The sequence below is a fragment of the Prosthecobacter sp. Pr1 genome (genome assembly GCF_057652315.1).
The window spans coordinates 1-57,671 of sequence record NZ_JBYFBS010000029.1 but is presented as its reverse complement, the minus strand read 5'-3'; the positions used below and the strand labels follow the sequence as shown (position 1 = coordinate 57,671).

Here is a 57,671-nt window from a genome sequence, read left to right as displayed (position 1 = left end):
TTTTGTGCCGGTCCACCACGACGGGCGGCACCTCCTCAAACTCACGCACCAGGGAAACTCCGTGACGCGAAAGACTGGTGCTTGTCATATTGATGGCGTCTTCGATGATTTCCACCACGTCGAGTGTTTCAAGGACACCCGCCACGCGTGCGTGGTTCTGCTGCATGGAGACGATCTGCTTGATGTGCTCGATGTTGTTTTGCAGATGCCGCACCTCGTCCAGGATCGCTTTCTGAGGTTCAGCAAGATTGTCCGCCAGCTGCACCAGATAGCCGGGCAGTTCTCTGCCACGGGAGTCCTGCGTAAGAAAAAACGGGAGGTGGTGCTCATGCTCACGCAGCAGCTGGGCCACATTTTTCAAACTGGAGATCCTGAAGTGCCGTATTTTTCCGGCCACCGTCTCCGCAGACACATTCACGCTGTTGAGCACGTTGCCCACATTGTGCAGCACATTCGTCGCCACTTCGGCCATGCCTGCCTGACGCGATGTCTTGAGCAGCTGCTTGTGCGCCTCGGTCAGTTCCGCCGTACGTTCGATAACCTGGTTTTCGATCTGCGCATTGATGCTCTCCAGCCTGCTGCGTCGTTTGGCCACTTCCAAGGTCTCGGTCAGGTTTTGCTGAATCGAGATCATCAGGAAGACGTCTTCAATCATCACCCACCCGACGTACTCCAGCCACCGCCACTGGCCGGCATCCACCACGCCAAAGATGGACTGCGGCCACATCGTCCCACGCACCACATGGTCCACCACCACCACGAGGGTGGCCGTCACCAGCACTCGCCAGTCCCGATAAAACGCGAGAAAGGTCAGCGATCCAAAGATGTGGAAGTGAGTCTCAAAGCGACCGCCGGTGAGATGGATCAGGAGCGCCGAGGTCAGAATCTGCGCCACCGCGATGACATGGCGCGTGACCACCCTCCCCGGTCGCCGCCAAGCCAGCAGCACAGGGGCAGCACTGATCGCGCCACCTAAACAAATCGCCGCCCAGACATGCCACAGAGGCTGAATCTTGGACCCACTCCATGCCATGGGGGAAATCCACATGGCGATGACGATCCCGCCCAGCCACTGCATCACCATCAGCTTGGCAAACAGGCGGTCCGTCAGGATGTGATTGCGGCGCTGGGAAATGCGGTAAAGTCGCGCGGTACGCTCCTCCTCGACTGCCGCCAGCTCCGAATTCTTGCGGCCGACTATCGAGTACATGCTGCCCCTCCTTGCGTGTTGTGCTTCGCAAGCAGCCCCTTTTCAGCGCGATGGACGGTGACTTTTGTCATTTTGTTTGTGTAAATTTAGCATTACTTATAATTACTGTAAATTAATATAAGCATTGCTTTGCCCAATTTTTAACCGCGATTCAGATGCTAAATCTGGATTTAGCAGTTGGGTTGCTTCTGTCTTAAGCCCTTTCCATCGCAACCGGGGCGCTTGGCAAAGAGCGGCCGCGTTCTCCCTTTCAAAGGAATGCGAGTTGATGGGAGCACCTCTGCTGGCTACTCCTTGATCCATGCCCCATGGATTTCCCCTCGAACAGTGCCGTGCCGTGATTACTGGAGCGTCTTCCGGCCTGGGGGCGGAATTTGCGCGGCAGCTGGCTCCGAGGGCGGAGGTGCTGGTGCTGGTGGCGCGGCGGGCGGAGGCGCTGGAAAAGGTGAAAATGGAGCTGGCGGGGTCGCGGACAAAAGTGCTGTGCTGTGTGTCGGATTTGGCAACGGATGCGGGTCGGAGTGATGTGTGTGCGTTTCTCGCCGCGAATGGGGTGAAACCGAACCTGCTTATCAATAATGCCGGGATGGGTGATTATGGGAGCTTTGCGAGTTCTTCGGCGGAGAAGACGCGGACGCAGATCGAGCTCAATATTACGGCGCTGACGATGCTGACGCATGCGCTGCTGCCGCTGATGCAGACGCCGGGGGGGGTTTTGAATGTGAGCTCGCTGGCAAGCACCCTGCCGATGCCGGACCTGGCGGTGTATGCGGCGAGCAAGGCGTATGTGACGAGTTTTTCGGAGGCGCTGGCGATTGAGCTGGCTCCGAAGGGGATCACGGTGAGCTGTGTGTGTCCGGGTCCGACGCCGACGAACTTCAGTCAGACGGCGAAGCGGAATGACGGGAGTGACACGAACCGGGATGGGCAGGCTTTGCTGCGCATTCCGCCTGAGCAGGTGGTGCGTGAGGCGCTTGGGGCGCTGCAGGCGGGGCGGCCCTGTGTGTTTCCGGGGGTGGGTGTTGCGATTGCGGGGCGGGTGTTTCGGCTGATGCCGCGGGGGATCATGCGATGGGTGCTGCGGAGACGGAGTGCGAAAGAATGAGCTGGTGATGGGATTCGGGGTTTATGCCGTGTGTGTGGAATGAGATTGTTATGCGAGAGTTTGGTCCGGATGGGAGGAGTGACGGATTGGTAGAATGATGGAGGGTCAAATGATTTGGATTGATGGCTTCGGGAGACATCCTTTTGGAGAGAGCGGGTTTGTTTCTATGGATCGTGAGGTGAGAAGCTTTTTAATGGTCGTTGCGCGGGGGTGGTGGGGTGATGTACATTTGAGGCGTGCGTTGTCCTGCCTGCCGAGCTCCTGCGATTGAAACTGATGCTGCCTGCGGGCAGTGCGGGTTTTCGCTGGAGGCGGCGGATCGGGCGTTTGGGATTGCTCCGGCGTTGCAGCGTCCGATTGCGGACGTGACGGGGGTGCTGGGGGCGTTTTCGCTGAGGCGTGCGGCGCATGTGATCGGGGAGGTGGAGCGGCGGTTTCCGCAGTTGAGCATCGCGGTGGTGCTGATGGATGTGCCGGCGCAGGCGCCGCTGCTGCCGTATGCGTTTTGGTTGTTCAACCGTGGCAGTCTGTCGAGTGCGGTGGACAAGGGGGGGGCGAATCATCTGGTGATGCTGCTCATTGATACGAGCACGGACCGTGCGATCACGATGGTGGGCTATGGTCTGGAGCCGTTCATGCAGGAGACGCATCTGCAATCGTGCCTGCAGGCGGCGGAGCAGCCGCTGCGGCGGAGGCGGTTTGCTCAGGCGATCGAGTCTTTTGCGCGGGAGCTAGACCGGCAGCTGGTGGAGCTGTGCCGTCTGGTGCCGAAGCAGTTTGGTCTGGTGCCGGAAGCGCAGTGGCTGAATGCCTGTGCTGCGGGAGAAGATGCTTTGGGGATGGCGGAAAATCTGTATTGATGTGGCATGATGCTGACACAACGGGACTTCAATGAGGCGGACAAGAGTGTCCGCGCTCCCCTCTTTGGCGTTGTTCTCTACTCGGCTCTATAGTCATTTCATATTCTCCAGACCATGCTGACACGCCGCCACTTTTTGTCTTTGAGCCTTCTGAGTGGAGGGGCTTCTCCCCTGCTCCGCGCTGCGGAGTTTCTGCCGCAGTCGGTGACTTTCAAAGGGGTGGATAAATTTCAGCAGGTGGTGGCGCAGGCGGTGGCGGGAAACTGGGCGGCGCTGCCGATGGGGGCGCGGGTGGCGCAGTTCGGGCAGGCGCTGCGGGGCATCAAGTATGTGGGCTGGACGCTGGAGATTGATGATCGGATTGAGTCGCCTTCGGCGAATTTTACGGGGCTGGACTGCTGGACGTTTTTTGAGATTTCTCTGGGGCTGGCGCGGATGATTGGGAAGAGGCAGAGTGCTTATGCGCCGAGCGATCTGCTCAGGGAGATCGAGTGGACGCGGTATCGCGGGGGTGTGTGCCGTGGGAACTATCTGGACCGGATTCATTATCTGGATGAGTGGTACACGGACAACGCGGCGCGGGGAAACATTCGCAATGTGACGCGTGAGGTGGGACCGGTGGTGAGGCTGATGGGACGGGGCAATGATGAGATGTCGCTGAATCCGAAGCTCTACCGCTACCTGCGCGCGAATCCCGCGCTGGTGCCGCAGCTGAGGCAGTTGGAGGCCAGACTGGAGAAGGTTCCCTTTGATTTCATTCCCAAGGACCAGGTGGCCGCATGTGAGTCGCGCATTCAAAGCGGCGACATCATCGGCATCGTCACGAACCGCCCCCATGTGTACTGCTCGCACGTGGGCCTCGCCCTACGGACCGCTGACGGCGCCTGCCATTTCATGCATGCCTCCGCGACGTACAAGAAGGTCGTCGTGGACAAGACGGTTCATGAATACCTGAACTCGGTGAAGAGCCATGCGGGGATCGTGGTGGGACGGCCGAGGTGAGAGGGAGGAGATTGGCCGCAAAAAATATAAAACCGATCCAAAAATACGGAGTCGGAGTTTGAACCACTCATGGCCACTAATCAGACACTAATATTAAGGCAGTGGTTGGGAAGCCGTTGGGGAGATAGGCTGCCTGACAGATCTTTGATGTTCAAAAGCCAACTCACAAACTAACTGGCAAAAGAGCGGTGGGGGGGAGTTCTTTGTTCGTTAAACTGGAAGAGTTCAGCGCAGAGGCGGACAAGCTGTCGGAGGATGAACGCGCTTCTTTGGCGGCCCGCCTGATTCATGGCCTGGAAAAGCCCCATTACAGTGTTTCCGATGAGGAGGTGCTGAGCCGGGTGCGTGAGGCTGAGGCCAACCCTGATGTGATGATCACTTTTGACGAGCTTGTTTCTGGGCTTCGCTTCCGTGCGCGTTAGGTTTTCACCAACGGGTTCAAGCCGACCTTGACGAAATTTTGGAAAAAACACGGGGAGATCGCAGAGCCACTGGCGGAGGACTTTTTTTGCGGAATTCCAAACGGGCTTCAAAAGGTGGCGGAGAATCCACTCTTTTCCATTTCGGCGCCTGTGGACTGCGGCACTGCAACTTCGGCCGTTTTCCCTATCACTTCTTCTACGACATTCGGGGCGACTACGCCCGCATTTGGGTCGTGAGACAAAACTGCATGAAGTCATGAGTTAATGCATAAGGCCTGGCATGAATGGCACTCAGTTAAGGTGGGAGATCTTGGATTTTTGTGAGGCTGCCACGCAGATGGAATCAACCACAATCAGCACCAGATCGCCCCCTGAAGCCTTTATTATCGTAGGAATAATAATTTCACATTCAGAATTATTATTTATTCAAACTTGCCGAAATAAACGATGTTCTATAAAACTTATGCATGGCATCTGCTGTAAAACCATCCATCTCCACCAAGCCGAACCAACTAGTCTCAGGCCAGCCACCCGCCACGGAAAAAGACGTATGCATGCGAGTGTTCCAAGGGCACACGAAAGCTATTTTTCGTGTGGCGATGCCTGAGGACGGGCGCTTCGCGCTCACGAGCAGCGAGGACGGGACAATGCGCCTATGGCAACTGGAAGAGAACGAGGCAGACGGGGATATCCTGTGCCAAGGGCAGACGTTCTGGGGTCTCGCAGTAACAGCGGATGGCAGCCGCGCAGCGGCGGGGGATGACGCTGGAAGCATCCGCATCATTGAGATCTCTACCGCCCGCATGTTGCGCAAGTGGAAAGGGCACGAGATCGGAGTCGGCAATGTAGCCTTTCATGCGGGTGGGCGCGATCTGCTAAGCGCGGCGGATGACAACCATCTCCGCCGATGGAAAGTTGACACCGGTGCCCTCGTCGCTGAATCCAAATTGCCATTCCAGTATCTCTTTGGCGTCGCGGCCTCGGAGAATGGCCACAGGATCGTTGGTGCGGCTGTGGACGAGGGACTTGCCCTCTGGTCGGGGCACGTAGGTTCGAAGCCTGTCGTTTTCAAAGAAGATGTAGCAAGTTATTCTCCAATCAGCGTTACTGCCGATGGCCGCTTCGCCTTCACTGGCACCAGCGATGGCAAAGTAGCGAAATGGGACCTCACTGAAGGCCGCCGCGTCGTAGCTTTCGAGGGCCATAGCGACTCTCCAACTGCCATGGCGGTGACGCCCGATGGGCGCTTTTGCGTCTCGGGTGGTTTCGACCATACTGTCCGCCTCTGGGCGGCAGAAACCGGCGAGTGCCTCGCGGTTTTGCGCGGACATTCAGACTGGGTAATTGGCATCGCAATCACCCCCGATGCCCGCCGCATCGCCTCTGTCGGTAACGATAAGACTCTCCGAGTGTGGGACATCCCCGACTCCATCTTGGCCCGCGTGGCAACCTCCCGGAAGCGTGGGTATGTGAATGCCAAGGTGGTGTTGCTGGGGGATTCCGGTGTGGGAAAGAGCGGACTGGCGCTGCGGCTCTGGCATGACCGCTGGGAGAAGACTGAATCTAGCCACGGCATGGAAATTCAGCGGCTGGTGCTGCCGGACGCGGGCGACGACGAGGAGGTAATGCGCGAGGTGTGGCTGTGGGACCTCGCGGGCCAGCCCGACTACCGGCTCACGCATCAGCTCTTCATGGAGCAAACAGCGCTGGCAGTGCTGGTCTTTGACCCGCAGAAGCCGGACGTGTTTGAGACCGTGGGCTACTGGCAGCAAGCGCTGGGCAAGGTGGCGGCAAAGCACGCTGTTCCTGGCATCCTCACCGCCGCCCGCTGCGACCGAGGTGCGCTGCTCATCACCCCCGACGAAGTGCGCGAGTGGGCAGACTCCCGCAGTCTGCACGGCCCCATCCTCACTGCCGCGAAGGATGCCAAGCACCCCGGTGTGGCGGAACTACGCGCGCTCATCGAGAAACTGCTGCCATGGGACAAGCTGGAGTTTCGCAGCACGCAGGAGAACTTCCCAGCGCTGAAGGATGCCATCCTGGCCATGCGAGATTCCCAAGGCCTCGGCGGCGTGGTGGTGAAACCTGAAGAGCTGGAAGCCTGTGTTCACAAGGCTGCGCCTCATCTAGTCTTTACCCCGGAAGACCTCCGTGCTGTGACGGGTCTGCTGGCCGGTGAAGGTGTGCTCCATCAACTGCCCTATGGTGGCCTTGTGGTGCTCAATCCCTGCTGGGTGAACAGCTATGCCTCCACTCTGGTGAAGCTAGCTGGTGAATCCGACAACCAGCTCGGCCATGTACCGCTGGCGAATATCCAAGCCGGCAAACTGCCAGCCGACGGCACGCCGCGTCTTTCCCCAGAAGACGAAGCGCAGCTCCTGCCTGCGCTGGTGGCGCTCTTTTTGGAACGGGCGCTCGCCTGGAAGCAAGAAACGGACAAGGGGCCGATGCTTGTCTTCCCGAACTACGTGCGCCTGCCGCGCCCCACGCCGCCGCCGCGGCCCGGCAAGACGGTAGTGTATCGCTTCACCGGCCCGCTGGAGGAAATCTACTGCACGCTGGTGGTGCGGCTGCACTACAGCGGCCTTTTTTCCAGGACCAAGCTCTATCGGCAGGCCGTGGACTTTGACACGATCACAGAAAAACTCGCCGCGCTGACCCTTCGCGAAAGCGGCGAGCGCGGGGAACTGGACGTGTACTTCGGCGACAAGCTCGACGCTGATGTGCAGGCGGCCTTTCAGCAGTTCGTCCATGAGCATCTCATCTCCAAGGCGAAGGACGTGGAGCGACTGCGGAATTTTTTCTGTCCAAAATCGAAGTGCGGAAAGGAAGCGCTAGACCGAATCGCCATCGACGCGGCACGTGCCACGAAGAAAAAAGGCGCGAAAATTTTCTGCGCCCACTGCGGTGCTGGCATTGCCGTGGATGACGTGCTGGAGCAGCAATTCATCAGCAAGGAAGGTGGTGCGAAGGCGGATGAAGCCGGACGGAAGGCTGGCGAGCAACAGAACACCGCCTCCATGGAGCAGGTGATGGTCGGAGAAGTGATGACGCTCGTTGGAGCAGCAGACCAAATCTACCGCATCCAAGCCGAACCGGACGAAGGCGTTGACGGCGAGATCGAATTCCGCGATGCAAAGAAGAAGGCGACAGGCATCACCTTCCGGGTGCAACTCAAGTCAGGCGATTCTCATTTGAGAAAACGCACGGACGGAATCGAGGTCTTCGCGATGAAAAAGCACTATGCCGACTACTGGGCCGGAGCGAAGAAGGTGCCCGTGCTGCTCATCATCCGCAGCAGCGATGGCCGTATTCGCTACATGAACGCCACGAAGGCCATCCGCGCCGCGCAGAGGAAAGCGCCCGGCGGGCAGGTGAAGCAACTCGTGTTCATCGGGGAAGACTTCACTCCGGAAGCTGTATTGAAGCTGCGCGAGGAACGGTTGGTATAGTTGGTGTCAGGACGTTCGGATGCGAAGGTGGTGCTGAGCGGGATGAAAACAATCATTGCACATTGACCGTGGACCATCGCCTAGGAAGCACCTAGGAGACAAGACTCACATGACTTCCCAAACAAGCTATTATATCCTCGTAGGCTCCCTCCTGGTGCCAACGTGCGCAACGGTGGGCATGGCCCTTGTGCTGCGCTGGCGCAGGGAGAAACGCCAAAGGCAGGTGCGCTCTCCCATTTCTGAAAAGCTGCTGAGGCCTGCCGGCGAATCTCTGCGGCTGAGGATCGATGATCTCGGAGAGCAGTTCGGAGACCGCCTCTCCTTTGCGATGATCTTCCCGGGGGCCATGCTGGCTGCGGTGCTGCTAACCTCTGCAGATGGCAGCATCTCCCGGAGTCGTGCGGTCGTCGCATTCGTCATCTGCACGCTTCTGTTGCTCATCCTGCTACGGCGTGCATTCCAGACGCATGAGGAACTCTCCGATTACAGGCTCGGCTTTCATGGTGAGCGCGCGGTGGGGGAGGAACTGAGCCAGCTGATGGCTGAGGGGTGCCGCGTGTTTCACGATCTGCCGATGGAGCCCTACGGCAATATTGACCACGTGATTGTATCTCCTGTGGGTGTCTTTGCGGTGGAAACCAAAACGTGCCGCAAAAGCCCCGCCCCCAAGGGGAAACGCGACTGCGATGCCGACTTTGACGGTGTGGCCGTCCACTTTCCCAACTGGAAGGACACTAAGATGGTGGATCAGGCGAGGATGCAGGCGGAGCGGCTAAGCACCTTTCTGACGAGTGCGGTGGGCGCACCAGTGGCGGCGCAGGCCGTGCTCACACTGCCTGGTTGGTACCTCAAGAGTAGCGTCCCACCCGGCAAGGTATGTGTGCTCAATCCCAAGCAGATCCGACGCATCGCCGTGGATTCGCGCGCCGCCAAGTTGAACCCGGAAATGATCCAGCGCATCTGCCACCAACTTGAAGCAAAATGCCGTACGGTGGAACTTTGAATTGCGCCAGGCTCAGGCTCGGCATGATCTTGCCGCTTTCCCATCCTTCTATTGTCTCTTAATCTTATGAAACGCCTTGCTCTTCTTCTGTCTTTTGTGCTGCCGTGCTCGCTCTTTGCTGAGGAGGTGCCGCCGGTGGTGATTCATTTGTGGGAGAAGGGGGCGCCGGGGTTTGAGAAGCTGAAGGATGAGCCGGAGGTGATGAAGGGGAACTCCGTGACGCATGTGAACAATCCATCGATCACGGTGTTTCCTGCGCCGAAGGACAAGGCGAATGGTGCAGCGATCCTCATCGTGCCCGGCGGCGGGCACCGGCAGCTGGGCTTCGGGGGCGAGGGCGTGGAGCCTGCGAAGCTGCTGAACAATCTGGGTGTGACGTGCTTTGTGCTGAAGCACCGGCTGCCGCGTGAGGAGGGATCGCCCTACAACATCGACATTCATCCGCGCCAGGACGGGCAGCGGGCGATGCGGGTGATCCGCAGTCGGGCGGCCGAGTGGAACCTGGATGAGAAGCGGATCGGGATTCTGGGATTCTCGGCGGGCGGTGAGGTGGTGGACCGGGCGAGCTGCCGGGCGGATTTTCAGGTGTCGATTTATCCGGGGCCGCTGGGGGTGCCGGCGGGGCCGGTACCGGCGGATGCGCCGCCGGCGTTTTTCCTGGTGGCGAATGATGATACGAGCCACGTGAAGCCGGTGCTGGATCAGCTGGCGAAGTATGAGGAGGCGAAGCGGCCGGTGGAGGTGCACCTGTATGCGCGTGGGGCGCATGGTTTTGGGATGGGGGGACGATCGAAGCTGGCTTCGATCCGGACGTGGACGCAGCGGCTGGCGGACTGGCTGGGGGACAATGGGTTTTTGGCGGCGGCGGCTGAAGAGAAGGCGGGTGGGAAGTAGAGGCGCGGGCGATTTATGATTTTTGATTTTTGATTTTTGATTTGGTAGAGGGTGGGAGGGGTAGATGGACAGGATTAACAGGATGTCAGAATTTCAGGATTAGGGGTGTGGTGCGCGGGTGTGGTGGGAGGAATGCGGCGGTGCTGGTGGGGTGGTAGATTTGGGTGTGGCGGCGGCTTGGGGACAAGCCGCCCTACCGGGTCTGGGGTGGGCGGATGTTTGGGGGCTAGCGGAGACTGGGGGGCTGCCGCATTCGGGTATTTTCTGGTATGCATGGGCGTGTGTGTCCGTCGAAAGCGGTAGCTGCGTTCGTTCCTCACTTCGCGACCGCAGTCCAAATGGGGAGGGCGCGCTGGAGGCTGAGAAGCTGACGAGACGTGCGGAGGTGGGGGTGATTGCGGAGGGCTGCGGACTGAAGTCCGCGCTCCGGGCCGCTTTGGCCTGCGACGCTGGAGGGCGCGAGCGAGGCTGCTGCTTGCGGGGGGGATTTGAGGTGGGCGGATGCTTGGGGGCTAGCGGAGACTGAGGGAGGCTGCCGCATTCGGGTATTTTCTGGTATGCGTGGGCGCGTGTGTGTCCGTCGAAAGCGGTAGCTGCGTTCGTTCCTCACTTCGCGACCGCAGTCCAAATGGGGAGGGCTCGCTGGGGGCTGAGAAGCTGACGAGACGTGCGGAGGTGGGTGTGTTTGCGGAGTGCTGCGGACTGGAAGTCCGCGCTCCTGGGGCGCTGGGGAATGCGGTGCTGGGGGCCTAGCGGAGACTGGGGTGCTGCCGCATTCGGGTATTTTCTGGTATGCGTGGGCGCGTGCATCCGATGAAGGCGGTGGCCCATTCTTCGCTGAAGCTACGAAGGGCAGGCTGCGCTTCTTCCTTCGCTCTACGAGCTACGGAGGACAGGCTGTGCCTCGCTGCGTGACTGCAGTCTGAATGGGAAGGCTTGGGAACTTGTCTCCCTGGTGGCGCTGGTCGACGGGCAGGAACCGTAGCGCAGCGGAGATGGCCAGCCGCAGGCTGCCCGGAGGGCGAACGCCGTGAGGCAATGCCCATCGTACTCTTGGGGGGGCGCGTGGTTACTTTTCGAAGAAGCTGGCTTCTTCGCGGTCGCCGACTTTGAGGTAGCGGTAGTAGACTTCGAGCTGGAGGGTGCAGAGGCACTGGCGGTAGATTTCGTCGGCGGCGTCTCCGGCGGGCCAGTTGGGGCGGCCGCGCTTGAAGGAGCCGTCGGCCTGCTGGGCGCCGAGGATCTGGGGGAGGAACTGCTGATTGTAGAATTTCCAGTCTTCGCCGCCCTGCTGGAAGAAGGCCTGGGTGTAGTAGTACCAGCAGTAGAGATTGCAGTTTTTGTTCCAGTCGAGGGGCTCTGCGGTGAGGAAGTCGGTGAGGAATTTGATGCCTTTTTTGATGGGGGTGGTCTTGCCTTTGGCCATGGTCTGGAGGCCGAGGATGCCCACGCCGGAGAGGCTCCACTGATTGTAATGGGCGTCACGATTGGCGGTGCCGAAGCCGCCGTCCTTGGTCTGCTTGTCTTCGAGGTATTTGGTCATCTTGGTGATGGCACTGTGGAGGCCATCAATCTTGAGGCCGGAGTTCTTGGCGGCCTTGAGGGCCTGGAACTGCCAGCCGGCGACGGAGAGGTCTTCGCGGCTTTTTTTGCCGGCGTAGAAACCGGTTTCGGTGTCGTAGACCCAGCTGCCGCTGTCCTGCTGATTGTCGATGATGATCTTGACGCCTGCCTCGAAGGCTTCGCGCATGCCGGGGAGGCTCTTGCTGCCGAGGCGGGCGAGGGTGTACATTTCGCCGAGGGCGTAGGTGGCGATGCCGTGCTCGTAGACGGGGGCGTTGCCTTTTTCCGCCTGGCTGAAGAGTTTGTTTTTGTTCTTCTTCTGGGCCTCGATGAGGAACATGATGCCTTTGGTGACGTTGTCGCCGTAGAAGGGGGACTCGGGCGTCTCGCAGCGGCCGAGGTAGCACAGGAGTGCGAGGCCGGTGAAGGCGCACTTGGTGGTGCGGCCCCAGGAGCCGTCGGGGTTTTGCTTGGTCTTGAGCCATTCGAGGGAGGCGCTGACGGCGGCCTCGCACTCGGGGGAGCCGCCGTTTTGACGGAGCTTCTCAAGACGTTCCTGCGTGGAGCAGCGGCTGCGCATGGAGGGTGGGAGGGTGACGAAGCCGCCTGCGGCTCCGAGTCCCTGGCCTTTGCCGAAGCCGCCTCCGGCGCCGCCCATGCCGAAACCGCCTGCGCCGCCGAGGGCGCCGCCGCCCATCATGGCGCTGACGTCGGGCATGTCGAGCGCGTCGGGCGGGGCTTCGGGGAGGCTGATGGCGGAATTGGTGCTGGCGCTGACCAGCTTTTTCATGGGCATGGTCTTGTTGATGGAGCTGCGCTTCTTCTGCTGAACCTTGTGCTGGAGATCGGCGCTGGCCTTGGCACCCTGCGCGGTGCCGCCGCCGGGGAGGAAGTCCACCTGCTTGTCCATGACGCCGCTCTGGAAGACGATGAAGAGGGCGAGGACGCCGAGACCGGCGTGGATCAGGATGCTGAGGAGGAGGGAACTGGCGCCTGCTTTGAGCCAGAGCTGCACGAACTTGTTTGGCGGCTTGCCCACTTCGATGTGGGTGAGCGCGGGTGGGTGATAAACCTGGCCTTCGATGTGCTCGGGAATGACGGCGGCAACTTCACCGGCGGCGTCGGTCGGAGCAGCGGCTGCCACGGGCACGTCCACGCTCGGTGCGGGCATCACGGGAGCACCGGAGGGGGAAGGCATGGAAGGAGCCACGGCGGCAGGCACGGGCATGGCCACGGGGACGGCGGCGCTGGCGGGCTTGGGAGCCGGGGCGGCGGTGGGGACGGTGCCGGTGGAAGGTGCGGGCGGCGGCATCATGGCCGGCATGGGCATCTGCGGCATGTAGCCGGGCGGATAGCCGGGCATTTGCGGCGGGTAGCCCTGCGGCATGGGGTAGCCAGGGGGATAACCGGGCATCTGCGGTGGGTACCCCTGCGGCGGCGGATAGCCCTGGGGATAGCCGGGCATCTGGGGCGGGTAGCCCTGCGGCATGGGGTAGCCGGGTGGATAGCCGGGCATCTGCGGCGGGTAGCCGTGCGGGGGCGGATAGCCTTGGGGATACCCCTGCGGCAGCGGCTGAGTGACACCCGGTGGGGGCGGGGGCTGCTGCGGATTTTCCGGGGTTCCAGGCTGCTGCGGATTCATGAAGATGACCTTTTCAGAGTACGAGGACGGAACTGCGGACCCCTTTCTTGGGGTGCAGATATTCAAACACTGACAAAAAAATCAGAATCCTTCGTCGCCGCCGACCGTGAAGGTCACGTTGGCGACCTTCGCGACTGCGAGGGCGTTGAGCACGTCGATGACACGCTCATAGGTGGCCTGTTCCTCCGCCTGAATGGTCACGATGACCTTGGCGTTGCGGTTGTCAGCCTCCTGCTTGAGACGCTTGAGCGTGCTGATGAAGTCAGGGAGAGCCTTGTCGGGACGGTTGCTGTCGAATTCCTCTTCATTGAGGGTGACGGCACCGGATTCTTCAACGCCGACGATGATTTCATCCGGCATTTCCTGGGGAGCATCGGCGCTGGGGGGAGCCAGTCCGGGGAGCTGGCTCTTGAGCTCGCGCTCGACCTTCACGGAACCAACCATGACCATGAAGAAGAGCATGATGACGAACACGACGTCGATCATGGGTGCGATCTGGAAGCCGACAGCGAGCTGTTCAGTTTCGATTTCGCGATGCTTTTTTTTGCCGAGTTCAGACATGAGGGGAAGAATTACTCTTTGTTCAAGGCAGAGAAGGAGATGTCATCAATGCCCGCCTGGGCGATGACACTCATGACGCGCTGGATTTCGATGGCAGGGAGGCGTTTGTCGCCACGAATCACCGCACGGTACCTGGCGTTGGCCTCGTGGCGGGCGCGGAGCTTGTCCACAAGGGGGCTGACATCCTCATACGAGCTGTTTTCAAAGAGGATGATGGCCTTGCCATTGGTCCAGCGCACATTGAGGTTGGCCTCGTTCTGCACGTCTTTTTCCTTTTTCTTGGCATCTTTGGCGACAGGGAGCTGAATCTCCTTGTCGATACTCAACACCTGCGCCGAGGTGATGCTCATAAAGAAAATGAGCAACACCAAGAGCACGTCAATCATCGGAGCAATCTGAAACTCCGGTTCGCCATCACCACCGCCGCCGCCGCCCATAGTGTTAGAAGGTCAAGGGTTGAGTATAAGAGATAAGAGGAGGATGAATCAGGCTGCAGTGGCAGGCTGAACGTCGCCAGCGACCCAATTTGGGATGGCGGCGTAGAATTCTTCTTCGCCGACGTGGGCGTCCTTGAGATGAGCGTAGGGCATCTTGCGGAAGAGGGCCATGACGATTTCCTGGAGATCGCTCATGCTGACCTGGAGGCGATTGCGGAGGAAGTAGAAGAACATGAAGGCAGGAACGGCGATGAAGAGGCCGGAGGCGGTAGCGATGAGCACCTCACCGATAGCGCCGGAGAGCTTGGCGGGGTCCCCTGCACCGCTGGTCTTCAGGGTGGAGAAGGCGCGCATCATCCCGGTCACGGTGCCGGTGAGACCGATCATGGGGGTGCAAACACCGATAACGGAGAGGTAGTTGATGCGGGTCTGAACGGCGGCGTTGACCTTGTTGAGCTCGCTGAAGAGGGCGGCTTCGGTGGCGTCATGCCCGTCTCCGAGGAAGCTGAGTCCGACGCGGGTGGTGTTGGTGAAGGGGGAAGGATTGCCTTTGCAGAACTGGTAGGCGCCGACGTAGTCACCTGCGCGGAAGAGATCCTGAACCTGGGCGACCTGGGCAGGAGGGGCGGCCTTTTTGATGCCGGTGCGCATCCAGAGATCGACGGTGAGCCAGACGAGAGCGATGGAGCAGGCGGTGATGGGATACATGACCCAGCCACCTTCGATGAAACGATCGATCATCGATTCCGTGTGAACTTCAGCGGCAGCACCTTCCGGGGGAGCAGCATCTTCAGCATACAGGTTGAAGGAGGTAAGGACACCCAGAGCCAGCAGGACGCAAAGGAACGCGCGGGCAGGGCCGTGGGGGATGTGGCGGGTCATGATGGTGGCAGTGTTGGTTTGCATGGGGAAATGATTCAAGCTTTGGGTTTGGAGTCGGTGGGTTTGGCGGGCTCGCCTTCCTTGGGTTTGGCTGCGTCCGACTTGCCATCGGCAGCGGCGGCGTCAGCCTCTTCCTCGGGGACATTCTTCATTCCGGCAATCGCGGCTTTCTCCTTGGTGGCGGTTTCGGCGACCGGGGAACCGGGATAGGATTCACTGATGCGGGCGAGGAAGGCGTTGGCGTCCTCATAGCGCTTCATTTTGATGAGGATCTTGGCGGCATTGAGCTCGGCCTCAGGGACGCGCTGCATCTGGGTGCCGTAGAAGACGGGGATGCGGAGGTAGGCGAGCAGGGCTTTTTCCCACTCCTTCTTGCGGGTGTGAACGTCTGCGATCAGAGCCCAGAGGGAGGCGCCAATGGCGGAGTCGTCGGTTTCCTTGAGGATGCTCTGGGCTTCCACGAGGATGCCGGCGTAGTCCGAGGAGGTCTGGCGCTCGATGTCGAGCTGAATGATGCGAAGGCGCATCTTCTGAGCGTCGGTGAGCTTGAGGGCGCGGAGAGACGGGAGGGCTTTGACGACTTCGTCGAACTTGCCGCCCTGATTGAGAGCTTCGATGTAGGCGAAGTAGATGTCGATGTACCAGTTGCCCTCGATGCCTTCGAAATGCTCGAAGAAGTCACGGCCCTTCTTGAGGACAGCGATGGCTTCATCGGTCTTGCCTTTGGCGAGGAGGTCGGCGGATTCGGTGAGTTCAGCCGGATAGGGCCACTCGAGGGAATCGATGTTTTTCTTTTCCAGAATGGTGGTGGCTTTGTTTTCACCGATCTGAACGGTGCGGACAATCTTGCCGTCCTGAATGGAGAACTCGGAAGAGAAGACGCGGTTGCCGTCCTTGAGGACGATGGCCTGGCCGAAGGCGGAACCAGCGGCGAGGACGGCGAAAGCGAGCAAAAAGCGGGCGAACGAGTGCATGAAAATCGTGGGGTGGGTTCGCGTGAAATTACAGGGTGGGGAGGAGTTTCTCAGCCTCTTTCTTTTCCGGCTGACCCTCAAGATCCTTGCGTTCGATCATCTCCTGAATCGTTTTTCTGGCCTCCTCGCTCTTGCCGAGAGCCTTGAAGGACTTGCCGCAGAGGAGGTAGGCCTTGGCCATTTCATCCTTCCATTTCTGGTGGGCGATGAAGACGCGCTGGAAGTAGGCGATGGCAGCCTCGTGCTTGCCTTGGAGAGCCTCGATCTCGCCAAGCATGCGGAGGGCATTGGCGGTGGCGTGGCCGCGCCATTCCTTGGTGTTGGAGATGGTCTCAAAGATCTTCTTGGCTTCGTCATACTTCTTGAGTTTGACGAGGGTCTTGGCCTCACCCTGAGTGGCATCGAGCACGTGGGAGCTGCCGGGATAGTTGTTGAGGGCATCGCGGAAGAGTTCCAGAGCCTTGTCATTCTCGCCCTTTTCGAAGGCGATTTCAGCCAGACCGACGGGAGCGCCGTCTGAGAATTCGCTGGTCTTGAAGAAGTCTCTGAGGCGGACGTAGCAGCCATTGGCTTTCTCGAGATCGCCTTTCTTGCGGGCAGCATCACCCACGATGCTGAGGAGCATGGGGCTGAGGTCATCCGGCTTGGCGACTTCGACGATGATGGTGAGGAACTTCTCGGCCTTTTCAGGCAGCTTCATGGTCTTGGCGAGCCATGCCTTGGCAAAGAGGATGCGCATCTGAGCGGTGCCGTTCATGGCGGCCTGCGGCGGGCTGAGCAGCGTTTCGAGCTGTTTTTCGACGTCTTCAAAAGTGACCTCTGGCGCGGGAGCGGCAGCGACCACAGGGGCTTTTTCGGCGGCCTTGGCACCATCCGCAGGCGGTGTGCTGGGAGCAGAAGCTGCAGCGACGCGGCGGCGTTTCGGAGCGCTGATGGAAACGAGCTGCTGGATCAAGCCTTCCACCTGCTGATTGGCGACGATGGGGATGCGGGTTTTGATGTGTTCAGCGAGCAGCTTTTTGGCCTCCTCCACCTTGGTTTCCTTGATGAGAGCGCGGCTGATCCAGAGGATGGCCTTGAGGGCGAGGTCGTCGTTGTCCTTGTGGGTGTTGTAATAACGCTGCCACATTTCCGCCAGTTCCTTCCACTTGTTGGAGCCGACGTAGAGATCCGTCACCTGATCCATGGCGTAGGTGAGGACGTCGTCGGTCTTGGCCTTGTCCACGGCGGCGGCGAACTGAATCATCGCGTTCTCATAGTCGGCGCGCTGATTGTAGATGTCTCCGAGGAGGGCGTGCACCTGACCGATGTTCTGATCGTTCGGAGCGTCTTTGACGATGCTGAGGAGTTCAGATTCCGCGGTCTTTTTGTCGCCGCCTTGGAAATCAATGAAGGCGAGGCGGTAGCGTGCATCGACGACATACTGCCCCTTGGGGTTGTCCTTGATGTAGGTCTTGAGGGCCTTGGTGACGCTCTTGGAGTCGTTCTGATAAAAGTAAGTCAGAGCGATGCGGTACTGGAGGTCGTCCTTGTAGGTGGTCTGCGGGAAGTCCTGGAGCACCTTTTCATAGGTGGTGCGGCACTCGTCGAAGCTCTGGAGTTCGAACTGGACGCTGCCGATGAGGAAGTAGAGGCGCTCTTTGTCGGCCTTGGGGAAGCTGAGGGCTTTTTTCCAGGCGGCGATGGCTTCTTTGAGCTGCTTGTTCTGGTAGGCCAGCATGCCGAACATCATGGAGACCTCGCCGACCATGTCGCTGTCCGGGAAGTTCTCGATGAAGGATTCGCAGCCTTCGCGGGCCTCCTTGATGCGTTTCAAGGAAGCATTGACCATGATGAGGCCGTACATGCACTTGTCGCGCTGGGCGAACTGCTTGAAGTCTTTGACGACGACTTCGAAAGCGAGAATGGCCTGCCAGAGGCGGGAGGGATCACCAGCGCCTGCGTCTGTGGGGGAACCCATTTCATAGTAGCAGCGACCGAGGCGGTAGTAGAGAGAGGCATCGTAATCGGTGCGCTTCTCGATTTCAGCCATGATTTCCTTGTTGGCCTTGAGCTTGGTTTCGATCTCGTCCTTGCGGACGCCCTTGGCGGTCTTGAGCTGGGCCTCCAGCTTGGCCACCTGCTCGGTCTGGATGCGGGAGATTTCGTTCTTTTTGCGGACGAGCTGGTAGGCGCCGAGAGCCTCCTTGTAGGACTTCTTTTCCATCATCTCATCGCCGAGCTTGAGATAGATGTTGTTCATCTGAGCAATGCTGTCACCACCGGAGGCGAAGTTGCGCACCTTGTCCATGAGGGCGGTGGCTTCATCGAGCTTGCCGCTGCTGACGTAAATGTTGGCCGCGAGCATGGCGGCCTGGATGGATTCCGCGCTGCGGATGCCGTCTGCCAGAACCTTGGTGAGGATATCGAGCGCCTCGTCCTTCTTGTTCTGTTTGTTGAGGGTGTCGGCAATGATGAGCCCAGCCTCGGCTTTTTTCTCCGGCGAACTGCGCACCACATCGGTCAGCTCTTTGATCCCCTGCTCTTCCTTCTTGCTGGCGATGTAGGAGCGGCCCAGAGCCATGCGGACATCGACAATGGCGGAGCCCTGCGGGAACTCCTTCACGTAGGCTTCGAGAGATTCGATGGCCTTCGGGTAGTCGTTGAGATTGTAGTAGCAGGCGCCTTCGGTGAAGAGGATGCTCTCGAAGGGCTTGTTGTTGAGGTTTTTCTTGGCGATGGCGAGCTTGGAAAGGGCCTCCTGGTATTTGGCCTCGGCAAAGAGCGCGCTGGCGGCATTGATGAGGGCCTCAGTTTCCTGCTGGATGTTCAAAGCAGCGGGGGCTGCAGGCGCGGCGGGAGCGGCAGGGGCTGCAGGCGGAGGAGCCTGTGAAAACACAGGTGTGACAGCGGCCAGGGCCAGAGCGGCACAGAAAATGGGTCTCATGAGTTGCAGGGTGCGTTGCACATCAGCACAAGGTACTAAAAAACTACGGTGATGCACAAGCTGGAATTTACGCACTTCATTGGATGTGATGGCGCAATGTGGTTGGGCATCTGGGGAAACTGACATTTTTTGAGAAAGGGATTTGAGATTAGCAGGATGGTCATTTTTGTCACGGGAGAAAAATCAAAAGGACAAATTCTATCCACACAAAGAAGTGTTTGCGATGAAAGTCCTTTCAAAGATCTCGTGGCCCGGAGGCACCGCCATTAGCATTTCAAGGGAGTCGTTCAAGACGACTCGACATTCCTCGTTCGTCATTCAATTATCCAGCCACATGTCCAATCCTGTACTCGAAGTTTCTGATCTCACTTTCCGCCGCGGCCGCCCCATCCTCAAAGGCATCTCCTGGCGGGTGGATCCCGGCCAGCACTGGTGCATTCTGGGTCCGAACGGCTGCGGCAAGACCTCTCTCATCAACCTGATCACGGGGTATGACAGTGCGACGGGCGGGAGCCTGCGGATCGGCGAGAGTGTGTTTGGCGAGGATGACTGGCGCGAGGTGCGGCGGCGGGTGGGACTGGTGACGAACACGCTGGTGACGTACTTAGAGAGCGGAGAGCCGGTGATCGACGTGATCGCGAGCGGACGGGAGGCGAAGCTGAACCTGATCGACGAGCCGCCGGCGGCGGTGCTGCGTGAGGCGGCGGCGCTGCTGGCGCAGGTGGGCTGCGCTTACCTGAACGAGGCGCTGTGGGGGCCGCTGTCCCAGGGGGAGAAGCAGAAGGTGCTGATCTGCCGGGCGCTGATGGCGAAATTTGAGGTGCTGATTCTCGATGAGCCGTGCGCGGGGCTGGACCCGGTGGCGCGGGAGAAGTACCTGCAGTGGATGCAGTCGCTGGCGGTGCAGCCGCACTCCCCTTCCCTGGTGCTGGTGACGCACCATGTGGAGGAAATCCTGCCGAGCATCACCCACTGCCTGCTGCTGAGGGACGGCCAGGTGCATGCCTCCGGGCCGAAGGCGGAGGTGCTGAACAGCCGGAACTTGAGCGAGATTTATGGTGCGGGCGTGAAGCTGGGCCGGCGTGGGGAGCGTTATTCGCTGCGGCTTGCCTGAGCCTGCTGCCGCGCACCGCCAATCTTCAAAAGTGAGCCTTCTTAAATGAAGTGTGGGGTGCCCGGCATTTCAGACTGAGTCCGAGCGTGCCCGTTTGCGCGAGCGCTGCCAGACGGGCGCTTAAGGAAAGAGGGATTTCATGAAAGCGGCGGCGGGGGTGAGGAGGTGGGGGGCGGGGATGCGAGGACGCAGGCGTGCGGGGACGCTTTTGATTTTGGGGTGTGGCGGAGCGCTGTTCGAAGGGCAGGAGTGCCCATTGTACTTTTTTCACTGGCAAGATGAGGTGTGGCGTCAAAAGGCTTGTCATTTTTTCGCCACCTGATATTTCGGGCAGATTCCATGAGCACACCCAGCCAGCCTCTTCGTCAGCCCGGTCTCATCGTTTATCTCTGTGGTCTGGCCACCTCGGCGCTGGCGCTGTGGCTGGTGCAGATCGCCAATGACCATGGTGAAAATATCATGGGCTGGTATGCGAATGGGATCATCCCAGCGGGGGCGTTTCTGGTGGGGATCGCGAGCGGTGTGGGCTATGCCGTGGGGTCGCGACTGCTGCAGGTGAAGCTGAGCAAGGCGTTCGTGCTTGGGATGCTGACCACGGCGGTGGTGGACTACTTTGCGGCGCACTACCTCACCTACCTGAGCATCATTGAGCTGCATCACATTCCGGCGGAGCGCTATGGGTTCATCGACTACTTCCGTGAGATCAGCGAAGGGATGTCCTTCAAGAGCCGCAACTCGGGTGAGGCAGGCAGTCCGCTGGGCATGTGGGGCTATTTTTACAAGCTGCTGGAGATCTGCGGCTACGCGGGCGGTGCGATGGTGCCGTCGATGATGGTCTTTGGCATGCCGTATTGCAAGGGCTGTCAGCAGTACCTGAAGAAGCACCGCACGGGGCACATGCATGCGCCGGAGCAGTGGTCGGTGGTGAAGAAGCTGAAAAAGAAGGAACGGCTCGCGGCGCTGCAGGCGTCGATCAAAGAGCTCATTGCACGCGCGAATGAGTTCACCATGCCGATTGCTGCTGCGCCGCTGGCGGAAACGGAGGCGGCCCTCGCGACGCTGGATCAGACGATTCACAAGGATGCTGCGGCGCGAATTACTTACACTTTGAAGAAGTGTCCGAGGTGTGATGCTCACCATCTGGACTTGAACCTGTTCAATTACACTGAGGATAAGAAGGTGGCGAACTCGAACGTGGCGAAGATTGACAAGACGAAGGTGGTGGAGGTGGTGGCGGCTTGAGGGGATTTAGGCCTGCGCCAAGGTGACGGAGGCATCTTTCACCTCAGAGCGCTATTGTTTTCTATTATGATTTCGATTGCAGGAAAGACAGCCGCTGCTCCGTGGCAGCAGCCAACTTTGCTGCTATGATTTGGTCATCTCTTTTCAGCTGTGCAAACCATTGTTCGAGGTCGATGCCTTTGTTTTGCATAGACTTGATCTCAAATTCTGAATAGCTTTTACGCAAATTTTGCCAATAAGGATGCTCATCTGTCGCCAATTCCTGGAATAAGCGCGCCAACTCTTTTAAGGTGTTGGATTCGATGTGTCTAAGACCCAAATAGCCGTCTTTACTGCGCAGAGGCCATCCTAATGCATAGATAAATTTGGCGTCGTTTTTGAGCACTGAATTCGAAGCCATGCATTCCTTAAGATATTCACAGAAAAATAGCAATGCCGAGGTGAACATGTCAACGCTAAGATCACTTTCGTCGCCATTGGAGAATGAAACGGTTCCGCCCATACATTTAATCTCGAATAATAAAGAACTCCTTCAATGGATATTGCTTTGTGCGAGTCTTTAGCCGCTTTCCTAACCAAGCCTTGCTGCGGATGATTTGGACCGCGTGGATAAAATGCCCAGCATCTCTTCTCATTTATCCCTCCTCTGCATCGTTCGCTGCGCGATTTGCTTTTGCCATGAAGGCAACGGAAGAAATTCTGTTATATAAGGAGGCCACTCTCCTCTATCTATATACCCTCTCATTTTAGACCACTCCTTTAATTTTAATCCATTATCTTTTAGAAAGTCAACCATTCCACTTTCTACTCTATACCTGAGAGCAGCACATAGACGTTGAACTGGACTCAAAGCATCACGCCGTTGCTTTGAATTTTCAAGAGACTGCACAATTTGTTCAGCGATTTTATTTAAAGAAGTCCGGATTACAGCGTGAGGAAAATAAGACTTCCATGTCCTCCAATATTCATGTTCAGGATCAGTCCCAGAAAATAGCAGGCGCGCAACTTCAGCAAGCACCGCTTCCGGACACATCTTCAGGTAAAGGACATCTCCGCAGCTAGATTCTAGTTTCTGGCGGAAGACGAGATCATTGCTTAAGACGTGGGAGTCGTGAAGTGCCGCCTTCAGAAATCGACAGATCTCAATCAATATGACGGAATTCGTCCAGAAAACACAGTTATTGGCCCGGGGTTCTCCGGCAATTGCGACAAAGGCAGACATAATGCAGGAATCACTTATAAACTCGATTTTTGGACCAAGCTTGAAAAAGATGTCAGGCATTTTGTCGATGAATCCCATGTGGGGAGGGGAAAGCTGGGGTGGATGATGGACGTTGGTTCGAGGATGAAACGATTTTTGCTCTGTCTCATGATTGCTGCTCCACTCCTTGCGGCGGAGCGCCCTGCGGTGACGATGCCGCGCCAGACGAGCGGTGACGTGGCGGTGCAGCCGAAGTGGGATGAGGGGCTGAGGATCACGGTGGGGCTGAAGGATGCGGACATCGTTGGGAGTGACCAGCGGGCGATTCAGGCTGCGGTGGATTATTTGGCGCGGATGGGCGGCGGGACGGTGCACCTGAAGGCGGGGACTTATCGGCTGCGGAATGCGGTGTTTTTGCAGTCGGGGGTGAATCTGAGCGGCGAAGGTGAGAAGACGGTGCTCATTAAAGAGCCGTCTGTGATGACGCCGCTGAAGCTGGACAGCGACTGGTATGATCAGGAGATCACGCTGCATGATGCGAGCGGATTTCGCGTGGGGGACGGGGTGTGCCTGCGGGCGAAGGATGCGAAGACGGGGCGGCAGACGGTGATCAAGCGGACGTTGGTGGCGCGGAGCGGGAACCGCTTCAAGCTGGACAAGGCGCTGCGTGAGAACCTGTGGCAGATGAACGAGGCGACTTGCGCGACGCTGTTTCCGCTGCTGAGCGGTGAATGGGTGAACGATGTGAGGATCGAGAATCTGGTGCTGGACGGCAACCGTGAGCACAATGCGGAACTGGATGGCAACTATGCGGGCTGCATTTTTCTGCAGGACTGCAATCGATTCCACATCAGCGGTGTGACGGCGCGCAACAACCACGGGGATGGGATCAGCTGGCAGATCTGCCACGATGTGGTGGTGGAAAATTGCGTGAGCGAAAACAACAGCGGGCTGGGTTTGCACCCGGGCAGCGGATCGCAGCGGCCGATCATCCGCAACAGCACGCTGCGTGGGAATGACATCGGGATTTTCTTCTGCTGGGGCGTCAAGCATGGGCTGGCGGAGGGCAATCAGATCGAGGGGAATCGCATTGGGATTTCGATTGGCCATCGTGACACGGACAACCTGGTGACGGGGAACACGATCCGGGGCAGCAAGGTGAATGGTCTGCTCTTCCGCCCGGAACGCGGCCCGGACTTTGCGGGGCATCGCAACCGGATAGAGAAGAACCGATTCATCGACAATGCGCCGGAAGGCGGGGTGGTGATCGACATCCAGGGCGGGACGGAAGCGATCACGATCAGCGACAATCAGTTCACGGAAACGCGGGGCGGGAAGGCGCGTGCGGCGGTGAAGCAGGGGCCGGAGACGAAGCGCATTGTGATCGAAGGCAGCCAGAGCCAGGGGTTTTAGACCATTCGTTTCGCCCGGATGATGAACTTTGCCTGCTCGCAGCGTTAGAATGCGCTTCACTTCCCAACCATGAAATTCAAGCTGCTCCTCCTTGCCGTTCTCGCCTCGTCCATTGTCCGTGCTGAGGACAGCCGGCTGCAGGTGCCGAAGGATTTGAACGGGTATTTTCCTTTCAATCCGCCGTCTTCGCTGAGTGAGTGGGATGCGCGGAGGGATTATGTGAGGAGGCAGATATTGGTGGCAGAGGGGCTGTGGCCGATGCCGACGAAGACGCCGCTGAATGCGGTGGTGCATGGCAAGGTGGAGGGGGATGGCTTCACGGTGGAGAAGGTGTACTTTGAGAGTGCGCCGGGATTTTTTGTGACGGGGAGCCTGTGGAAGCCGAAGGTGATCAAGGGCAAGGTTCCGGGGGTGATGTTTGCGCACGGACACTGGAAGGATGCGCGGCTTTCGATTGAGACGGATGCGAAGGTGCGGGCGGAGATCGCGGCGGGGGGCGAACGTTTTGAGCGGGGTGGGAAGAGCATTTTTCAATCGCTCTGCGTGCAACTGGCGCGCATGGGCTGCGTGGTGTGGCAGTGGGACATGCTGAGTGATTCGGACTCGGTGCAGATCCCGCGCGAGATGGTGCACACGTTTGCGAAGCAGCGGCCGGAGATGAACACGGCGGAAAACTGGGGGCTGTACAGCCCACAGGCGGAGGCGCACCTGCAATCGATCATGGGTCTGCAAACTTGGAACGCGGTGCGTGGGCTGGACTTTTTGCTGTCGTTGCCAGAGGTGGACCCGGAGCGTACGGCGATCACGGGTGCGAGCGGTGGTGGTACGCAGACGATGCTGCTGGCGGCGATCGATGACCGGATCAAGCTCTCCTTTCCGTGTGTGATGGTGAGCACGGCGATGCAGGGGGGCTGCACGTGCGAGAACACGTCGCTGCTGCGCATCAACACCGGCAATGTGGAATTTGCGGGACTGTTTGCGCCGAAGCCGCAGGGGATGAACACGGCGAACGACTGGACGAAGGAGATGGCGACGAAGGGCTTCCCTGATCTGCAGAAGCTGTACACGACCTTTGGCAAGAAGGACAATGTGTTCCTGCTGCGCGGGGAGCATTTTCCACACAACTACAATGCGGTGACGCGCTCTGCGTTTTACACGTTTGTGAACAAGCATTTCAACCTGGGGCTGGAAGCGCCGGTGATCGAGAGGGACTATGAACCGCTGACGAAGGAACAGCTGACGGTTTGGGATGAGAAGCACCCTGCCCCGAAGGCGGGTGATGTGGAGTTTGAGCGGAAGCTGCTGAAGCATATGACTGCGGATGCGGAGAAGCTGCTGAGCGAGGCGGACCCGAAGGTGCTGCGCGAAGGCATCGAAGTGGTGATCGGCCGGACGTATGACAAGGCGGGCGAGGTGGAGTGGACGCTGAAGGACAAGCAGGACCGGGGTGACCACCTGGAAATGACGGGGACGCTGACGAACAAGACTTACAATGAGGAGCTGAACGTGGCGTGGCTGTACCCGAAGGAGTGGAACGGGCGGGTGGTGATCTGGCTGGATGACGCGGGCAAGTCCGGCATCGCGAACGCGCAGGTGAAGGAACTGGTGAAGGGTGGCGTGGCGGTGCTGGGGGTGGATCTGCTGTTTCAAGGCAGCGAACTGGCGAAGCAGAACCGGCTGGTGGCGAATCCGCGTGAGTTTGCGGGGTACACGTATGGTTACAACAGCGCGCTGTTTGCGCAGCGTGCGCATGATGTGCTGACGCTGACGAGTTTCCTGCGCAACACGAAGGTGGGATCGCACCCAAGTCCGAAGTCGGTGTGCATCGCGGCGCTGGGTGAGCAGACGGGGCCTATCGCGCTCGCGGCGCGTGCGGTGGCGGGCGAAGCCATTGACCGTGCGGCGTATGACACGCATGGCTTCCGCTTTGGGAAGGTGCTGGATTATCGTGATCCGATGTTCCTGCCGGGTGGTGCGAAGTATCTGGACCTGCCGGGGATGATCCAAGTGCAGGGGCCTTACCTGCGCTGGGTGCGTGGTGAGGGGAAAGATCCTGAGGCAGGGCTGGTGGAGTGGCTGCTGAAGTAGCGGGGGCGTGGACCACGCCGCGCCGGATGGTGGGGCGTGGTATGGGGTTTTAGTATGTGGTGGCTCAGGACGGGCTGTCAGGCGGGCGAGAGGCCTGCGCGCCCGGTTTGCGGAGTACGCGCCGGATTTGCTGCCTGCGCATCAACTCATGGGGCGAAGGCGGAGCTGCCGTAGTGTGTAGAACGGCGCATCTGACTCGGGCATGCGGCGGGCGCCTTTTTTGCGCTTTGGACCGAAGAGGTCGCGCTGCGCCTCGAAGACGCCTTCTATGAACTCTTTGCTCCCGAGCGCGACGCCATCGGTGAAGTAGCGCACGCGCAGGTGCACGAGTTCGGATGGGCTGAGCCTGCCTTTTTCCGCCAGCACAGTGCGCGCGGACTCGGCGGTGACACCACGAGATACCACCTTCTCATTCTGCGCGTCTTTGATTTCACGGCCTTCGGCGTGCAGGAGGCAGCGGTAGGCTGCTGCGGCGCCGGCGGTCTTCCAGCCGTCCACGGGTTTGCCCAATGCTTTGCACAGGCCGCGCTGGGCTCTGCGGCTGCCGCCGAGGGCTTCGGCGTAGCCGCACCAGCGGTAGTCCTTGGGATCTTTGACGAGGCCGGCGCGCACGGGATTGAGATCGATGTAGGCGGCCATGGTGCGCAGGGGGTCGCCTTTGCCTTCGACGAGCACGCTTTTGAAGCGGTCCATCCACAGGGTGCCACGGCGGCCGCGACGTTTGTTGAACCAGCGGCTGAAGCGTTCTTTGACTTCTTTGACGAAGAGGGAGAGATCGCAGAAGCGCTTCTTGAGTGCGTCCAAGCGCTGCTCGGCGAGAACGGCCATGCCGCGTGCGCGGAAGTCGGCGAGTTCATCGCGCAGCAGGCCGAGGTAGGCGCGGCTGTAGAGGGTGCGCAGGTGATCGAAGAGCTTTGCTTCGCCCTCGGGGCCCTCGAAGCGCTGCAGCCAGGTGTCGCGATGCGGCACTTCGGCGAGCAGGTGGAAATGATTGCTCATGAGGCAGTAGGTGACCACCTTGATGCCGGAGAATTCGGCCATGCGCCAGATCACGCGGCGCAGCGCTTCTTTTTCGACGTCGTCAAAGAACACCTCCCCGCCGCAGGTGCGTGACATGACGTGGTAGCAGTAGGACTCGATCGGCCCTTTGCCGAGCACACGAAACCGCCCGCCAGACCACGAACGCGCGCCGGGATAGAGGCCGGTTTTCGCATTCACGCCGATGAGCTGCTCTTCGAGGGGGAGCGTCTGGGAATCAGGGGATTGGGCGGATTTCATGGGGCCGAATGTGCGAATAATGGCAATGGGTGCAACAACTAAATGCCTGGCATTTAATTGTTGTCATTTAGTTTTCATGCTGGACATGGATGAAGAAAGTTTGCCGCGTTTGGCCGCCTATCTGGGCATCATCACAAAGGTGGACTTTTCCAGGGGCGGGTTTCTGGACTTCACCACATTGCCGTCTTCGCGGACGGTGATGAAATCTCCCGGGTAATTCACGGACTCAATGCGTATCCGGTTTTCAGCCAGTTTGACGATCTTCCAACTGGCATCGCCCTCAAAGAGCAGATTGATCTTTTTCGGCCTCTCGTGAGCTTTGATTATGCCTTCCTGATGCCTGAGGAAGAAGTTTTTGGCCCCGACCAGCTCCAATGAAACGCTGTTCGTATTCCTTTGCGACAAGCCCGGAACCACCCTGAATTTGCTGGCCCGGTATTCGGACACATGCAATGCGCGCCCCCGATCAGCAGAAAGCGCCTTGGACGGTTCCTGCACCAGATGGATCTCCATGGTCAAAGGTTCCGCGGCCCCCGCCGGGAACACCGGAGTGAGAGCGAAGAGACAAAGAAGCACCAGCCATTTAATCGACGTCATGGTTTTATGCTTAACGTGGATTCACCACGCGACAATGAACAAATCATTGGAACTAGGGTGTTTGCCAGGAGGGCACATGGGAACATCCGTGGATCGGTGAACAAGCTCCGAAGCCACGAACCCAAGGCCATGCACGCTTGGTGACTGATCTGCTGGTGAACGGGGCGTGTAGCGCGCGTCCTGGATTTGCCGGCTCGGTGTCTCTCGATTTGGGGTGGACACCCCATGGCGAATGTCGGCGGCGCTTGTTAGAATCTGCTCACTATGAAATCCATCCCCTTCTTTCTTTTTGCTGCAACGCTGGCTTGTTGTTGTTCTGTGTCTGCTCAGACGGGCAGCCCTCCGGCGAAGGAGGTCAAGCCGACGGTGCTGGGGATCAACGTGGTGCCTGATGGCGTTGTGTTTTATCAAGGTCATACGTACCTGATTCGCAATGGGCGGGCGGCTTTGGTGGATGCGATCCTGGTGCCTGAGGGGCAGGTGCTGACGCCGGAGGGGCGGCTGGTGGTTTTGCCGACCGACTTCGTGGAGGATATCAGCCCGACGGTGCGGGAGGGGCTGTTTGCCATTGGTGGGCAGGCGTATTTGATTCGTGATGGCCGGATGACGAAAGTGAGCGCCGCGGTGGTGCCGGAGGGCAAGGTGCTGGCGGCGGATGGCCGACTGCTGCCGCTGCCTGCGGACTTCAGCGGTTTTGTGCTGGATCGCGCGCCGGACGGCACGGTGCTGCCGACGCCGCCGAAGCTTTCGGGACCGCAGGTTCTGCCGGGGCAGTCCGGGGTGCCGCAGGTGGAGCAGGGTCAGGCGGGGAAGAAGTGAAGGCAGAGGCGCGGCGGCTGCGAGAGCGAAAACCGGCATCTGGGAGAGGATGAGCGTGCTGCCACCACCGATGGCGGAAGGAATGAGGCATGGTCATCTGCTTTTAGCTGCAATCTATGTCTGAGTGCGACGTGTATAGGGGGATGAAGCAACCAAGCTCGCGAAACTCATCCATCTCCATGCGGCGGCTCTCACAGGCCAAAAGCTTGCTGCCGTGTCTTGGCTTCGTTATCGTTTTCCCGGCGCTGCTGCTGGCGCAAAAGGCTCCGCTGGAACGCCCGGCTGCGCCTGCGCTGAAGAAGGGTGAGAAGCAGCTGTTTGTGGATGATGGCATGATCCTGGCCAAGCGAGGGCTCACGCGGGTGGTGCACCCGGCAAAGAAACTGGAGCGGCCGGTGCTGGAAGCTGAGATGCCCTGGGAGGTGATTGAGGAGGGCGGCATTGTGGACAAGCGCGTGAACATCTATGGCACGGTGCTGCGCGACGAGGCCACGGGCGGGTTCAGGATGTGGTACGCAGATCCGGGCAGTGTGCTCTTTGCGACTTCCAAGGACGGCATTCACTGGGAGCGGCCGATTCTCAAGATCGCAGGCGCGACGAATGTCACGAATCTGAATCTGCACAGCCCCAGCATCATTGAAGACAAGTTTGAGACCGACCCGCAGAAGCGGTACAAGGCGGTCGGCAATGCCAGCAAAGGGGAGGATGCGGTCAAGCTGCAGAGGCTCAAAGACAAGTTTGAACTGGTGGACTGGTACCGGGACAAGACGCATCGCCTTTATTATGCGGCGCATTCGCCGGACGGCCTGCGCTGGACCCTTGACCCCGAGCCCATCTTGCTCGGTTGTGACACCATCACCCTTTCGCAGGATCCGGTGACGGGTGAGTATCTGGCCTTTCACAAACGCCAGGGCGATCCGCGGGTGGTCGGGATACGGCAGGTGTTTTTGTCGGTGAGCAAGGACATGCAGCACTGGTCGGAGCCGCAGCCCGTCATGGTGGCGGATGAGATCGACAACAAGGCCGCGCGGAAGCTCAAGGGCGGCACCTATTCCGAGTTCTACAATCTGTCGGCGTTTGCCTATGGAGGGCAGTGGCTGGGATTCGCCACGCCGTTCCGCCGGGTGGAGCCGCCCTCGGCTTTGTTTGGCAATGACGAGGTGAACGGGCACAAGCGATCGGCCACGGGCATCATTGATGTGCAGCTGGTGCACAGCCGTGATGGCCGCCACTGGCACCGGTGCTCTGACCGCAGCCCGGTGATTGCGCTGGGACCGCATGCGTATGACGCGGGGAGCATCTTTGGGCTGTGCAACTCGCCGGTCATCGTCGGCGATGAGATGTGGATGTACTACACGGCTGTGACCACGCCTCATGGTGGACTGGCACCGGAGAAATCGCAGTCGATCGCGCGGGCTGCATGGCGGCTGGATGGGCTGGCTTCGCTGCAGGCGAAAGAGAAGGAAGGGACGGTGGAAACGCATGAGTTTGTCCCTGCAGGAAAGACGCTCTTTGTGAATGCGGATGTCAAAGGCGGCAGGCTCATGGTTGAGGTGCTGGATGCCGCAGGGAATGTGGTGGAAGGTTATGACAAGGAGTCCAGCGTGATCGAGAAGCAGGATGGGGTGAAGCTGCAGGTCCGATGGAAGCAGACGGGGGGCCTGCCTGCGGGAGCTGCCATTCGCCTGAGATTTCATCTGGAGAACGGGGACTTGTACAGCTACGTGATTGATTGAAAGCTGCACGCATGAAGAGACGGAGCTCTTTGCCCCGGTGGGGCGTGTTTGAGGGTTGCTCGCAGGCGCTGGATGTTGCGTGGGCGTGAAGGATCGGGACGATCCCTCTCCTTCGGAGGGCTGAGGCGTTGGCGGTGCCTGGGCGACGCAAGGGCTGGCATCGCTACGCGATGCCTTGAGCGAGAGGTAACCTGTCCCGGTGAACGAGGGGTGTCGCTCCGCTCAACCCCTCGCTACAGGCTTGGATGGCTCCGCCATCGACTGGATCTGCCATCGACCAAGAAGGGTGCTTTTGTTTGTTCAGCAGCTCTATCCGGAAATCAGTTCTGGGAAATGCTATATCTCATTGCCTCCCCTACCCCCATCGTTCCTTGATGCGGCGTGGCTGCATCGAGGAGCTATTCTTCGCCCTGTGTGCTACGAAGCGCCTGAACTCAAGGCGGCTAGATTGTGGAACGGATAGTAACTTTTTCGGCTTGGGGCGCGGAGATGCGCAGCGTTTTTGGAACCGGAGCGAAGCGGGTCGAAGACCGCCGTAAGGCAAATAGACAGCCGCAGGCTGCCCCGAAGGGGTGAGCGGCAGCGAGCCGAACGAAGTGAACCGTAGCGCAGCGAAGATAGCCGAAGGAAACAGACGACTGAAAGGAGCCCGAAGGGTGAGCGAAGCGAATCAATCAATGCTGCTGCACAACCCTGAAAGGGTGGAGCTGCCGCTTTCGAAGGTCTCGTAGTGCGCGTGGGGTGACGGGCTGGCGGAAGGTCACCGGCTCCCGCCTTCGAATAAACCGTGGTATGCGTGAGATGATCAGCACGTCGAAAGCGGTAGCTGCGCTCGTTCCTCGCTGCGCGACCGCAGTCCATATGGGAGGTGCGCGTAGCGCATTTGGAACCGGAGCGAAGCGCAGGTAGACAGCCGCAGGCTGCCCCGCAGGGGTGAGCGACAGCGAATCAATCAATGCGGCTGCGTGACCCTGAAAAGGTGGAGCTGCCGCTTTCGAGCGTCTCGTGGTGCGCGTGGGGTGACGGGCTGACGGAAGTTCACAGGCTCCCGCCTTTGAACAACCCGTGGTATGCGTGAGCAGATCAGCACGTCGAAAGCGGTAGCTGCGCTCGTTCCTCGCTGCGCGACCGCAGTCCATATGGGAGGCGCTGCTCTGTGAATGTGCTCATGCTCCCATCAGTCCTCGATGCGGTGTCGCAGCATCGAGGACGAGTTCGAGTAGGAGGACGAGGACGATCCGGGGGGCGCTTACACGGCGACGCAGTGGACCTTGCTGATGCCCTGGATTTTTTCCAGTTCGGCGATGACTTCGGCGCTGGGGGTGGAATCGAGGGTGAGGAGGGTGAGGGCTTTGCCGGACTCCTTGTCGCGGCTGAGGCTCATGTCGGCGATGTTGACGTTGTTTTTGCCGAGGGTGGTGCTGTAGGCGGCGATCATGCCGGGGCGGTCGATGTTCTCGATGAAGAGGAGCGTGCCTTCAGGGCGGGCTTCGATGCGGTGGGTGTTCACCTTCACGATGCGGGGCTCATTACCGAAGAAGGTGCCGGCGATGCTGGCGGTCTCGGTGTCGTTTTTGGCGATGACTTCGATGAGGTCGGTGAATTCGCTGGCTTCAGGCAGGCGGCTTTCGGTGAAGCGAAGGCCGAGGTTGTCGGCGACGCCATTGGCGTTGATGTAGTTCACCTGTTCGGCACCGACGGCGCGCTCAAGGAAGCCTTTGAGGACGGCGCGGGAGATGAGGGTGGTGTCGCCACCGCCAACTTTACCGCTGTAATTGATGCGGACGACGTTGGCGCGGGCGGGGGCAAACTGGGAGACGAGGCGGCCGAGGAGCTCACCGAACTTGAGGAAGGGGCCGATTTCGGCGAGCACCTTGGGATCGACGTTCGGCATGTTCACCGCGTTGACGACGGTGCCCTGAAGGAGGTGGGCCTTGATGACTTCGGCGATTTCGATGCCGACGTTTTCCTGGGCTTCTTCGGTGGAGGCACCGAGATGGGGGGTGAAAACGGTGTTTGGGGCGCTGAGGAGGGGGTAATCGGCCGGTGGGGGCTCGACTTCGAAGACGTCGAGGGCGGCGCCGGCGATGGTGCCGTCGGTGAGGGCTTGGGCGAGTGCGGCGTCGTCGATGAGACCGCCGCGAGCGCAGTTGATGATGCGGCAGGTCTTCTTCAGGGTGGCGAGACGCTTGGCATTGATCATGTGCTTCGTCTCAGGCGTGAGCGGCATGTGCATGGTGATGTAATCAGCCTGCACGATGGCGGCGTCGAGGTCCTCGCAGAGGGTGACTCCGAGGCTTTCGGCGCGGTTTTTGGAGAGGTAGGGGTCGTAGGCGACGACGCTCATGCCGAAGGCTTTGGCGCGCTTGGCGAACTCGGCGCCGATGCGGCCCATGCCGAGGACGACGAGGGTTTTTTCAAACACTTCGGTGCCCTTGAACTTGGCGCGGTCCCATTTGCCGCTGACGATGGTGGCGTGGGCCTGGGGGGTCTTGCGGGAGAGGGCCATCATGAGGGTGAAGGCCTGCTCTGCGGTGGAAATGGTGTTGCCGCCGGGGGTGTTCATAACGACGACGCCGCGCTTCGAGGCGACGGGCACGTCGATGTTGTCCACGCCGACGCCGGCGCGGCCGATGACCTTGAGGTGGGGGGCGGCTTCGAGGACCTTGGCGGTGACTTTGGCACCGCTGCGGACGATGATGGCGTGGGCGTTGCGGGAGGCCTCGATCATGGCGTCCTCGGCTTTGAGATTCATGTTCACCTCAACAGAGAAGGACGGCTCCGCTTTGAGCAGGTCGATGCCTTTGCTCGAAATGGGGTCGTTGTTGCCGGCGATGAGGATGTTGAACTTGGACATGTTGGGGTTGGGGGGAAAGGGCGCGCAAACTAGCTGCCTTTATCCGCCGCTCAAGGAGCAATGCGTGCTGGACAGAATAGAGGGGGAGCGTTCATATAGTGCTATGTTTGCAGGAACTACGTTAGAAAAAGCTATGCTCGCTTTGATCGGCCCTCTCTCTTTGGAGGAAATGGCCGCTGCTGCGGTGGCCGTCCTGCTGCCGATGCTGATCACGTGGCTGGTGATGGGGGGGAAACTCAAGCGGTTGCAGCGGGAATCGGGCGCGGCGCTGGAGCAACTGCGCACGGAATCTGGGGCGGCGCTGCAGGCGGCGCAGGCCAAAGCGGCCGCCGAGGCTGCGGAATATGCCCAAAACAGCGCTGCGGCTGCGGCGAGCTTTGCGGATCTGCAGCAGCGTTTTAGCACGCACCGGGAGGTGGCGGAGCGCCGTGCGAACGATGCCTCCCAGCAGATCACGCGCCTGGAGGCGGATCTGGCGGCGACGCGCGAGGTGGCGGCGCAGCTGGTGCCCACGCAGAGCCGCATCAAGGATCTTGAAACGGCGCTGGCGGCCGAGCAGGGCCGGATGAAGGCGCAGGAACAGGCCATCGCGGCGACGAATGCGCGAGCGGCTGACTTTGAAAAACGGATGATTGAGGCACAGGATTTGGTGATCAAGCACAAGGCGGAGATGCAGGCGAGCCTGGTGGAATTGAAAAAAGTCCGTGATGAGCAGGCGGCCTACTCTGCCGCTGGTGGCGCCGAGGCGGAGCTGACCAAGGCCCGCGAGGCCACCCAGGTGGCCGAGGGGAAGATCACCAACCTGCAACGCGCCCTGAAGGCGGCGGAGGCGCGGGTGGAGATGGTGCAGAAGGAATTCATGAATGCCGTGGGCCTTTCGACCGCCCCAAGTCCGAATGCGTCGGCGAATGCCAGCGACAAAAAGCTGCGCGAGCAGGAGGAGAAGCTCGCGCTGCTGGAGGCTGAATCGCGCAAGCGTGCGCGTGAAGATGGGTACAAGATCGCGGAGCTGGAATATCGACTGAGCGAGGCGCTGGAGGCGGTGAAGAATGCGCTGGTGGAGGCCAAGTCCAAGGCTGTGGCGGTGGTGGAGACTGTAGCGCCGGTGGTGGAGCCGCCAGCAGGGGTGAATGAGGTTCCGAAGGTGGAGACTGCGAGCAGCGAGGGGGCCAAGGATGAGGCGCAGGAGGTGGATGCGCCGGTGGCAGAGGTGCCCGCAGTTGAGGCTCCCGTGGCAGAAGTTCCTGAAGCTGGCATACCGATGACCCCAGTTCCTGAAACTGGCATCTTGATGGCAGAGGCCCCTGTGGCAGATGCCCACGCTCCGGAAGTCCCGCCGCCTGCTGCGACGGGGACGTCTGTTTAATTCGCACTTCCCCCATTTTGTGGAGACTCTTTGGGCAATTTTTTTCCAACCAGCCACGTTCTATCCGCTCGCATGAAATTCACTCTCGCATTCATCACCCTCTTTTCTGTCACTGCGCTCTCGGCTGCGGACTGGTCACGTTTTCGCGGCCCGAACGGCGCCGGAGTTGCCAACACGACCGGCCTGCCGGCGGTGGTGGATGACAGCACGACGGTGTGGAAAGTGCCGGTGGGCAAAGGGTGGTCTTCGCCGGTGCTGTGGCAGGACATGGTGATCGTGACGGCTGAAACCGGTGCGACGAAGCGCGCGGTGATCGCGATTTCCGCGAAGGACGGCAAGGAGCTGTGGAAGCATGAGGAGGAGTTTGTGCCGCATCCGATTCACAAGACCTACAACACTTATGCCAGCAGCTCCGCCTACGTGGATGCGGAGCGCATCTACATCAACTGGAGCAGCGGCACGAACATCCAGGCGCTGGCGCTGGATCACACGGGCAAGCTGGTGTGGCGCAATGATCATGTGGCGGATTACATCCATGAGCATGGCACGGGGATCTCTCCGGTGGTGGTGGACGGCCTCATGATTGTGCGCAGCGAATTCGACTGGCAGCGCGACGGCAAGGTGTATACCGAAGATCCTGAGCAGCAGAAATGGAAGAGCTGCATCGTGGCGCTGGACGCGAAGACGGGCAAGCAGGCGTGGAAGCTGGACATCCCGAACTGCCTGAACACTTTCTCCACGCCCGTGGTGCATGAGCTGAAGGGCGGCGCGAAGGAACTCATCTGCGCGGACACGGGCAGCGGGGTGATGGGGATCGCGCTGAAGACGGGCAAGCTCAACTGGCAGCACAATCCGGGCTACAAGCAGCGCAGCCTGGGCTCCGGGGTGATCAACGATGATTTCTACTTCTGCACCTTCGGCACCGGCGGCGGTGTGAAGGAGATCGCGGCGCTGGATCTCAAGAGCGGCAAGCCGGTGTCTGTGCCTTTCGATATTCCGAAGGGCCTGCCGTATGTCCCCTCCCCTCTCGTCATTGGCGAGCACATGTACCTGCTGGGAGACGGCGGCATCATGCGCTGCGTGGAGTTCAAGACGGGCAAGGTGATCTATGAGGAACGCATCGAAGGCACTGCGGGCAGCGCCAAGTTCTTCAGCAGCCCGGTGGCGGGCGACGGCAAGATTTTCTGCGCCAGCCAGCAGGGTGATCTGATTGTGATCAAGGCGGGGCCGAAGTTTGAGAAGATCGCGGCGAGCAAGCTGGACGGCCCGGTGAATTCCGTGCCTGCGATCGGTGACAAGCGGATCTACGTGCGCACGGCGAACTCGCTTTACAGCATCGGGGCCAAGGGGCAGCCGGTGCCTTGAGTGGGGTGCGGTGGCGTTAGGGCTTAGAGTGGCGCGCCAGCGTCCTGGAACCGTAGCGAAGCGGAGATAGACAGCCGCAGGCTGCCCGAAGGGTGAGCAAAGCGAATCAATGCGGTGGCACAGATGCAAGGTGCAAGCCTGCATCGGCGGCACCGCTTTCGTGGGGTGATGAATTCTCTTTGGACTTAGCGCGCCGTCCGGCCTGCAAAAAGCGGCGTCGCGCCCAGGCTTGCCGCACGCACTCCAAGACGCTTCGCGCTCGCGGTGCGCTGCTCAAAATATGCCACCCGTATCGGACGTCCTTGGATTATCGCGTCAGGACGGGCGCAGACTGCCGTGCTTCAGCAGGTGACGCCTCGGGCTTCAACACCGCGCCCTGTATGGGCAGGATGGCGAGCATGTTGTCGTGGGCGATGCGTTTGGCGGTTTCGGGTTTCATGGCGTCGAGCAGGAGGTAGTAGCGCTGCATGACGGGGGCGTAGTCGTGGAAGCGGCCGACTTTGTCGGAGCCGATGATGAAGCGTGCGGGATATTTTTCGAAGAGGGCGAGCCACTCGGCGACGGGTTTGCCGTCTTTGACGAGGTAGGTGTCATAGAGGACCCAGGAGATGTCGATGCTGAGGTTTGAGTAGGTGGCCAGCATGCGGTCGATTTCCTGCATGAGGGTGGGGACGTCCACGCGGCGGCTGATGCCGGCGTGGCACCAGACGAATTTGGTTTTGGGGTGCGTCGTGACGGCTTCCTCAAACTCGTGCAGGTAGATGGGGTCGCGCTTCCAGACGGAGGAGGCATTGGAGTGGACGAAGACGGGGAGGTCCAGCTCTGCGGCGAGGTCGTAGATGCGGTGGAGGGAGGCGTTGTTGGCCCGGGGAGTTTCGCCGTAGGTGAGGGCGGAGAGGTCGTCATGGCGGGTCATGACTTCGCCGATGCCCTGCCAGAAGCCGGGGTTCCATTCGATCATGCGGCGGACGTGGTCCACGGCGTTGCGGTCGGCGCCGTTGAAGCCGCAGATGATGGGGTGGAAGTGCTTGCGGTCGGCTTCGGGGAGGGCCTGGATCTCGCGGGCGACGAGCATGTCGGTGGCGGAGTACCAGTAGCAGCGGGCGTCGTCCTCCAGGTAGTATTGGGGCTGCTGGGGCTCGGATTCGGACCACTGCTTGACGAGGGGCATGCCGCTGACGACGGCATCGGTGACGCCAGACTTGGTCATGGCCCGGAGCGCGGCGGCGGCGCCATCGGTGCGCTGGAGGAAATCGACGAGATGCAGGTGGCAGTCTGCCATGGTGTATCGCACGGGTTCAGGCTCCACGGGCACCGCAGCGGGGGGCTGGGCGGGAGTGGGGCTGACGGGCTTTTTTTGCAGATCGCGGGCGAGCAGCGCGGCGACTGCCAGACTGAGCAAAATGGGGAGAACGAGGGTGATTTTCATGGGGTCAGAGGGATCGCGGGCGCTGCGCTGCGGAAATGGGTGCCAATTGAACCGGAGGCCGCCGAGTCACCCCGGCAATAGGGCCGGATTTCTCTCCATTTTGGGCAACGTGGCAGTGCATGAGGATGCAGGGTGAAACGCGAGGTGTGCAGGGATAAACGAAGGCGCGAGGGCGGCACAACTGCAAAATCGTGCCGATTCCATCAATCCGGCTCATGCCAGCCATGAGGAAAATCCCCTTTGCCAAACGGGGGCCGGGGGGTATGTCTGCGGCCCCTAAATATGAGCAAAAAAAGTGACTTCGGATTGATCGGCCTCGCTGTGATGGGCCAAAACCTCGTTCTCAACGTGGAAAGCCGCGGCTTCCAGGTGAGCGTCTTTAACCGCACGACCAGCGTGACGGATGAATTTGTGGCCAAACACCCCGGCAAGGCCCTCGTGGGCTGCCACACGCTGGAAGACTTCGTGCAGAGCCTCGCCACGCCGCGCAAGATTCACATCATGGTGAAATCCACCGCCGTGAAGGACACGGACCGTGACGCCGTGGACGCGGTGATCGAGCAGCTCATCCCGCTTCTGGACAAGGACGACATCGTGATCGACGGCGGCAACAGCTTCTACCAGACGACGGAGCGCCGTGACGCCTACCTCGCAGGCAAGGGACTCCGCTTCATCGGCGCGGGTGTTTCCGGTGGTGAAGAAGGCGCACGCAAAGGCCCCTCCATCATGCCCGGCGGCCCTGCCTCCACGTGGGAAGTGATGAAGCCGATCTTTGAAAGCATCGCCGCGAAAGTGGACGGCGAGCCTTGCGTGATCCACATCGGCCCTGGCGGCGCGGGTCACTACGTGAAGATGATTCACAACGGCATCGAGTACGGCGACATGCAGCTGATCTGCGAAGCCTACAACATCTTCAAGCACGCGGGATTCACCACCGACGAGATGGCCGCCATCTTCAACGAGTGGAACGAAGGCGACATGCAGAGCTACCTGATCCAGATCTCCGGCAAAGCGCTGGAGCAGAAGGATCCTGAGACCGGCAAGTCCGTGGTGGAACTCATCGTGGACAAGGCCGGCCAGAAAGGCACGGGCCAGTGGACGCTGCTCAACGCCGCTGAAAACGCGGTGGTCATCAGCACCATCAACGCCGCTGTGGAAGCGCGCATTCTTTCCAGCCAGAAGAAGCAGCGCGTGGCTGCCAGCACGCAGCTCACCGGCCCGACTGTGAACATCACCACGGACAAGGCTGAGCTGGTGAAGAAAGTGCACGACGCCCTCTACGCCTCCAAGATCATCAGCTACGCGCAGGGCCTAGACCTCATCAAGACCATGGGTGAGAAGAAGGACTGGAAGCTGGATCTGGGCCGCATCGCCGCCATCTGGCGCGGGGGTTGCATCATCCGCGCCCGTTTCCTGAACCGCATCACCGATGCGTATCGCACGAACGCCAGCCTGGCCAACCTGATGCTGGACCCGTTCTTCAAGGACGTGCTCAGCACCACGCAGCAGAACTGGCGTGAAGTGGTCAGCATCGCCACCTTGAACGGCATCCCCGTCCCTGCGTTCAGCGCCAGCCTCGGCTACTACGACAGCTACCGCGCCGCCCGCCTGCCAGCGAACCTGCTGCAGGCCCAGCGCGACTTCTTCGGTGCTCATACCTATGAGCGCACGGACAAGCCAGAGGGGCAGATGTTCCATACGGAATGGCCTGAGGTGATTGGCTAAAGTTGCCGAGTTGCTGTGCAACTCGTGCTCCTGACTCCAGTTGCGGCGCAACTGGACTACTTTGAAGGCGGCTGGGGTGACCCGGCCGCCTTTCTTGCGTTCTGAGGATGCATGTCTATGATGAACCTATGGCCGTCTCCGAAAAGCCCGGAAAAGGAAATCGCATCTTCATCTCCACCGTTTCCGGTGAGTTTGAAAAGTCGACGGCCCCCTTCCCTGGTCTTCGCTCCAAGCTGAGGCGCCATCTCACTGCTGCCGACTGCGAGGTGAAGGTGCAGGAGGACTTCCGCCAGACCAGCGGAGGCACGCTGGAGAAGCTGGATGAGTATATCCGCAACTGCGATGCAGTGATCCACCTTGTCGGAAAAATGCCCGGCCATCTGGCCGATGCCGATTCGCCGGACGATGTGCCCGATTACCTGGCCCACATCGCCGCCGAGCCCGGCGGACGTTCATTCTTGAACAAGCAGCCTGAGCTTCTGGCTGAGTTCGGTGGTGGCTCTGGCATCTCACTCACGCAGTTCGAGGCTTACATGGCCTTGCATCACGGCGTGCCGCTCTTCGTCTATGCCACACCTGACGCTGCATCCGGTCAGGCGCAGCATTTGAAGCGTCTGCTCAAGGGCCGCCCACAAAGGCACCCCAGCCCGTTCACCGTTGTTGATGACCTGCTCGGCCAGCTTATCGGGGATCTGCACGACATCCTGCCCGCTCAGCAGCCGCAGCAACGCCTCGCCCCTACGCGTCTCATCTCCCGCCACACCGCCGCCGACTTCCTGGGTCGCGACAAAGAACTCGAACTGCTCGACGAGGCATGGACGGGGCCGCGCACCACGAACATACTCTCCGTCATCGCCTGGGGCGGCGTGGGGAAGACGGCGCTGCTGGCGTATTGGGTGCAGAGCCGCTTCATCCAGAAGGGCTGGCAGAATGCCGAAGGCCAGCCCGATCCCATCGCCTACTTTGACTGGACCTTCTACGATCAAGGCACCCGCAGCGACGATGCCACCCACGCCGGGGCCGCCAGCGTCGGCACCTTCTTCCAGAGCGCGCTGAAGCACTTCGGCGATCCCGCTCCCGAGAACCCGCAGGACAAGGCCGCGCGCCTCGCCCAGCTCATTCAGGCGCAGCGCAGCCTGCTGGTGCTCGATGGCCTGGAGCCCTTGCAATATCCGCTCAATCACCCGCAAGCCGGGCAGATCATCGATCCCGACCTGCGCGAACTGCTCGGCATGCTCGCCCAGCGCAATCCCGGGCTCTGCATCATCTCCAGCCGTCAGGCCCTCACTGACTTCACCTGCGGCGATACCACCCCCACGCGCCAGCACGACCTCGAAGAGCTCCCCGTCGAGTTCGCCATCGCCCTGCTGCGTAAGATGCAAATCATCGGCACCGACGAGGAACTCAAGGAAGCCGCCCAAGACTACGCCTGCCACGCCTTGAGCCTCATCGTGCTGGGTCGCTTCCTCTTTGTGAAAGGCGGCGACATCCGCGTGCGCAGCCAGATCAAGCTTGAACGTGCCAACGACAACCGCAACCAGACCATCACCCGCAATGCCTGGCACGTGCTGGAGGCCTATGAGCAATGGCTCGCCTCGCCCGCTGGCAATGCCGCCGATGTGCAAGCCCTGCGCCTCACCGGCCTGTTTGACCGCCCAGCCAGTCCCGACTGCTTCGCCGCCTTGAGAAAGGCCCCCGCCATCCCCGGCCTCACGGACCAGCTCGTGCCGCTGAGCGACGACGCCTGGAACGCTGTGCTGCTGCGCTTGCACGAAGCCCATCTCATACAGCTCCGCTTCCCGCCAATAGAGGAGGGCAGCTTTGCCCCGCGCCCCGAGGCCCACGAGGTGACGGTGGACGTGCATCCTCTGATCCGCGAATACTTCGCCAAGCAACTGCGTGAGAAGCAGGAAGAGGGCTTCAAAGCCGCGCACTCCCGCTTGTTCGATCATCTGTGCGCCAGCACCGAACATCAGCCCGCCACGCTGGAGGGCTTGCAGCCGCTCTATCAGGCGGTGGTGCATGGGTGTCTCGCCGCGCGGCAGCAGGAGGCCTGCGAGAAGGTTTACGTCGACCGCATCCTGCGGGGGACGGGGAACGGCGGCAACTACAGCATGAAGCAACTCGGAGCCACCGGCGCGGATTTGGGGGCGGTGGCGGCGTTCTTCGACGAACCGTGGAGCCGTCTCTCGGCAAACCTCAGCGCCGTCGCTCAGGCTTGGCTACTGAACGAAGCCGCCTTTCACCTCCGCTCCCTTGGACGCCTCACCGAGGCAGTGGAGCCAATGCGCGTCGGGATGGATAGCCGTGTCAATAAGCAGGATTGGCAGAATGCAGCGATCAGTGCCAGCAACCTCAGCGAACTGGAAGTGACGCTGGGTCTAGTCGAGGAGGCGGTGGCCTATGGACGCCAGGCCATTAAGTTTGCCGACCGCAGCGACGATGCGTTCCAGCAGATGGCGCGTCGCACTACCGCCGCAGATGCCCTGCACTACAGAGGGGAACGGGAGGAGGCGCGCCGCCTCTTCGAGCAGGCCGAGGCTCTCCAGTGCAAGAATCAGCCCCAGTTCGACCTGCTCTACTCGCTTTGGGGCTTCCGCTACTGCGATCTGATCCTAGCCCCAGCCGAACGCGCGGCGTGGAAAGCTGCAATTTCGCAAAGTAGCCATCTCGCCCCGCTAGATGAGCGGAGCGCTTTGCCAGCCAGCCAGACTTACGAACCGCCCAATTCGGCAGCTTTGGACGAATCCTCCGTTCCTCTCTCGGAGCGAGAGGACAACCTTGCTCTCGCTGAAGCCGAGCGGCGGGCGACTAGAACAGCAGCTTGGGGTCAGCAATACGGCTCTCTCTTCTCCAAAGCTCTGGACCACCTCACCCTCGCGGGAGTGACCCTCTATCGAGCGCTGCTGGATCCGACTCGGGGATCGCCTCGCGGCTTTGCAGCCGGATTCAGAAGTCAGGAGCCGGAGCGTAGCGGAGACAGACGACATCCATGCCAACACGCCCTCGACGGCCTCCGTAAAGCCGGCCAGATCGACTACGTCCTCCGCGCTCTGCTCACTGCGGCGCTTCATCACCACCTTTGCGGCGACGCGGCCGCCGTCAGCCGTGCCTTGGCCGAGGCGCAGCAGATCGCCGAGCGCGGACCGATGCCGCTCTTCCTCGCGGATGTGCATCTGCATCGCGCACGCTTGGTGGGAAGCTCGAATGACGAATGCCGAAGGACGCATTATTCAGGTGTCGACCCCAAGGCCGAACTCGCGAAGGCGCGCGCGTTGATCGAGAAGCACGGCTACTGGAGACGGAGGGAGGAACTGGCGGATGCGGAGGCTGCTGCGGAGGAGTGGTAGATGCCTTTTTGTGTGAAGCAGTTCTCATTGTACTACCCTTCCCCCATGTCCTCCAACCTCACACCTGAATACATCGCCATCCTTCGCAGCATGACTGGCGCGCAGAAGCTGCGCGTCGCCTTTCAGATGTACTGGGATGCGCGCAGGCTCAAAGCGGCGCGGTTGAGACAGCAGCATCCTGATTGGAGTGAGGAGCAGGTGCAGCAGAGGGTGAAGGAGATTTTCATGTATGCAAAAATGTGAGACTGTTGAGCTGCCATTGATTCGACGAATACACGGGCTGACTGCGGCGGAGGCTAATGGAGGATTGAAGGTGTTGGCTGAAGCGGCGCGATAGGATCGAGGACGAGTTCGAGTAGGAGGACGAGGACGAGGACGATTTTGCTTCGGCGAGAGGCTTGATTGCTTGAGCATCTTTTGGCCTGTTAACGATATAAAAACGGAGCCCGGCTCTTTCGAGACGGGCTCCGCGTGGGGGGACTAGGTTATGCTTTGAGCATGCGGGGGAGGACGGAGGCGGGGACTACTTCGTAGCTGGTGGGGACCATCGAGTAGCTGGCGCGGCCGCGTGAGAGGCTGCGAATGGCTCCGGCGTAGCCGAACATCTCTGCCAAGGGGACCTCGGCGAGGATGCCGGATTCGGTGCCGCGGTGGTCGATGCCGGTGATGCGGGCGCGGCGACGGTTGAGATCGCCGAGGATGTCGCCCTGGTGCTCGTCGGTGACGGTGCATTCGACCTGCATGACGGGCTCCAGCAGCACGGGGGCGGCGAGGCGCACGGCTTCGCGGAGGGCTTCGCCAGCGGCCATGCGGAAGGCCTGGTCGTTGGAGTCCTTGGCGTGGAAGGCGCCGTCGATGATGCGGACGCGGACATCGACGAGCGGGCTGCCGCGCAGGGGGCCTGCGACGGAGGCTTCGGTGATGCCACGGCGCACCGCGCCCATGAACTGGGAGGGGATGCTGCCGCCGACGATGGCGTCTTCGATGATGAAGCCGCCACCGCGTTCGAGAGGCTGCACGGTGACCTTCACGCGTGCGAACATGCCGGAGCCGCCGTTTTGCTTTTTGAGCAAGTGGTCTGCTTCTGCATTTTGCGTGATGGTTTCACGGCACGCGATCTCGGGTGCGCCAGCGATGGTTTCGACGCCATGCTCGCGCAGGAGTTTTTCGCGGATCACTTCGAGGTGGAGTTCGCCCATGCCGGAGATGAGGCACTGGCCGGTCTCCTCATGGGTGCGGACGCGGAAGGTGGGGTCTTCATCGCTGAGGCGTGAGAGAGCCGTGGCCAGACGTGACTGGTCGGACGATTTCGCGGGCTCGATGGCCATGCTGATGACGGGTTCGGGGAACACGGGCGGCTCAAGCATGATGGCATGATCTACCAGACACAGGGTATCGCCTGTGCTGAAGTTGTTGAGGCCGGTGACGGCGCAGATGTCGCCTGCTTGCACGCTTTCGAGTTCATCGCGGCGGTTCGCGAAGACACGGAGGAGCCTGCCGCAGCGCTCGGTTTTGCCGAGGCGCGGATTGAGGAGCGGCGTGCCTTTTTGGAGGGTGCCGGAATAGACGCGGACATAGACGAGGCGGCCTGCCTGCGGATGACGCACGATTTTGAAGGCGAGCGCCGCGAGGGGGGCATCGATGGCGTTCACGCGCTGCACTTCTTCAGGTGCAGGGAGGAAGTCCACGATGGCATCCACCAGCGCGGAGACGCCGATGTGTTTATAGGCGCTGCCGCCGATGACGGGCACGAAGCGGCCTGCGAGGGTCTGACGACGGATCGCGGTGCGGAGTGCCTGCGCGGGCACGGGGAGGTTTTCGATCCAGAGTTCGGCGATTTCATCGTCGAGGCTGGCGAGAGCCTGAATGAGATCACGACGCGCGGATTCGACGGCGGTGAGCCATTCGGTGGGAATGGCTTCCACGGTGAAACCTGTGGGCGAGTCGGCATGGGTACGCAGGGCGCGCTCTTCGATGACATCGAGCTGGCCGAGCAATGCGGATTCGGCCCCCCAGGGCAGGAGGACGGGCCAGGCGGTGGCACCGAGCTTGGTCTGGAGTTCGTTGACGACGCGCGGGAAGTCCGCGCCGAGGCGGTCCATCTTGTTGATGAAGGCGACGCGGGGTACGCGGTAGCGATCCATCTGACGCCAGACGGTTTCGCTTTGAGGCTGCACGGCACCGACACCGCAGAAGACGGCGACAGCGCCGTCGAGCACGCGGAGGGAGCGTTCGACTTCGGCGGTGAAATCGACGTGGCCGGGGGTGTCGATGATGTTGAGGCGATGAGGCTGCCCGGTGAAGAGGCGGGTGAGGCCTGCGACGGGCTGCTGAGTCCACGAGCATGGAGCCGCGGCGGAGGAGATGGTGATCCCCTTCTCGCGTTCGATGTCCGAGAAATCGGTGGTGGTGTTGCCTTCGTGCACGTCTCCGCAGGCATGGATGGCGCCTGCATAGAAGAGAATGCGTTCGGTGAGCGTGGTTTTGCCAGCGTCAATGTGGGCGGCGATGCCAATGTTGCGGATGCGGCCCGAATCAGTCGTATTGAGTTTCATAAGAGTCAGAGGTTCGATGTGAACGTGCTGCTCCCCGGAAGGATATGAAAAGGCCCTGATGCAGACTGGCGGCAATCAGGGCTCCCGGGGATAGCAGCGATATCTGACTTCTGTCCTCTATGACATAGTCATCCCGAGCCCTGGCCGCAGCCGGGCTGAATGAACTATTTTGAGAACGCGGGGTGTCATAAGACGCAATAACAATAATGCATGCGAATGCAGATTTGTCAATGTGGGGCAACATGCCCGGCTTTCATCAGGGGCCCTCATACGCCGCGTCAATCAGGCCACGTCCTCGGTCCTGCCGATAGTGCTGTGAAGCATCCTCGAGCATGGCATCAAATCCGGCTTGATCGAGACCTATCTCAGACGCCATGCCGGTGACGTTTTCCCAAGCCACCTGCTGCTCAGCAGAACCGATCTCTTTGAGCAGCATGAACGCAATGGCCTGTAAGCGAATGCCCGTTCCTTTTCGTGCATTCTCCCAAGCCAAGAAGCCGATCTGTCCCAACGTTTTGGCCTCTCCAGCGCGATCGCCAATGGCCTGCCTTATCTCGATCGCCTGGCAAAACTTCTCGCATGCCGCCGCATGGTTTCCTTCGTTCAAATCAATTGTGGCAAGATTATGCCACGATGAGGCTTCGCCGGCACGGTCGCCGATAGCTCGCGTCATCTCCAATGCGCGACCAAACCTTTCCCTCGCCGCTGAGTTGTCTCCTTCCTTGAATGCAATAGCACCAAGATTATGCAACGTCGCAGCCTGCCCCGCCCGGTCGCCGATTGCTTGCCTCATCTCCAGCGCCCGGCCAAAATTTTCCCGCGCCGCGCCGTAATGACCTTCGTTCAAATCAATTAAGGCGATTTGATGCCACGTCGCAGCTTCCCCCGCTTGATCACCGATGGCTTGCAGCATCACCAGCGCTCGACCAAAATTTACCCGTGCAGCCGCATAACTGCCTTCGTTCAATTCAATCGACGCGAGACTATGCAATGTCACGGCCTCTCCAGCCCTGTTGCCAATGGCTTGCTCGATCTCCAGTGAACGGCCAAACTTCTCTCTTGCCGCAGCGTAATTTCCTTCGTGCACATCAATCGTGCCAAGTTGATGCCATATCGCAGTTTCCGCAGCTCGATCACCAATGGCTTGTTTGATCTCCAGCGAACGCCGATACTTTTCTCTTGCTGCGGCGTAGTTTCCTTCTTGCACATCAATTGTACCAAGTTGATGCCAAGTTGCTGCTTCACCCTCCCGGTCGTCGATGGCTTGTCTAATTTCCAACGAGCGACCAAACCCCACTCTCGCGGCTTCGTAGTCACTTTCTCTCATTTCTATTGAGGCAAGCTGATGCCATATTGCGGCCACCCCCGCTTGGTCGCCGATGGCTTGCTGCATCTCTAATGCCTTATTAAACTTTTTCCTTGCCGCAGCGTAGTTGCCTTCGCTCAATTCAATTGTCGCAAGCTGATGCCAAGTTGCGGCCACCCCGGCTAGGTCGGCAGCGGATTCAAACCTAGCCAGTGCTTGAAGGTAAAATCCCTTTGCTCTCGACCACTCACCCAATGATTGACATGTGTCTGCCAGTAATTTTAGTGTTTTTGGATCAGCTTTTTCATCTGCCAAAGGCTCCAACAAAGCAGCAACCGCCCTGAATTCCCCCCCACGGTAGAGAATAAAAGAAATCCCTCCAGTGGCCCATTCTTGCCGTTCCCGGTCTCCACCTGCCTCTGCATGTTGTCGGCATGCAAGCAACTCCGCCATGACATCTAGTCGCAATTCTTGATCACGGTTGGATTTGAGGCATGATTCGAAAAAAGCAGCAGCGGCACGATGGGCCTCGACAACCAGTTCAGGGTAAAGCCGATCGGAGTTGGACAGGAAGCTGCGCTGTAACGGATAAACGGCATAGAGCATCGTCTCGTTCTCCTCCCCCAGTTGCTGTAGCAGACCTAGGGCCAGCATAGCGGCGGCGGCCTCAGACGCTTCCGACGCGGCCATACCGCCGATCTGCGCCATGCCATCCAGGGAAACCGGAAGATCCACGAGCGCCAGCCGGCTGAGAGCAAGGCGGTGCGCCGGAGCCAGCGCCTGGTAGAGCTCCGGCAAAAAAATGTCCTCCAGGTATTTTCCCCGCAGTTCATTCAGCGCATCATCCCCCTGCATGTCCTGTGCGGATTCCAACTGCTGCTGCAATAGGCCGATGTCTGCAGATGCCAGCACATCCGCCGCCTGCTTGATGAAGCGCGGCGTGCCGCCGATCTTGCAATGCAGTAGGGAGAGAAATTCACGCGAGATGTCACCGGCAGCCATGCGCTCCACCACGCGAACATTGCGGGTCAGGCACTTGATGAAGTCCGCCTCCGAGAAGTCGGGCAATGGCTCATGGACACGTCCTGGCTGAGTGGTGTCAAAGTCTTCTGGCAGATAACGGCAGGTGAGAATGCAGCGGCCTTCGCCGGTCAGACGGCCGAAGAGCGACTCGAAGAATCCAGCCAGTTCTTCGCTGGCCCAGCGTGGTACCGCAGGTGGCAGAGGCATGAGGTCTTCCAGGTTGTCCAGCACCAACAAAATGCGCGACTCCTTGAGAACCTCCACCGCCAGCCGCAGACGGTTCGTCAGCGGCAGCTTCCCATCATTCAGCATCTCGTAATCCTTCTGCTTCCCCAGCCGCTGGCAGGCGAAGCCGATCTCCTGCGCCAGCCGCAAAGCGAAGCCGTCTGAGTTTTTCCGACTGGCTTTGAGCACGACCACATGAAAGCATTCCTGCTGGCAACGATTGGCGAGACGGGTGGCGAGCGTGCTTTTGCCCGCGCCGCCCATTCCGGTGAGCAGCAGCACATGAAAATCCGCATCGCGCAAGCCCGGGCGGAGGCGCTGGAGCAGACGCCGACGGCCCACAAAGCCCTCCTTCAGCCCCACGACGCCATCGCCCAGCAACTCGTACCGAACGCCGACCTGCGCCACCTTTTCCATGGGCTTTGACTGATCGATGAAATCATCGGTGGCATCTGCCGCGAAGACTTGAGGCAGGATGAAAGAGGCATCGAAATGAACCGCATCTCCCACCTTGAATTGTGCGTTGCCAAACAAATCACGACGAGCCTTGGCCACCGAGGCATCGACCGGGCGACCTGCCGCAAGCTCGTGATAGAACACGCTGGCAAAATCCGTGGCCAGCCCGTCCGCCACACTGGCGCCCCAGCCGAGGGCCACCGGCACATGCCCGGCAGCGGTGAGTGTCTGACAAACTCCAGCGGAAGCAGCCTGTGCTGACTGGCAGCCGCTGACAAACACCATGCGCACGCCGCGATTGGCAAACAACTGCTCCGCCATGCTCCTAGCATCCCGCAGGTCTGAGCGCCCGCGCTCGTCCTCGAAGGTAAAATAACCGGTACCGTCCTGCACAATACCGTGGCCGGACAGGTGCACCACATGTGGCTTCAGTTCGGAAATGAGGTTGCTCAATTCATCAAACGTGGCGGCTTCCGCGATGCTGAGGTGGACTTTGTTTCCCAGTTTGGCAGCCAGCCGCAGCATGGCCTCCTCCTCACGTTCATAGTCGAGGCCCTTCTGATCAATGGGCGCGCAAGCTGCAAAGAGAATGCGCAAGGGCAATGCTACCTGACCAAGCCCCGGAGCTGCCAGTGCCTCACGCGTGGTCCGCCGGATGGCCCAGCGGCCATCCGCGACGAGGAATGCGCTGCTGGGAGAGGGTAGCAGTTCCCACGGCAGGTTCAGCAGAGCAGGCAAGGAGGAGGAGATGAGCAGGGTGCCGTCAGAGGAGCTGATATCCTGCTGCATGTGATCCCAGAGGGTGCCTAGCAGGGTGTCTTTGAGCAGATAGCCCAGATCATTCAATGAGACGGGATCTGCCAGGGGGCGCTTCCCACCTTCGAACGATTCGGTGAGTTCCGTGGTCTTTTTTAGCAGCGAGTCAAAGGCAGCTTGTTCTGCGTGAAACTCATGGGTGCCATGCGGCGAGTCGAGGGTGGCCTGAATTCTGCCGTCGTCGGTGTGTCGCAGGTGAATGATCAGGTTAGGCATCTGTAACAGCCATCATAGGTGAGACGCGGTAAACTTGGCAAAAGAAATCCCGTTTCATATTTGCATTTTACAGGGGGCATTGAATCTTGATCCATGGCTAAACAATCCTCTGCCTCACCTACCCGCATCAAGATCGGCGGCGTCGAGATGGTGCTGCGCCCGCAGACACAGAAAGGTACCATTCCCGAAGATCGCCTGCGCAGGGCTGTCCTGAAAGCAGTCGCTGCGGAGCAACCATCCAAGAAAAGCGCAAAGTGAAAGCAAGACGCGGTCGCGACTATCAGCGACAAGTCTTCATCAACTGCCCTTTTGATGGCGAATACCTGCCGCTGCTGCGCGCCATCGCCTTCGTGCTCAAGGTCTGTGATTACGTGCCGCGCTGCGCCTTGGAAGCTGACAGCGCCACAGAGGTACGCGTCGAAAAGATTCTTCGCATCATTGGGGAGTGTGGACTGAGCATCCACGACATCTCCAGAACACAGATGGATCGCAAATCGAAGCTGCCGCGCTTCAACATGCCCTTCGAGCTGGGCTTGTTTCTTGGAGCGGCCAAACTTGGCGGTGCACAGCACCAGAAGAAAGGTGCCCTGATTTTGGATGTCGAAGCGTATCGCTATCAGAAATATCTCTCTGACATCGCGGGGCAAGATATTCGTGCGCACGGCAATGATCCAGGTGCCGTGATCGGCCACGTCCGCAACTGGCTGAACACGCATAGTCCCGCTAATCTGGTGCTTCCAGGCAAAGCCGCACTTGTGACCCAATACCGTCGTTTTCAGAAACAACTGCCCGTCATGTTGAAGGATCTCCAACTCAAGGAGACCGAAATTTCGTTTGTGGACTGGTCCAAGCTCATCGGAGTGTGGCTTGAAGCAGTGGCAAAGGTGTGATCATCGACTGGAAGTGTCGATGCCAGCACCTCAAGAGCCTTGTGATCGGCATGAAGTGTGGTTGGGTGCGGACATGAAAACACCTTTCGTTCTTTTGCTGGTGCTCGGTTTCAACTTGGCGGCCGCACTCGTTTCGATCCAGGCGGCGGAGGGGGATTTGAAGAAGGCGGTTTATTGCCATGGGTTTAAGGAGGATGATCGGTCGCCGAAGGATGTGGCGGAGTTTTTTAAGCCGGATGAGACGGTGTATCTTTCGATCGAGCTGAAGGGGAGGCCGAAGGCGGGGGTGGTGGCGGCGAAGTTTATGTTTCGTGAGGATCTGATGGCGGAGGCGAAGGTGGATGTGGCGACGGTGAACAAGGGGGTGATCTTCTCGTTTGGGGAGGACACGTTTGTGAGCTTTGACATGAAGACGAAGCAACCGATGCCGGTGGGTGCGTGCTACCGCGCGGATGTGACCCTGGATGGAAAGCCGCTGGGGCAGTTCCCCTTCCGTGTCGCGCCGCCGAAGGAGGCCATTCCGAGCAAGCTGCTGAAGGCCGCGCTGGCCAAAGGCGCGGACGAGGACCACAAGCCGGTGAATGAGACGCATGAGTTTGATGGCCTGGACAAGGTCTTCCTGGCAGGCGTGGGCAACCTGGGCCTAGCGTCGTGGCTGGAGGCTACGTGGCTGGTGAATGGCAAGGTGGACGATGTGGGTACGCGCAGCTTCACCATGGAGGAGAACAAGGAAAACGTGCCCTTTCATTTTGCCTTCATCCCGGCCGGTGGCTGGCCTGCGGGAACGCATGAGGTCTCGCTGCAGCTCGACGGGCAGGAGGTGGCGCATGAGAAGTTCACGGTGAAGGTGGGCGCGCCGATGGCCGGGAAGACGAAGCTGGTGCTCGACTCCTCGCAGTTGTTTCGGGATGACGGCAAGGGCGAGCCCGGCAAGGAGGTGAAGTATTTTACCACTGACGACACGGAGCTGCATGCGCGGTGGAACTTGAAGGAGAAGGCGCTGGCCAAAGGCGTGCAGTTTGTCTGGGTGCTGGTGGAGGTGGAAGGCGAGAAGAGCCAGGAGCTGGCGACGGCGGATGTGGAAGCAGCGGTGAGTGATCAGATCGACTCTTCGCTGACGGCGAAGAAGGGGCTGCCGGTTGGGAAGTATCGCATTGATCTGGTGCAGGATGGCAAGGTGCTGGATGCGAAGGTGTTTGAGGTGAAGTGAGGGGCTGCGATGAGCGGCCGCTTTCGAGTGTCTCGTGGTGGGCTGCCGCTTTCGAGTGTCTCGTGGTGGGCGTGGGGTGACCGGCTGGTGGAGAAGCACCGGCTGCCGCTTTTGAGCCTTTATGGTTCGCGTTTGCTGGCTGGCCCGGCGAAAGCGGTAGCTGCGTTTCCTTCTTCGCTAAAGCTACGAAGCACCTGAACTCAAGGCGGGTAGAGTGTGGAACGGAGGGAGAGTAACAGGGGGAGGTTATTCGGCAGATGTCTGCGCGAAGTGAGCTTCCAGAATCCGGCTAAAGCCGGTACTACAATACGTGCATTGGCTGGCTTCAGAGGCTGGGGTGTTGCGGGGCTTTCGGAACGGGCTGAAAACTCAAACTACGTACTTAGAAGAGCCTGAAGTTATTCGGGAGGACAGGCTGTTCCTCACTCCGCGACCGCAGTCCAAATGGGGATGCTGCTTCGGCTCTAGCAGGAAATGAGTTTTTCGAGGGGCTATAACCAGATTATTGACCACATCGCATGAGGCAGAGCAGAGAGTCCTCGGCTTGAAGGGTCTGTTGTCTCGTTAAGAGCTTGGCGCTTCGGCGGAGTGCTGCGGACTGGAAGTCCGCGCTCCTAGTGCTCCGGGTGGCGCGGCTGCGCTGGTGATCAAGGTCTTTGAAGCGCGGAACTTCAGTCCGCAGCACCTCGCAAACACCCACCCTCCGCTGAAGCTTTATCTCTTCTGCATTGCAGCTCTAACCCGATTGTCGCCCCGGGTTGCTGCGGCAGAAAAGAGGGACATCGGCTTTAAGGGGGGATGTGCTGTTAAGAGTTTTGGGCTTCGGCGGAGTGCTGCGGAATAAATTCCGCGCTCCGTAGAGTTCAGGGCTGAATGATCCGTGCGCCGCGCTGCCAGGTGATGTAGGACCAGACCCAGTGGAGGAAGACGATGGCGCGATTGCGCATGCCCATGAGGAAGAGGAGATGGACGAAGAGCCACATGAGCCAGGCGAGCATGCCGCGAAGGTGCAGGCCGGCAAAGCTGACGACGGCGGCGCTGCGGCCGATGGTGGCCATGGTGCCTTTGTCGAGATAGGTGAAGGATGAGCGGGGCACGGACATGCCTTCGCTGAGAATGGTCTTGGAGATGAAGTGGCCCATCTGAATGGCGGCAGGGCTGACGCCGGGGACGCGGACGCCTTTGGTGTCTGTGAGCGCCACGAGATCGCCTGCGGCGAAGACTTCGGGATGGCCGGGGAGGCTGAGGTCTGGCTGAACCTGGATGCGACCGGCGCGATCCAGCGGCACGCCTGCGAGTGTGCGTGTGATTCCGCTGGCCTCCACGCCTGCGGCCCAGATGACGGTGTCTGTCTCGATGCGGTGATCGCCGGTGATGACATAGCCTGCGCCGACTTCTTTGACGGGTGAATTCAGATGCACGGTGACACCGAGGTGCTCGAGATGCTTGCAGGCGTAGTCTGGCAGTCCGCCGAGGAAAGTCGCGAGCAGCTTGGGGCCGGCCTCGATGAGGTGGACTTTGGCCAAGCTGGGATCGATGCGCCGGAAGTCTTCTTTGAGCACCTGCTGCGCGAGTTCGGCGAGGGAACCGGCCATTTCGACTCCGGTGGGACCACCGCCCACGATGACCATCGTGAGCAAGCGCGCGGTTGTCTGGGGATCATTCGAGCACTCCGCCTGCTCAAAGGCGAGCAGCACCTGTTTGCGGATTTTCATGGCATCATCCAGGCTCTTCAGGCCGAGCGTGTGCGCGGCCCATTCATCGTGGCCGAAGTATCCGGTCTTGGCACCGAGGGCGATGACGAGGTAGTCGTAATCCAGCACCTGCTCCTTCAGGTGGACCTGTTTGGCATCGAGATCAATGCGGCTCACCTCGTCCATCAAGGTGGTGACGTTTTTGTAATCGGAGAGAATGGAACGGAGCGGCTGCGCGATGTCGGTCATGGCGAGGCCACCGGTGGCCACCTGGTAGAGCAGCGGCTGGAAGAGATGATGATTCCAGCGGTCCACGAGTGTGACGGCGAAGCGTTCTTCAGGGAATCCTTTGGCACAGGCCAGACCGGCAAACCCACCTCCGAGAATCACGACACGCTGTTGTTTCATATTTCATTAGAGCATACGCCTGCCAGACAGCAAACACGGGGGCTTTCTTTCGCACAGCTGCGGCATCGGGAAGTTGGAGGAATTGACGATAATCGCTGCTGCAAGTGGCGTTAGTTACGCACCATGAAATCCGCCCTGCTGTTCGCCCTGCTCCTGACCACCGCTCTCCACGCGGCCGACACTTTCACGATGCCTGGGCTGAAGCAGGACATTGAGTTTGCGAAGGCGGGCGATGTGTCGCTGACGCTGGATGCATATGTGCCGGAGGGAGAGGGGCCGTTTGCGACGTGCATTCTGGTGCATGGCGGGGGCTTCACGAAGGGTGACAAGCATTCGTTCATCAAGCCGCTGTTTGAGCCGCTGTCGAAGGCGGGCTTCACGTGGTTCACGATCAACTACCGGCTGGCGCCGCAGCATGCGTGGCCGGCGTGTGCGGATGATGTGGCGAGCGCGATCAAGTGGGTGAAGGCGCACGCGGCGGAGTACAAGGTGGATGTGAACCGCATCGCGCTGATTGGCGAGTCCGCGGGCGGACATCTCGTTTCGTGGGCGAGGGTCACGGGCCAAGGTGACACGCGGGTGGCGGCGGTGGTGCCGTTTTATGCGCCGCATGATCTGGGGGTGCAGGCGGAGCGACGCAAGGCTCTGGGCGGCCTGGGTGGACTCATCGGCATGGAGGAGCTGAATGATGCGGCGAGGAAGAGGCTGGCGGAGATTTCGCCGATCAATCACATCCAGAGCGGACTGCCGCCGTTTCTGCAAATCCACGGGGACAAGGATGAGACGGTGCCGCTTTCACAGAGTGTGAATTTTGAAGCGAAGACGAAGGCGGCGGGGAACCGCTGCGAAACCATCATCGTGCCCGGTGGGATTCATGGGATGGGCGGGTGGGAGAAACTGGGGTCGGATTATCAGAAGCAGCTGATTGCGTGGCTGCGGAAGACGCTGAAGTGAGGGGTGAACATTCCTTGGAGTCTGGTTGAAAAAATCCGGCCATCTCCGCATTCCTATCTAACACACATAATCTGCAAAAAGAGATTCACGCACGCGTTCACCTTCTCACTCTTCCGACCATGATCCGTCCACTCATCTGCCTGCTGGCTCTCTTTGTCACTGTCTTCGCTGCTGCCGAAGATGCGTCCCTTCCTGCGAAGGATAAGTTTCATCTTTTCCTGCTGGTGGGGCAGTCGAACATGGCGGGGCGTGGGGTGGTGGAGGCGCAGGATGTGGTGGTGAATCCACGTGTGCTGATGCTGAGCAAAGAGGGCAAGTGGGTGCCGGCGGTGGATCCGATGCACTTCGACAAGCCCTCGGCGGGTGTGGGTTTGGGCAAGACGTTTGGACAGATCATTGCCGAGGCGAATCCGGGGGTGACGATTGGTTTGATTCCCTGCGCGGTGGGTGGATCGCCGATCGACACGTGGAAGCCGGGGGTGTTTTATCCTGCGACGAAGAGCCACCCGTGGGATGACATGGTGAAGCGTGTGGAGCTGGCGCTGCCTGCGGGGACGATCAAAGGCATTCTGTGGCATCAAGGCGAGAGCGATTCACAGGCGGGGCTGGCTGAGACGTATGCTGCCAAGCTGAGTGATTTGGTGAAGCGCCTGCGTGAGCTGGTGAAAGCGCCGGAGGTGCCGTTCATCGCGGGACAGATGGGCGTGTTTGACGAGGCGCCGTGGTCGCCTGAGAAGGTGCTGGTGGACAAGGCGCACCGGGATCTGCCGAAGGAGGTGCCGCACACGGCCTTTGTGACGGCGGAAGGACTGCACCACAAGGGGGACAAGGTGCACTTTGATTCGGCGGCGTATCGTGAGCTGGGGAAGAGGTATGCGGCGGCGTTTTTGAAGATGACGAAGTGAGGGGTGGTGGAGTGGTGGTGCTGAGTTCCAGACCGCACTCGGAGAGTGCGGACCACGCCGCGCGGGGCATGCGGCGCGTTGCCATTCGCTATTGAGAGCGCAGGATCATTCGCCCAGAGCCGGTTAAAAACCAGCGCTCCCAGCAAAGAGCTGCGCCCGTGCGGAGCGGCATTCCGTACTGGGAGCGCCAGTGTTTCACTCCCAGTACGGAACGACTGGCCTTTGGTACTCATGTGACCCACTGGCACCTTGGTGGAAAAGGCTTCGGCTGGGGGGCGTATTCTGCGCACCATGATGCGTTTTATTTTTCCGCTCTCTGTCCTGCTGCTTGCCACCTCGCTCCACGCTGAGTTCAAAGCGGGGGCTGCTGTCATCGACATCACGCCGCCGAAGCTGCCGGTGCTGGTGAATGGGGGGATGCTGAGCCGCTATGTGGACAAGATCACGACCCGTGTGCATGCGCGTGCCATCGTGGCGACGGATGGCAAGACGGAGATCGCGATCGTGGTGGCGGACAGCTGCATGATGAGCCGCGAGGTGCTGGATGATGCGAAGAAGATGGCGACGGCGAAGACGGGCATCCCGGCGGATCGCATGCTGATTTCCGCCACGCATGCGCATTCCGCCCCGGCTTCCATGGGATGCCTGGGCACGGATCCGGATCCGAACTATGTGCCGTTTTTGAAGGAGAAACTCGTGGAGGCCATCGCCGCGGCGCAGGCTGCGATGGTGCCTGCGCGCATCGGTTTTGCCAAAGCGAATGCGGCGGAGTTCACGGCGCTGCGACAGTGGATTCGCCGGCCGGACCGCGTGGTGGAAGATCCCTTTGGCAACAAGTCGGTGCGGGCCAACATGCATGCAGGTCGCAACTGGGATGATGTGACGGGTGAGTCCGGCCCGGAAGATCCAGACCTTTCGCTGATCTCGATTCAAACGAAGGACGGCAAACCGCTGGCGGTGCTGGCGAATTTTTCGATGCACTACTTTGGCGACAAGGACATCGGCGCGGACTACTTCGGTCTGTTTTCGGATGGCTTGCAAAAGCGCATTGATCCGCAGGGCAAGATGGTGGGCATGATGTCGCATGGCTGCAGCGGGGACATCTATCGCACGGATTACACGATCCCGGAGAAGGACCGACCGAAGCCGACCATGGATGAGTACGCGAACGGCCTGCTCGACATCGCGATGAAGGCGTATGAGGGGATCAAGTATGACGACAAGGCCACGGTGGCGATGACGGAGACGCGGATGATCATGAAGTACCGCACGCCGGACAAGCAGCGCCTGGAATGGGCGCAGCGTGTGATGACGGAGGTGGGCGACCGGCTGGCGAAGACACCGACGGAAGTGTATGCGCGGGAGCAGATCCTATTGAATGAGCGGCAGCAGACGGAGATCGTGGTGCAAGGGCTGCGGCTTGGGGACATCGGCATCGCGACGACGCCGAATGAAACGTATGCCATCACGGGCCTGAAGATCAAAGCGGCGAGTCCCCTGCCCCACACGATGGTGATCGAACTGGCGAACGGGGGTGATGGCTACATCCCGCCGCCGGAGATGCATGCATGGGGTGGGTACAACACCTGGGCGGCGCGCTCCGCCGGGCTGGAAGTGAATGCGGAACCGAAGATCGCGGGAGCGGCCATCGCGGCGCTGGAACGCGTGGCTGACCAACCGCGCGCCGAATGGAAGCTGAGCGATGGCGCAGCGGCCAAGGCGGTGCTGGCGATGAAACCGGCGGCTTACTGGAGGCTGAACGAGTTCACGGGTCCGGTGGCGGCGGATGCGAGCGCTCATGCGCATGATGCGGTGTATGAGCGTGATGTGGCCTACTACCTTGAAGGGCCCAAGTCCGCGAGCTTTTGCGCGGGAGATGTGAACCGCGCACCGCATCTGGTCGGCGCACGCATTCGGTCACGCCTCGCTGGGCTGGGGAGCCAGTACTCTGTCTCGCTGTGGTTTTGGAATGGCATGCCGAATGACGGGAGAGATACCAGCGGCTGGCTTTTTTCCCGGGGTCAGGATCATGGGCTCAGCGTGATGGGAGATCACCTCGGCATCGGCGGCAAGAGTGGCCATACGGGCAAGTTGATTTTCTTCAGCGGCACGAACGACAAGAGCCTCGTGGCAGGCAAAACCGAGATCCCGCGCTGGCAGTGGCAGCATGTGGTGCTGGTGCGCGACAAGAACCAGGTGCGTGGCTACCTCAATGGCGCGCTGGAGTTTGAGACGGAGAGGGCGATTGAGGAGGCCAAAGCTCCGCATGAGTGCTTCTTTGGCGGGCGGAGCGACAATGACTCGAACTGGGAGGGGCGGCTGGATGAGATCGCGGTGTTTGACCGGGCGCTGAAGAAGGAGGAGATCGCGAAGCTGGGAGTGCCGTGAGTGAATGGCCGGGCTTCGCGCCGTGCGCCCGGAACGAGCTGAAGCTCGTGAGTACTTTCTGTGTGCTGTTCCAGGAAAGTACTTATGAGCTTTAGCTCATTCTGGAAAGCGT

The 57,671-nt window shown here is 60.1% G+C and carries 40 protein-coding genes (1 of these 40 running past the window's edge); 24 read left to right on the top strand and 16 right to left on the bottom strand.

Features of this window, described 5'->3' with window-relative positions; translation table 11 throughout:
• Positions 1–1,210 carry the 5' portion of a sensor histidine kinase gene (locus tag AC24GY_RS27795; RefSeq protein WP_422317076.1) on the bottom strand. It extends 356 nt beyond the left edge of the window, so the window shows 1,210 of its 1,566 coding nt (coding positions 1–1,210); it begins with the start codon at positions 1,208–1,210; the stop codon falls past the left edge of the window.
• A 337-nt stretch (positions 1,211–1,547) separates the two neighbouring features.
• Between AC24GY_RS27795 and AC24GY_RS27790 the strand changes: the two genes are divergently transcribed.
• The 7 genes from AC24GY_RS27790 to AC24GY_RS27760 all read left to right on the top strand — a co-directional run bounded on the left by AC24GY_RS27790 (position 1,548) and on the right by AC24GY_RS27760 (position 9,948).
• A complete protein-coding gene (locus tag AC24GY_RS27790; protein WP_487689728.1) occupies positions 1,548–2,315 on the top strand; it encodes an SDR family NAD(P)-dependent oxidoreductase in 768 nt (255 codons plus the stop codon).
• A gap of 236 nt (positions 2,316–2,551) precedes the next feature.
• Complete coding sequence (locus AC24GY_RS27785) at positions 2,552–3,175, top strand: TPM domain-containing protein (RefSeq protein ID WP_487689725.1); 624 nt, start codon at positions 2,552–2,554, stop codon at positions 3,173–3,175.
• 114 nt (positions 3,176–3,289) lie between these two features.
• Positions 3,290–4,177 carry an N-acetylmuramoyl-L-alanine amidase-like domain-containing protein gene (locus AC24GY_RS27780; RefSeq protein ID WP_487689723.1) on the top strand — a complete coding sequence of 296 codons (888 nt, stop codon included), beginning with the start codon at positions 3,290–3,292 and terminating at the stop codon, positions 4,175–4,177.
• Positions 4,178–4,380: 203 nt separating this feature from the next.
• On the top strand, positions 4,381–4,599 hold the full coding sequence (locus AC24GY_RS27775; protein WP_487689721.1) for a hypothetical protein: 219 nt from the start codon (positions 4,381–4,383) through the stop codon (positions 4,597–4,599).
• Between the two features lie 467 nt (positions 4,600–5,066).
• Entirely contained in the window at positions 5,067–8,051 is a 2,985-nt protein-coding gene (locus tag AC24GY_RS27770; RefSeq protein ID WP_487689718.1) for a DUF4365 domain-containing protein, read from the top strand.
• 109 nt (positions 8,052–8,160) lie between these two features.
• Complete coding sequence (locus AC24GY_RS27765; protein ID WP_487689715.1) at positions 8,161–9,054, top strand: nuclease-related domain-containing protein; 894 nt, start codon at positions 8,161–8,163, stop codon at positions 9,052–9,054.
• A 66-nt stretch (positions 9,055–9,120) separates the two neighbouring features.
• Positions 9,121–9,948: an alpha/beta hydrolase gene (locus AC24GY_RS27760; protein WP_487689713.1), complete on the top strand. Its 828-nt coding sequence runs from the start codon at positions 9,121–9,123 to the stop codon at positions 9,946–9,948.
• A 1,069-nt stretch (positions 9,949–11,017) separates the two neighbouring features.
• Here the strand turns inward: AC24GY_RS27760 and AC24GY_RS27755 are convergent.
• From AC24GY_RS27755 to AC24GY_RS27730, 6 genes are all read right to left on the bottom strand, one after another.
• On the bottom strand, positions 11,018–13,153 hold the full coding sequence (locus tag AC24GY_RS27755) for a prenyltransferase/squalene oxidase repeat-containing protein (protein ID WP_487689711.1): 2,136 nt from the start codon (positions 13,151–13,153) through the stop codon (positions 11,018–11,020).
• Positions 13,154–13,234: 81 nt separating this feature from the next.
• A complete protein-coding gene (locus tag AC24GY_RS27750; protein WP_422321863.1) occupies positions 13,235–13,714 on the bottom strand; it encodes an ExbD/TolR family protein in 480 nt (159 codons plus the stop codon).
• An 11-nt stretch (positions 13,715–13,725) separates the two neighbouring features.
• Positions 13,726–14,151, bottom strand: coding sequence for an ExbD/TolR family protein (locus AC24GY_RS27745; RefSeq protein WP_487689709.1), 426 nt, complete (start codon positions 14,149–14,151; stop codon positions 13,726–13,728).
• Between the two features lie 48 nt (positions 14,152–14,199).
• Positions 14,200–15,057, bottom strand: a complete 858-nt coding sequence (locus AC24GY_RS27740; RefSeq protein WP_487689706.1) for a MotA/TolQ/ExbB proton channel family protein — start codon at positions 15,055–15,057, stop codon at positions 14,200–14,202.
• Positions 15,058–15,068: 11 nt separating this feature from the next.
• On the bottom strand, positions 15,069–16,007 hold the full coding sequence (locus tag AC24GY_RS27735; protein ID WP_422321860.1) for a tetratricopeptide repeat protein: 939 nt from the start codon (positions 16,005–16,007) through the stop codon (positions 15,069–15,071).
• A gap of 28 nt (positions 16,008–16,035) precedes the next feature.
• The gene (locus AC24GY_RS27730) at positions 16,036–18,933 is read right to left on the bottom strand and encodes a tetratricopeptide repeat protein (protein ID WP_487689704.1); all 2,898 of its coding nucleotides are present in this window, start codon (positions 18,931–18,933) and stop codon (positions 16,036–16,038) included.
• A 334-nt stretch (positions 18,934–19,267) separates the two neighbouring features.
• On the opposite strand from AC24GY_RS27730, the gene AC24GY_RS27725 reads away from it, so the two are divergent.
• Positions 19,268–20,047 carry an ABC transporter ATP-binding protein gene (locus AC24GY_RS27725; RefSeq protein ID WP_422321858.1) on the top strand — a complete coding sequence of 260 codons (780 nt, stop codon included), beginning with the start codon at positions 19,268–19,270 and terminating at the stop codon, positions 20,045–20,047.
• Between the two features lie 339 nt (positions 20,048–20,386).
• Complete coding sequence (locus AC24GY_RS27720) at positions 20,387–21,289, top strand: hypothetical protein (RefSeq protein ID WP_487689702.1); 903 nt, start codon at positions 20,387–20,389, stop codon at positions 21,287–21,289.
• 64 nt (positions 21,290–21,353) lie between these two features.
• On the opposite strand, the gene AC24GY_RS27715 is transcribed toward AC24GY_RS27720, so the two are convergent.
• Together AC24GY_RS27715 and AC24GY_RS27710 are read right to left on the bottom strand one after the other, a co-directional pair.
• Positions 21,354–21,791 carry a hypothetical protein gene (locus AC24GY_RS27715; RefSeq protein ID WP_487689699.1) on the bottom strand — a complete coding sequence of 146 codons (438 nt, stop codon included), beginning with the start codon at positions 21,789–21,791 and terminating at the stop codon, positions 21,354–21,356.
• A 129-nt stretch (positions 21,792–21,920) separates the two neighbouring features.
• Positions 21,921–22,589 carry a hypothetical protein gene (locus AC24GY_RS27710; RefSeq protein WP_487689697.1) on the bottom strand — a complete coding sequence of 223 codons (669 nt, stop codon included), beginning with the start codon at positions 22,587–22,589 and terminating at the stop codon, positions 21,921–21,923.
• Between the two features lie 69 nt (positions 22,590–22,658).
• Here AC24GY_RS27710 and AC24GY_RS27705 point away from each other — a divergent pair, with 69 nt between their 5' ends.
• Both AC24GY_RS27705 and AC24GY_RS27700 read left to right on the top strand, forming a co-directional pair.
• Complete coding sequence (locus AC24GY_RS27705) at positions 22,659–23,903, top strand: right-handed parallel beta-helix repeat-containing protein (RefSeq protein ID WP_487689696.1); 1,245 nt, start codon at positions 22,659–22,661, stop codon at positions 23,901–23,903.
• A 69-nt stretch (positions 23,904–23,972) separates the two neighbouring features.
• Positions 23,973–25,991, top strand: a complete 2,019-nt coding sequence (locus AC24GY_RS27700) for an alpha/beta hydrolase family protein (RefSeq protein WP_487689693.1) — start codon at positions 23,973–23,975, stop codon at positions 25,989–25,991.
• A 141-nt stretch (positions 25,992–26,132) separates the two neighbouring features.
• Here the strand turns inward: AC24GY_RS27700 and AC24GY_RS27695 are convergent, their stop codons facing one another.
• Both AC24GY_RS27695 and AC24GY_RS27690 read right to left on the bottom strand, forming a co-directional pair.
• Positions 26,133–27,269, bottom strand: coding sequence for a transposase (locus tag AC24GY_RS27695; RefSeq protein ID WP_487689690.1), 1,137 nt, complete (start codon positions 27,267–27,269; stop codon positions 26,133–26,135).
• A 117-nt stretch (positions 27,270–27,386) separates the two neighbouring features.
• A complete protein-coding gene (locus tag AC24GY_RS27690) occupies positions 27,387–27,866 on the bottom strand; it encodes an AbfB domain-containing protein (RefSeq protein ID WP_487689688.1) in 480 nt (159 codons plus the stop codon).
• A 318-nt stretch (positions 27,867–28,184) separates the two neighbouring features.
• Between AC24GY_RS27690 and AC24GY_RS27685 the strand changes: the two genes are divergently transcribed.
• Both AC24GY_RS27685 and AC24GY_RS27680 read left to right on the top strand, forming a co-directional pair.
• On the top strand, positions 28,185–28,685 hold the full coding sequence (locus AC24GY_RS27685) for a hypothetical protein (RefSeq protein ID WP_487689686.1): 501 nt from the start codon (positions 28,185–28,187) through the stop codon (positions 28,683–28,685).
• A 179-nt stretch (positions 28,686–28,864) separates the two neighbouring features.
• Positions 28,865–30,421 carry a hypothetical protein gene (locus AC24GY_RS27680; RefSeq protein ID WP_487689683.1) on the top strand — a complete coding sequence of 519 codons (1,557 nt, stop codon included), beginning with the start codon at positions 28,865–28,867 and terminating at the stop codon, positions 30,419–30,421.
• 1,249 nt (positions 30,422–31,670) lie between these two features.
• On the opposite strand, the gene serA is transcribed toward AC24GY_RS27680, so the two are convergent.
• Positions 31,671–33,278, bottom strand: coding sequence for a phosphoglycerate dehydrogenase (serA, locus tag AC24GY_RS27675; RefSeq protein WP_487689681.1), 1,608 nt, complete (start codon positions 33,276–33,278; stop codon positions 31,671–31,673).
• Positions 33,279–33,411: 133 nt separating this feature from the next.
• Here serA and AC24GY_RS27670 point away from each other — a divergent pair, with 133 nt between their 5' ends.
• Together AC24GY_RS27670 and AC24GY_RS27665 are read left to right on the top strand one after the other, a co-directional pair.
• Positions 33,412–34,644: a coiled-coil domain-containing protein gene (locus tag AC24GY_RS27670; RefSeq protein ID WP_487689678.1), complete on the top strand. Its 1,233-nt coding sequence runs from the start codon at positions 33,412–33,414 to the stop codon at positions 34,642–34,644.
• A gap of 72 nt (positions 34,645–34,716) precedes the next feature.
• Positions 34,717–36,009 carry an outer membrane protein assembly factor BamB family protein gene (locus AC24GY_RS27665; RefSeq protein WP_487689675.1) on the top strand — a complete coding sequence of 431 codons (1,293 nt, stop codon included), beginning with the start codon at positions 34,717–34,719 and terminating at the stop codon, positions 36,007–36,009.
• Between the two features lie 307 nt (positions 36,010–36,316).
• Here AC24GY_RS27665 and AC24GY_RS27660 read toward each other — a convergent pair whose 3' ends face one another.
• Positions 36,317–37,438: an amidohydrolase family protein gene (locus AC24GY_RS27660; protein WP_487689673.1), complete on the bottom strand. Its 1,122-nt coding sequence runs from the start codon at positions 37,436–37,438 to the stop codon at positions 36,317–36,319.
• A gap of 282 nt (positions 37,439–37,720) precedes the next feature.
• Between AC24GY_RS27660 and gnd the strand changes: the two genes are divergently transcribed.
• The 3 genes from gnd (at position 37,721) to AC24GY_RS27645 (ending at position 42,756) form a co-directional block, all read left to right on the top strand.
• Positions 37,721–39,163 (top strand): decarboxylating NADP(+)-dependent phosphogluconate dehydrogenase, encoded by a 1,443-nt coding sequence (gene gnd, locus AC24GY_RS27655; RefSeq protein WP_487689671.1) that lies wholly within the window; start codon positions 37,721–37,723, stop codon positions 39,161–39,163.
• Between the two features lie 128 nt (positions 39,164–39,291).
• Positions 39,292–42,513 (top strand): hypothetical protein, encoded by a 3,222-nt coding sequence (locus AC24GY_RS27650; RefSeq protein ID WP_487689668.1) that lies wholly within the window; start codon positions 39,292–39,294, stop codon positions 42,511–42,513.
• Between the two features lie 45 nt (positions 42,514–42,558).
• On the top strand, positions 42,559–42,756 hold the full coding sequence (locus tag AC24GY_RS27645) for a hypothetical protein (protein ID WP_487689665.1): 198 nt from the start codon (positions 42,559–42,561) through the stop codon (positions 42,754–42,756).
• A 242-nt stretch (positions 42,757–42,998) separates the two neighbouring features.
• On the opposite strand, the gene fusA is transcribed toward AC24GY_RS27645, so the two are convergent.
• Positions 42,999–45,068, bottom strand: a complete 2,070-nt coding sequence (gene fusA, locus AC24GY_RS27640) for an elongation factor G (RefSeq protein ID WP_487689662.1) — start codon at positions 45,066–45,068, stop codon at positions 42,999–43,001.
• 256 nt (positions 45,069–45,324) lie between these two features.
• Positions 45,325–49,110 carry a tetratricopeptide repeat protein gene (locus AC24GY_RS27635; protein WP_487689659.1) on the bottom strand — a complete coding sequence of 1,262 codons (3,786 nt, stop codon included), beginning with the start codon at positions 49,108–49,110 and terminating at the stop codon, positions 45,325–45,327.
• A gap of 93 nt (positions 49,111–49,203) precedes the next feature.
• On the opposite strand from AC24GY_RS27635, the gene AC24GY_RS27630 reads away from it, so the two are divergent.
• The 3 genes from AC24GY_RS27630 to AC24GY_RS27620 all read left to right on the top strand — a co-directional run bounded on the left by AC24GY_RS27630 (position 49,204) and on the right by AC24GY_RS27620 (position 51,210).
• Entirely contained in the window at positions 49,204–49,368 is a 165-nt protein-coding gene (locus AC24GY_RS27630) for a hypothetical protein (RefSeq protein WP_397383243.1), read from the top strand.
• Positions 49,365–50,000 carry a hypothetical protein gene (locus AC24GY_RS27625; RefSeq protein WP_487689656.1) on the top strand — a complete coding sequence of 212 codons (636 nt, stop codon included), beginning with the start codon at positions 49,365–49,367 and terminating at the stop codon, positions 49,998–50,000. Before AC24GY_RS27630 ends, AC24GY_RS27625 begins: the two co-directional genes overlap by 4 nt.
• A gap of 73 nt (positions 50,001–50,073) precedes the next feature.
• Positions 50,074–51,210 (top strand): hypothetical protein, encoded by a 1,137-nt coding sequence (locus tag AC24GY_RS27620; protein ID WP_487689653.1) that lies wholly within the window; start codon positions 50,074–50,076, stop codon positions 51,208–51,210.
• Between the two features lie 863 nt (positions 51,211–52,073).
• Here AC24GY_RS27620 and AC24GY_RS27615 read toward each other — a convergent pair.
• A complete protein-coding gene (locus AC24GY_RS27615) occupies positions 52,074–53,312 on the bottom strand; it encodes an NAD(P)/FAD-dependent oxidoreductase (RefSeq protein ID WP_487689650.1) in 1,239 nt (412 codons plus the stop codon).
• A 123-nt stretch (positions 53,313–53,435) separates the two neighbouring features.
• Here AC24GY_RS27615 and AC24GY_RS27610 point away from each other — a divergent pair, with 123 nt between their 5' ends.
• From AC24GY_RS27610 to AC24GY_RS27600, 3 genes are all read left to right on the top strand, one after another.
• Positions 53,436–54,266: an alpha/beta hydrolase gene (locus tag AC24GY_RS27610; RefSeq protein WP_487689647.1), complete on the top strand. Its 831-nt coding sequence runs from the start codon at positions 53,436–53,438 to the stop codon at positions 54,264–54,266.
• A gap of 119 nt (positions 54,267–54,385) precedes the next feature.
• Positions 54,386–55,171 carry a sialate O-acetylesterase gene (locus AC24GY_RS27605; RefSeq protein WP_487689643.1) on the top strand — a complete coding sequence of 262 codons (786 nt, stop codon included), beginning with the start codon at positions 54,386–54,388 and terminating at the stop codon, positions 55,169–55,171.
• Positions 55,172–55,462: 291 nt separating this feature from the next.
• A complete protein-coding gene (locus tag AC24GY_RS27600) occupies positions 55,463–57,559 on the top strand; it encodes a LamG domain-containing protein (protein WP_487689640.1) in 2,097 nt (698 codons plus the stop codon).
• Positions 57,560–57,671 lie beyond the last annotated feature (112 nt).

What these genes read in the sequence shown, in the direction of transcription:
- AC24GY_RS27780 (WP_487689723.1), top strand. Translation starts at nt 3,290, where the DNA reads ATGCTGACACGCCGCCACTTTTTGTCTTTGAGCCTTCTGAGTGGAGGG.
- AC24GY_RS27770 (WP_487689718.1), top strand. Translation starts at nt 5,067, where the DNA reads ATGGCATCTGCTGTAAAACCATCCATCTCCACCAAGCCGAACCAACTA.
- AC24GY_RS27765 (WP_487689715.1), top strand. Translation starts at nt 8,161, where the DNA reads ATGACTTCCCAAACAAGCTATTATATCCTCGTAGGCTCCCTCCTGGTG.
- AC24GY_RS27760 (WP_487689713.1), top strand. Translation starts at nt 9,121, where the DNA reads ATGAAACGCCTTGCTCTTCTTCTGTCTTTTGTGCTGCCGTGCTCGCTC.
- AC24GY_RS27755 (WP_487689711.1), bottom strand. Translation starts at nt 13,153, where the DNA reads ATGAATCCGCAGCAGCCTGGAACCCCGGAAAATCCGCAGCAGCCCCCG.
- AC24GY_RS27750 (WP_422321863.1), bottom strand. Translation starts at nt 13,714, where the DNA reads ATGTCTGAACTCGGCAAAAAAAAGCATCGCGAAATCGAAACTGAACAG.
- AC24GY_RS27745 (WP_487689709.1), bottom strand. Translation starts at nt 14,151, where the DNA reads ATGGGCGGCGGCGGCGGTGGTGATGGCGAACCGGAGTTTCAGATTGCT.
- AC24GY_RS27740 (WP_487689706.1), bottom strand. Translation starts at nt 15,057, where the DNA reads ATGCAAACCAACACTGCCACCATCATGACCCGCCACATCCCCCACGGC.
- AC24GY_RS27735 (WP_422321860.1), bottom strand. Translation starts at nt 16,007, where the DNA reads ATGCACTCGTTCGCCCGCTTTTTGCTCGCTTTCGCCGTCCTCGCCGCT.
- AC24GY_RS27730 (WP_487689704.1), bottom strand. Translation starts at nt 18,933, where the DNA reads ATGAGACCCATTTTCTGTGCCGCTCTGGCCCTGGCCGCTGTCACACCT.
- AC24GY_RS27725 (WP_422321858.1), top strand. Translation starts at nt 19,268, where the DNA reads ATGTCCAATCCTGTACTCGAAGTTTCTGATCTCACTTTCCGCCGCGGC.
- AC24GY_RS27720 (WP_487689702.1), top strand. Translation starts at nt 20,387, where the DNA reads ATGAGCACACCCAGCCAGCCTCTTCGTCAGCCCGGTCTCATCGTTTAT.
- AC24GY_RS27715 (WP_487689699.1), bottom strand. Translation starts at nt 21,791, where the DNA reads ATGGGCGGAACCGTTTCATTCTCCAATGGCGACGAAAGTGATCTTAGC.
- AC24GY_RS27710 (WP_487689697.1), bottom strand. Translation starts at nt 22,589, where the DNA reads ATGGGATTCATCGACAAAATGCCTGACATCTTTTTCAAGCTTGGTCCA.
- AC24GY_RS27705 (WP_487689696.1), top strand. Translation starts at nt 22,659, where the DNA reads ATGATTGCTGCTCCACTCCTTGCGGCGGAGCGCCCTGCGGTGACGATG.
- AC24GY_RS27700 (WP_487689693.1), top strand. Translation starts at nt 23,973, where the DNA reads ATGAAATTCAAGCTGCTCCTCCTTGCCGTTCTCGCCTCGTCCATTGTC.
- AC24GY_RS27695 (WP_487689690.1), bottom strand. Translation starts at nt 27,269, where the DNA reads ATGAAATCCGCCCAATCCCCTGATTCCCAGACGCTCCCCCTCGAAGAG.
- AC24GY_RS27690 (WP_487689688.1), bottom strand. Translation starts at nt 27,866, where the DNA reads ATGACGTCGATTAAATGGCTGGTGCTTCTTTGTCTCTTCGCTCTCACT.
- AC24GY_RS27680 (WP_487689683.1), top strand. Translation starts at nt 28,865, where the DNA reads ATGCGGCGGCTCTCACAGGCCAAAAGCTTGCTGCCGTGTCTTGGCTTC.
- serA (WP_487689681.1), bottom strand. Translation starts at nt 33,278, where the DNA reads ATGTCCAAGTTCAACATCCTCATCGCCGGCAACAACGACCCCATTTCG.
- AC24GY_RS27670 (WP_487689678.1), top strand. Translation starts at nt 33,412, where the DNA reads ATGCTCGCTTTGATCGGCCCTCTCTCTTTGGAGGAAATGGCCGCTGCT.
- AC24GY_RS27665 (WP_487689675.1), top strand. Translation starts at nt 34,717, where the DNA reads ATGAAATTCACTCTCGCATTCATCACCCTCTTTTCTGTCACTGCGCTC.
- AC24GY_RS27660 (WP_487689673.1), bottom strand. Translation starts at nt 37,438, where the DNA reads ATGAAAATCACCCTCGTTCTCCCCATTTTGCTCAGTCTGGCAGTCGCC.
- gnd (WP_487689671.1), top strand. Translation starts at nt 37,721, where the DNA reads ATGAGCAAAAAAAGTGACTTCGGATTGATCGGCCTCGCTGTGATGGGC.
- AC24GY_RS27650 (WP_487689668.1), top strand. Translation starts at nt 39,292, where the DNA reads ATGGCCGTCTCCGAAAAGCCCGGAAAAGGAAATCGCATCTTCATCTCC.
- AC24GY_RS27645 (WP_487689665.1), top strand. Translation starts at nt 42,559, where the DNA reads ATGTCCTCCAACCTCACACCTGAATACATCGCCATCCTTCGCAGCATG.
- fusA (WP_487689662.1), bottom strand. Translation starts at nt 45,068, where the DNA reads ATGAAACTCAATACGACTGATTCGGGCCGCATCCGCAACATTGGCATC.
- AC24GY_RS27635 (WP_487689659.1), bottom strand. Translation starts at nt 49,110, where the DNA reads ATGCCTAACCTGATCATTCACCTGCGACACACCGACGACGGCAGAATT.
- AC24GY_RS27630 (WP_397383243.1), top strand. Translation starts at nt 49,204, where the DNA reads ATGGCTAAACAATCCTCTGCCTCACCTACCCGCATCAAGATCGGCGGC.
- AC24GY_RS27620 (WP_487689653.1), top strand. Translation starts at nt 50,074, where the DNA reads ATGAAAACACCTTTCGTTCTTTTGCTGGTGCTCGGTTTCAACTTGGCG.
- AC24GY_RS27615 (WP_487689650.1), bottom strand. Translation starts at nt 53,312, where the DNA reads ATGAAACAACAGCGTGTCGTGATTCTCGGAGGTGGGTTTGCCGGTCTG.
- AC24GY_RS27610 (WP_487689647.1), top strand. Translation starts at nt 53,436, where the DNA reads ATGAAATCCGCCCTGCTGTTCGCCCTGCTCCTGACCACCGCTCTCCAC.
- AC24GY_RS27605 (WP_487689643.1), top strand. Translation starts at nt 54,386, where the DNA reads ATGATCCGTCCACTCATCTGCCTGCTGGCTCTCTTTGTCACTGTCTTC.
- AC24GY_RS27600 (WP_487689640.1), top strand. Translation starts at nt 55,463, where the DNA reads ATGATGCGTTTTATTTTTCCGCTCTCTGTCCTGCTGCTTGCCACCTCG.